At 69.2% G+C, this 45422-nt stretch carries 48 protein-coding genes and 3 pseudogenes; 37 read left to right on the top strand and 14 right to left on the bottom strand.

Annotated elements, in window-relative coordinates; translation table 11 throughout:
* From BST14_RS31700 to BST14_RS14790, 4 genes are all read right to left on the bottom strand, one after another.
* Positions 1–178, bottom strand: a 178-nt coding sequence (locus BST14_RS31700; RefSeq protein WP_142279208.1) for a transposase, incomplete at its 3' end; no start/stop codon positions are given.
* A gap of 46 nt (positions 179–224) precedes the next feature.
* Positions 225–854: a cysteine hydrolase family protein gene (locus BST14_RS14780; protein WP_083065102.1), complete on the bottom strand. Its 630-nt coding sequence runs from the start codon at positions 852–854 to the stop codon at positions 225–227.
* Between the two features lie 24 nt (positions 855–878).
* Positions 879–2642, bottom strand: coding sequence for a DEAD/DEAH box helicase (locus BST14_RS14785; protein WP_083065103.1), 1764 nt, complete (start codon positions 2640–2642; stop codon positions 879–881).
* Positions 2643–2744: 102 nt separating this feature from the next.
* Positions 2745–3536 carry an alpha/beta hydrolase gene (locus tag BST14_RS14790; RefSeq protein ID WP_083065104.1) on the bottom strand — a complete coding sequence of 264 codons (792 nt, stop codon included), beginning with the start codon at positions 3534–3536 and terminating at the stop codon, positions 2745–2747.
* Between the two features lie 167 nt (positions 3537–3703).
* Between BST14_RS14790 and ffh the strand changes: the two genes are divergently transcribed.
* The 4 genes and pseudogenes from ffh (at position 3704) to BST14_RS14810 (ending at position 8986) form a co-directional block, all read left to right on the top strand.
* A complete protein-coding gene (ffh, locus tag BST14_RS14795) occupies positions 3704–5314 on the top strand; it encodes a signal recognition particle protein (protein WP_083065105.1) in 1611 nt (536 codons plus the stop codon).
* 75 nt (positions 5315–5389) lie between these two features.
* The gene (locus BST14_RS14800; protein WP_142279413.1) at positions 5390–6466 is read left to right on the top strand and encodes a metal-dependent hydrolase family protein; all 1077 of its coding nucleotides are present in this window, start codon (positions 5390–5392) and stop codon (positions 6464–6466) included.
* A 67-nt stretch (positions 6467–6533) separates the two neighbouring features.
* A pseudogene (locus BST14_RS14805) lies at positions 6534–8376 on the top strand (N-acyl-D-amino-acid deacylase family protein).
* 1 nt (position 8377) lies between these two features.
* Positions 8378–8986 carry a TetR/AcrR family transcriptional regulator gene (locus tag BST14_RS14810; RefSeq protein WP_083065108.1) on the top strand — a complete coding sequence of 203 codons (609 nt, stop codon included), beginning with the start codon at positions 8378–8380 and terminating at the stop codon, positions 8984–8986.
* Between the two features lies 1 nt (position 8987).
* Here BST14_RS14810 and BST14_RS14815 read toward each other — a convergent pair whose 3' ends face one another.
* Positions 8988–9881 carry a D-alanyl-D-alanine carboxypeptidase family protein gene (locus BST14_RS14815; protein WP_083065109.1) on the bottom strand — a complete coding sequence of 298 codons (894 nt, stop codon included), beginning with the start codon at positions 9879–9881 and terminating at the stop codon, positions 8988–8990.
* Positions 9882–9939: 58 nt separating this feature from the next.
* On the opposite strand from BST14_RS14815, the gene BST14_RS14820 reads away from it, so the two are divergent.
* From BST14_RS14820 to trmD, 5 genes are all read left to right on the top strand, one after another.
* The gene (locus BST14_RS14820; protein WP_083065110.1) at positions 9940–10371 is read left to right on the top strand and encodes a nuclear transport factor 2 family protein; all 432 of its coding nucleotides are present in this window, start codon (positions 9940–9942) and stop codon (positions 10369–10371) included.
* A 161-nt stretch (positions 10372–10532) separates the two neighbouring features.
* Positions 10533–11045 (top strand): 30S ribosomal protein S16, encoded by a 513-nt coding sequence (gene rpsP, locus BST14_RS14825; RefSeq protein ID WP_083065111.1) that lies wholly within the window; start codon positions 10533–10535, stop codon positions 11043–11045.
* A gap of 8 nt (positions 11046–11053) precedes the next feature.
* The gene (locus tag BST14_RS14830) at positions 11054–11296 is read left to right on the top strand and encodes an RNA-binding protein (RefSeq protein WP_003878715.1); all 243 of its coding nucleotides are present in this window, start codon (positions 11054–11056) and stop codon (positions 11294–11296) included.
* Between the two features lie 16 nt (positions 11297–11312).
* On the top strand, positions 11313–11840 hold the full coding sequence (gene rimM, locus BST14_RS14835) for a ribosome maturation factor RimM (RefSeq protein ID WP_083065112.1): 528 nt from the start codon (positions 11313–11315) through the stop codon (positions 11838–11840).
* A 2-nt stretch (positions 11841–11842) separates the two neighbouring features.
* Positions 11843–12580, top strand: coding sequence for a tRNA (guanosine(37)-N1)-methyltransferase TrmD (trmD, locus tag BST14_RS14840; protein ID WP_083065113.1), 738 nt, complete (start codon positions 11843–11845; stop codon positions 12578–12580).
* Here the strand turns inward: trmD and BST14_RS14845 are convergent.
* Positions 12577–13554 (bottom strand): serine hydrolase, encoded by a 978-nt coding sequence (locus BST14_RS14845; protein ID WP_083065114.1) that lies wholly within the window; start codon positions 13552–13554, stop codon positions 12577–12579. The genes trmD and BST14_RS14845 overlap by 4 nt on opposite strands.
* 346 nt (positions 13555–13900) lie before the next feature.
* On the opposite strand from BST14_RS14845, the gene rplS reads away from it, so the two are divergent.
* The 4 genes and pseudogenes from rplS to BST14_RS14865 all read left to right on the top strand — a co-directional run bounded on the left by rplS (position 13901) and on the right by BST14_RS14865 (position 16343).
* On the top strand, positions 13901–14242 hold the full coding sequence (gene rplS, locus BST14_RS14850) for a 50S ribosomal protein L19 (RefSeq protein ID WP_064877853.1): 342 nt from the start codon (positions 13901–13903) through the stop codon (positions 14240–14242).
* A gap of 102 nt (positions 14243–14344) precedes the next feature.
* Complete coding sequence (gene lepB, locus BST14_RS14855) at positions 14345–15223, top strand: signal peptidase I (protein ID WP_083065146.1); 879 nt, start codon at positions 14345–14347, stop codon at positions 15221–15223.
* A gap of 2 nt (positions 15224–15225) precedes the next feature.
* Positions 15226–16033, top strand: a pseudogene (locus tag BST14_RS14860) (ribonuclease HII).
* A 4-nt stretch (positions 16034–16037) separates the two neighbouring features.
* Complete coding sequence (locus BST14_RS14865) at positions 16038–16343, top strand: DUF2469 domain-containing protein (protein ID WP_003875077.1); 306 nt, start codon at positions 16038–16040, stop codon at positions 16341–16343.
* A 6-nt stretch (positions 16344–16349) separates the two neighbouring features.
* On the opposite strand, the gene BST14_RS14870 is transcribed toward BST14_RS14865, so the two are convergent.
* On the bottom strand, positions 16350–17120 hold the full coding sequence (locus BST14_RS14870; RefSeq protein ID WP_083065147.1) for a GAF and ANTAR domain-containing protein: 771 nt from the start codon (positions 17118–17120) through the stop codon (positions 16350–16352).
* Positions 17121–17352: 232 nt separating this feature from the next.
* Between BST14_RS14870 and BST14_RS14875 the strand changes: the two genes are divergently transcribed.
* The 8 genes from BST14_RS14875 to BST14_RS14915 all read left to right on the top strand — a co-directional run bounded on the left by BST14_RS14875 (position 17353) and on the right by BST14_RS14915 (position 25807).
* The gene (locus tag BST14_RS14875; RefSeq protein WP_083065116.1) at positions 17353–18330 is read left to right on the top strand and encodes an NAD-dependent epimerase/dehydratase family protein; all 978 of its coding nucleotides are present in this window, start codon (positions 17353–17355) and stop codon (positions 18328–18330) included.
* A 111-nt stretch (positions 18331–18441) separates the two neighbouring features.
* Positions 18442–19263 carry a formate dehydrogenase accessory sulfurtransferase FdhD gene (fdhD, locus tag BST14_RS14880; RefSeq protein WP_083065117.1) on the top strand — a complete coding sequence of 274 codons (822 nt, stop codon included), beginning with the start codon at positions 18442–18444 and terminating at the stop codon, positions 19261–19263.
* Between the two features lie 443 nt (positions 19264–19706).
* Entirely contained in the window at positions 19707–20084 is a 378-nt protein-coding gene (locus tag BST14_RS14890) for a YraN family protein (RefSeq protein ID WP_083065119.1), read from the top strand.
* The gene (locus tag BST14_RS14895; protein ID WP_083065120.1) at positions 20084–21595 is read left to right on the top strand and encodes a YifB family Mg chelatase-like AAA ATPase; all 1512 of its coding nucleotides are present in this window, start codon (positions 20084–20086) and stop codon (positions 21593–21595) included. Before BST14_RS14890 ends, BST14_RS14895 begins: the two co-directional genes overlap by 1 nt.
* A gap of 34 nt (positions 21596–21629) precedes the next feature.
* Positions 21630–22802, top strand: coding sequence for a DNA-processing protein DprA (gene dprA, locus BST14_RS14900; protein ID WP_438502166.1), 1173 nt, complete (start codon positions 21630–21632; stop codon positions 22800–22802).
* Positions 22803–22835: 33 nt separating this feature from the next.
* Positions 22836–23693: a siderophore-interacting protein gene (locus tag BST14_RS14905; protein ID WP_083065122.1), complete on the top strand. Its 858-nt coding sequence runs from the start codon at positions 22836–22838 to the stop codon at positions 23691–23693.
* A 24-nt stretch (positions 23694–23717) separates the two neighbouring features.
* The gene (locus BST14_RS14910) at positions 23718–24878 is read left to right on the top strand and encodes a lactate 2-monooxygenase (protein WP_083065123.1); all 1161 of its coding nucleotides are present in this window, start codon (positions 23718–23720) and stop codon (positions 24876–24878) included.
* Positions 24879–24910: 32 nt separating this feature from the next.
* Positions 24911–25807: a tyrosine recombinase XerC gene (locus BST14_RS14915; RefSeq protein WP_083065124.1), complete on the top strand. Its 897-nt coding sequence runs from the start codon at positions 24911–24913 to the stop codon at positions 25805–25807.
* Between the two features lie 12 nt (positions 25808–25819).
* On the opposite strand, the pseudogene BST14_RS14920 reads toward BST14_RS14915, so the two are convergent.
* Positions 25820–26305: pseudogene (locus BST14_RS14920) on the bottom strand (M23 family metallopeptidase); the annotation flags it as partial.
* Between the two features lie 291 nt (positions 26306–26596).
* Between BST14_RS14920 and rpsB the strand changes: the two are divergent.
* From rpsB to BST14_RS14940, 3 genes are all read left to right on the top strand, one after another.
* Positions 26597–27442 (top strand): 30S ribosomal protein S2, encoded by an 846-nt coding sequence (gene rpsB, locus BST14_RS14930; RefSeq protein WP_083065126.1) that lies wholly within the window; start codon positions 26597–26599, stop codon positions 27440–27442.
* A 1-nt stretch (position 27443) separates the two neighbouring features.
* Positions 27444–28271 (top strand): translation elongation factor Ts, encoded by an 828-nt coding sequence (gene tsf, locus BST14_RS14935; protein ID WP_083065127.1) that lies wholly within the window; start codon positions 27444–27446, stop codon positions 28269–28271.
* Positions 28272–28338: 67 nt separating this feature from the next.
* Positions 28339–29739, top strand: a complete 1401-nt coding sequence (locus BST14_RS14940; protein WP_083065128.1) for an amidase — start codon at positions 28339–28341, stop codon at positions 29737–29739.
* A gap of 86 nt (positions 29740–29825) precedes the next feature.
* On the opposite strand, the gene BST14_RS14945 is transcribed toward BST14_RS14940, so the two are convergent.
* Positions 29826–30245, bottom strand: coding sequence for a MarR family winged helix-turn-helix transcriptional regulator (locus BST14_RS14945; RefSeq protein WP_083065148.1), 420 nt, complete (start codon positions 30243–30245; stop codon positions 29826–29828).
* Between the two features lie 120 nt (positions 30246–30365).
* Here BST14_RS14945 and BST14_RS14950 point away from each other — a divergent pair, with 120 nt between their 5' ends.
* Positions 30366–30779 (top strand): ChaB family protein, encoded by a 414-nt coding sequence (locus BST14_RS14950; RefSeq protein ID WP_083065129.1) that lies wholly within the window; start codon positions 30366–30368, stop codon positions 30777–30779.
* 53 nt (positions 30780–30832) lie between these two features.
* Here BST14_RS14950 and BST14_RS14955 read toward each other — a convergent pair whose 3' ends face one another.
* The gene (locus tag BST14_RS14955; RefSeq protein WP_083065130.1) at positions 30833–31672 is read right to left on the bottom strand and encodes an SDR family oxidoreductase; all 840 of its coding nucleotides are present in this window, start codon (positions 31670–31672) and stop codon (positions 30833–30835) included.
* An 87-nt stretch (positions 31673–31759) separates the two neighbouring features.
* Complete coding sequence (locus BST14_RS30365; protein WP_169926092.1) at positions 31760–31936, bottom strand: hypothetical protein; 177 nt, start codon at positions 31934–31936, stop codon at positions 31760–31762.
* A gap of 307 nt (positions 31937–32243) precedes the next feature.
* Between BST14_RS30365 and BST14_RS14960 the strand changes: the two genes are divergently transcribed.
* On the top strand, positions 32244–32813 hold the full coding sequence (locus BST14_RS14960; protein ID WP_083065131.1) for an MPT63 family protein: 570 nt from the start codon (positions 32244–32246) through the stop codon (positions 32811–32813).
* Positions 32814–32909: 96 nt separating this feature from the next.
* Positions 32910–33848, top strand: coding sequence for a lysophospholipid acyltransferase family protein (locus BST14_RS14965; RefSeq protein ID WP_083065132.1), 939 nt, complete (start codon positions 32910–32912; stop codon positions 33846–33848).
* An 82-nt stretch (positions 33849–33930) separates the two neighbouring features.
* Here the strand turns inward: BST14_RS14965 and BST14_RS14970 are convergent, their stop codons facing one another.
* Complete coding sequence (locus BST14_RS14970) at positions 33931–34623, bottom strand: winged helix-turn-helix domain-containing protein (protein WP_083065133.1); 693 nt, start codon at positions 34621–34623, stop codon at positions 33931–33933.
* Positions 34624–34813: 190 nt separating this feature from the next.
* Positions 34814–35053 carry a microaggregate-binding protein 1 gene (gene mbp1, locus BST14_RS14975; protein WP_083065134.1) on the bottom strand — a complete coding sequence of 80 codons (240 nt, stop codon included), beginning with the start codon at positions 35051–35053 and terminating at the stop codon, positions 34814–34816.
* A gap of 340 nt (positions 35054–35393) precedes the next feature.
* On the opposite strand from mbp1, the gene pyrH reads away from it, so the two are divergent.
* The 6 genes from pyrH (at position 35394) to BST14_RS15005 (ending at position 40378) form a co-directional block, all read left to right on the top strand.
* The gene (pyrH, locus tag BST14_RS14980) at positions 35394–36224 is read left to right on the top strand and encodes a UMP kinase (RefSeq protein ID WP_083065135.1); all 831 of its coding nucleotides are present in this window, start codon (positions 35394–35396) and stop codon (positions 36222–36224) included.
* A gap of 65 nt (positions 36225–36289) precedes the next feature.
* Positions 36290–36847 (top strand): ribosome recycling factor, encoded by a 558-nt coding sequence (gene frr / locus BST14_RS14985; protein WP_083065136.1) that lies wholly within the window; start codon positions 36290–36292, stop codon positions 36845–36847.
* Positions 36848–36874: 27 nt separating this feature from the next.
* Positions 36875–37804, top strand: a complete 930-nt coding sequence (locus BST14_RS14990) for a phosphatidate cytidylyltransferase (RefSeq protein ID WP_083065137.1) — start codon at positions 36875–36877, stop codon at positions 37802–37804.
* Positions 37805–37838: 34 nt separating this feature from the next.
* Positions 37839–38951: a dual-specificity RNA methyltransferase RlmN gene (gene rlmN / locus BST14_RS14995; RefSeq protein WP_083065138.1), complete on the top strand. Its 1113-nt coding sequence runs from the start codon at positions 37839–37841 to the stop codon at positions 38949–38951.
* Between the two features lie 58 nt (positions 38952–39009).
* Positions 39010–39516: a disulfide bond-forming protein DsbE gene (gene dsbE, locus BST14_RS15000; RefSeq protein ID WP_083065139.1), complete on the top strand. Its 507-nt coding sequence runs from the start codon at positions 39010–39012 to the stop codon at positions 39514–39516.
* Positions 39517–39520: 4 nt separating this feature from the next.
* Complete coding sequence (locus tag BST14_RS15005; RefSeq protein WP_083065140.1) at positions 39521–40378, top strand: cytochrome c biogenesis CcdA family protein; 858 nt, start codon at positions 39521–39523, stop codon at positions 40376–40378.
* A 15-nt stretch (positions 40379–40393) separates the two neighbouring features.
* Here the strand turns inward: BST14_RS15005 and BST14_RS15010 are convergent, their stop codons facing one another.
* Positions 40394–40648, bottom strand: a complete 255-nt coding sequence (locus tag BST14_RS15010; protein WP_083065141.1) for a DUF2631 domain-containing protein — start codon at positions 40646–40648, stop codon at positions 40394–40396.
* A gap of 132 nt (positions 40649–40780) precedes the next feature.
* On the opposite strand from BST14_RS15010, the gene dxr reads away from it, so the two are divergent.
* The 4 genes from dxr to BST14_RS15030 are packed head-to-tail and all read left to right on the top strand — an operon-like array spanning position 40781 to position 45349.
* Positions 40781–42007: a 1-deoxy-D-xylulose-5-phosphate reductoisomerase gene (dxr, locus tag BST14_RS15015; RefSeq protein ID WP_083065142.1), complete on the top strand. Its 1227-nt coding sequence runs from the start codon at positions 40781–40783 to the stop codon at positions 42005–42007.
* 5 nt (positions 42008–42012) lie between these two features.
* Entirely contained in the window at positions 42013–43227 is a 1215-nt protein-coding gene (locus BST14_RS15020) for a M50 family metallopeptidase (RefSeq protein ID WP_083065143.1), read from the top strand.
* A 37-nt stretch (positions 43228–43264) separates the two neighbouring features.
* The gene (gene ispG, locus BST14_RS15025; protein WP_083065144.1) at positions 43265–44443 is read left to right on the top strand and encodes a flavodoxin-dependent (E)-4-hydroxy-3-methylbut-2-enyl-diphosphate synthase; all 1179 of its coding nucleotides are present in this window, start codon (positions 43265–43267) and stop codon (positions 44441–44443) included.
* 51 nt (positions 44444–44494) lie between these two features.
* Entirely contained in the window at positions 44495–45349 is an 855-nt protein-coding gene (locus tag BST14_RS15030; protein WP_083065145.1) for a GNAT family N-acetyltransferase, read from the top strand.
* Positions 45350–45422: the final 73 nt, after the last annotated feature.

Here is a 45422-nt window from a genome sequence, read left to right on the forward strand (position 1 = left end):
ACGGCCCGAACGCCCCGGGCACGTCTCGCCAGGCGATCCCACACCGGTACCGATAAATAATGCCCTCGACCATCGAGCGGGCATCCTGAAAGGGCCTGCCCCGCTTGCCTGTCCGAGTCGGAAGCAAATCTTCAATCAACGACCACTGAGCATCGGTGAGCAACTGAAACCGCGACATGACTCAAGCCTCGGGCACAACATCCAAAATCTTTGCCAGACACGCCCTAGCTGTGTGAGGCCGTGGCTGTCGACGCAAGCGCGGCGATCACCGCAGCGGTGGAACGGCAGACGATGCCCATGCCGGGCATCTCCCGGTCCGCGTCGGTGGTCCAGCCCGAGATCGCGTCGAATACGGCGACGGTCCGAAGGTCGCGTTCGGTGGCGTCGACGAGGGTGGAGCGCGGGCAGTTCGGGTAGTTGCAGCCCGCGACGACCACCGTGGTCACGCCCCTGTCGCCGAGGTGTTCAAGCAGCCGGGTCCCGTAGAAGGCGCTCCACCGCGGCTTGTAGAGGATGTGCTCGTCAGGCCCGATCTGTTGCGCGTCTCCGGCAAGCAGGATGCCTGGGTTCAGTTCACAACCGGGCGCGAGTCCGTCGGCGAGTTGGGAACCCGGCGAGTGCGGAACGGCCTTGCCTCGCACGTTTCGTCGACACAGGTCGGCGTTGCTGCCATCTGGAAGGTACAAGCGCACGACGTGCACGATCGGCCGCCCGCTGTCACGAAACGCCGTTGTCAGCCGCCGCACCGCGGGTAGCACTTCGGCGGTGCCGGCGATCTCGGTGACCCAGTCGCGCTGTAGGTCGATGGTGAGCAGGGCACTGCGGGAGAACTCCGGGCTGGTGTAAGCGTCCACGCCGAGAACACTAGGCACCGGCGGTCACGAGTGCTCGGCGTTTAGCTGGCGCACGGCAGCGATGCGGGCCCGCAGCTGTTCGCGGCTCGCCGCGGCGATCGGGGGGCCACCGCAGCGGCGCCGCAGTTCGTTGTGAATCCAGCCGTGCGGCTTGCCCGTTCGGTGGTGGGCGATCGAGACCAGGGTGTTGAGCTCGCGGCGCAGCTCCCGGAGCTGGCCGTGCACCGTGGCCGGCGGCGCTTCGACGGCCGCCGGCGATCCGGCCTCCTTTTGCAAGCGGGCCCGCTTCTGCAGCTGTTCGTCCTGGCGCTGGTGCAGCAGCGCCCGCATCTGCTCGGCGTCGAGCAGCCCGGGGATGCCGAGGTAGTCGGCCTCCTCGTCGCTGCCGGCCGGGGCGGCGGTGCCGAACGATGATCCGTCGAAGATCAGCTGATCGAGCTCCGCGTCGGCGCCCAGCGAGGTGAATCCCTTGTCCGGGTCGGTCTTCTCGTCCTGCGTCTTGGTGGCGGGGTGGCCGTCGAGCGGGTCGCCCTCGGACGGCCGGTGCGGCTCACCGAGCACGTGGTTGCGCTGGGCCTCCAGCTCGCTGGCCAGCTGCAGCAGGTTGGGCACCGACGGCACGAAGATGCTGGCGATCTCGCCCGGGCGGCGCGACCGGACGAACCGACCGATCGCCTGGGCGAAGAACAGTGGCGTCGAGGCGCTGGTGGCGTAGATCCCGACCGACAGCCGCGGCACGTCGACGCCCTCGGAGACCATGCGCACCGCGACGAGCCAGCGGCTGGTGCTCGCGGCGAATTCGCTGATGCGCGCCGACGAGCCGGGGTCGTCGGAGAGCACCAGCGTCGGCGCCTCGCCGGTGAGCTTGGTCAGCAGGGCGGCGTAGGCGCGGGCCGCGGTCTGATCCGAGGCGATGATCATGCCGCCGGCGTCGGGCACGTGCGTACGCAGTTGGCGCAACCGCAGATCCGCGGCGGTGATCACCGCGGGCATCCATTCGCCGGCGGGGTCGAGCGCCGTGCGCCACGCGCGCGCGGTCTGTTCGGCGGACAGCGGCTCGCCCAGGCGGGCCGCGTGCTCCTCACCGGCGCTGTCGCGCCACCGCGCCTCCCCGGAGTAGGCGAGGAACACCACCGGCCGCACCACGCCATCGGCCAAAGCGTCCGTGTAGCCGTAGGTGTGATCGGCCCGCGACCGCCGTATCCCGTCGGGCCCGGCCTCGTAGGTCACGAACGGGATGGGGCTGTCGTCGCTACGAAACGGCGTCCCGGTCAGGGCGAGCCGGCGGGTGGCGTCGCCGAAGGCCTCGCGGATGGCTTCGCCCCACGCCTTGGCGTCGCCCCCATGGTGGATCTCGTCGAAGATGACCAGGGTCCTGCGCTGCTCGGTGCGCACCCGGTGCAACGTCGGGTGCGCGGCGACCTGGGCGTAGGTGACCATCACGCCGTGAAATTCCGGCGCGATCCGCGCGTCGCTGTTGGAGAACTTCGGATCCAGGGCGATGCCGTAACGCTGCGCGGCCTGCGCCCACTGGACCTTCAGGTGCTCGGTGGGCACCACGACGGTGACGTGCTCGACGGCGCGCTGGCCGAGCAGTTCGGCCGCCACCCGCAGGGCGAACGTCGTTTTGCCCGACCCCGGGGTGGCGACCGCCAGAAAGTCGCGCGGTTGGCCGGCGAGGTAGCGCACCAGCGCCCTGCGCTGCCAGCCGCGCAGCACGCCGGTGCCGCTGGCGTCGCCGGGATCGCTGTCGGCCCGCGCCGGGATGCTGCTGAGCGGCACCGACACAGGCCCCCCGTTCCGTTACTCGTCGACGCGGCTGACTCGGTTGAGTCGCGGCTGTGAAATCTAGCACGCCAACGCTTTTCGGCGCAGTAATGACTCGACCGGCTATCGTGTCCGGCTCACCGTTTGGGTCTGCAGCCACTCATGGATGCGTGCGGCAACGTCGGCCCAGCCCGGCTCGAGCATCATGTTGTGGCCCATGGAAAAGAATTCCGGCTCGGTTCGGTAGGCGCGCGCCGTGTTGCGTACCTCGCGAACGCTGACGAAGCCGTCGTGCTCGGCGCCCAGAACCAAAATCGGCGTGGTCACCCGCTTGGTTCTGACGCGGCGGAGGATCGGGTCGGTCATGGCGGCGCGGACGCTCTCGGCGCCCGCGCGTTGCCGGCAGGCTTCGACGACCTCCTCGGGGGTGTCCGGGCAGAACAGGTACTCGCGGGCCAGCGCCGGGGTGGCGAGGAATTTCAGCAGCGTGGGATCGCTCCACGATTCCATCGTCATCGACGGCCGGCGGCGCCACACCCGCAACGCCAACGTCAGCACGCCCTGTGGCGGCACCGAGCCCACCAGCACCGCGGCCGGGGCGCGTCGATCCTCGAGGTAGCGCTGGACCACGAACCCACCCAGCGAATGACCGATCAGGATGGGCGCGCCGCTTAGGTCGTCGGCCACCGAGCGGACGTCGTCGATGTAGTCGGCGATGGACACCTTCGGCAACGGCTTGGGGGTGGGGCTGGCGCCGTGCCCGCGCAGGCTCATCGCGACCGCGCGGTAGCCGGCGTCGGCGAAGTAGTCCAGGAAATGCTCCCAGCACCAGGCGCCATGCCAGCCGCCGTGCACGAAGAGCAGCGGCACCGGATGCGCGTCGCTGCAGGACCCTTTGCCGATCACCTCGAGCACTCGACCATTCAAACCCGCTCGCTGTCCTCGCGAGACTGAAATTACGCACATCATTCTCGGCGTGTCGTGTGCGTAGTTTCAGTGTCGCGGTCGGCGGCGGCGCCGGGTCGCCGTGCCCGGCTGGGACACCGGCCAGCCCCGCTGGCCAAGACCACTAGGCTGGCGGGGTGTTTGAATCGCTGTCCGACCGGTTGACCGGTGCCCTCGCGGGGCTACGCGGCAAGGGTCGATTGACCGACGCCGATATCGAGGCGACTACCCGCGAGATTCGGCTGGCGCTGCTGGAAGCCGACGTGTCGCTGCCCGTGGTACGCGCGTTCGTCACCCGGATCAAGGACCGCGCGAAGGGCGCCGAGGTCTCCGGTGCGCTCAACCCGGCACAGCAGGTCGTCAAGATCGTCAACGAAGAACTCATCGGCATCCTGGGCGGACAGACCCGGCAACTCGCGTTCGCCAAGACCCCACCGACCGTGGTGATGCTCGCCGGCCTGCAGGGTTCCGGTAAGACCTCGCTGGCCGGCAAGCTGGCCGCCTGGCTGCGCGGGCAGGGACACACCCCGCTGCTGGTCGCGTGCGACCTGCAGCGCCCGGCCGCGGTTAATCAGCTGCAGGTCGTCGGTGAGCGGGCCGGGGTACCGGTCTTCGCGCCGCACCCGGGGGCGTCGCCCGAGTCCGGGCCGGGCGACCCGGTCGCGGTCGCGGGCGCCGGTCTGGCCGAGGCGCGGGCCAAGCACCACGACGTCGTCATCGTCGACACCGCCGGCCGGCTGGGCATCGACGACGAGCTGATGGCGCAGGCGGCGGCCATCCGCGACGCCATCAACCCCGACGAGGTGCTGTTCGTCCTGGACGCGATGATTGGTCAGGACGCCGTCACCACCGCCGAGGCGTTCCGTGAGGGCGTCGGCTTCACCGGCGTGGTGCTGACCAAGCTCGACGGTGACGCCCGCGGTGGCGCCGCGCTCTCGGTGCGTGAGGTCACCGGCGTCCCAATCCTTTTCGCCTCAACCGGCGAGAAGCTGGAGGACTTCGACGTCTTCCACCCCGACCGGATGTCGAGCCGCATCCTGGGCATGGGCGACGTGCTGAGCCTGATTGAGCAGGCCGAGCAGGTCTTCGACGCCGAACAGGCCGAGGCCGCCGCCGTCAAGATCGGCAGCGGCGAGCTCACGCTCGAGGACTTCCTGGAACAGATGCTGGCCATCCGCAAGATGGGCCCGATCGGTAACCTGCTGGGCATGCTGCCCGGCGCCGGGCAGATGAAGGACGCGCTGGCCCAGGTCGACGATCGCCAGCTCGACCGCCTGCAGGCCATCATCCGCGGCATGACCCCGGCCGAGCGCGCCGACCCGAAGATCATCAACGCGTCGCGCCGGCTGCGCATCGCCAACGGGTCGGGCGTCACGGTGTCCGAGGTCAACCAGCTGGTCGACCGCTTCTTCGAGGCCCGCAAGATGATGTCCTCGATGCTCGGCGGCATGGGCATCCCCGGCATCGGCCGCAAGTCGGCGACCCGAAAGTCTAAGGGAGCCAAGGGCAAGGCGGGCAAGAAGGGCAAGAAGGGCGGACGCGGGCCGACGCCGCCGAAGGGCCGCAACCCACTGATGCAAGGCATGCCGGCCGGGTTCCCAGACCTGTCGCAGATGCCCGAGGGCCTCAACGAGCTGCCGCCCGGTCTGGCCGACTTCGATCTGTCCAAGCTGAAGTTCCCGGGCAAGCCGCGACGATCGCGAGCGCGGCGGCGCCGGGCGAGGCGGGTCGTCACCATTGGGCGGTGACGATCGCGAGCGCGGCGGCGCCGGGCGAGGCGGGTCGTCACCATTGGGCCAGAAGCAGGTAGCCGCCCGGTGCGCATGCGCGTGCGGGGTGTGGGGCTGCCCGACGAGACCGAGATCGACCTGTGGATCGTCGACGGCCGCATCAGCGCCGAACCGGTCGCCGGTGCCGACACCGTCTTCGACGGCGGCTGGATCGTGCCCGGGCTGGTCGACGCCCACTGCCACGTCGGCCTCGGGGACCACGGCGAGATCCCGCTCGACGACGCGATCGCCCAGGCCGAGATCGAACGCGATGTCGGCGCGTTGCTGTTGCGGGACTGCGGTTCGCCCACCGACACCCGCAGCCTCGACGACCGCGACGATCTGCCCCGCATCATCCGCGCCGGTAAGCATCTGGCCAGGCCGAAGCGGTATGCGGCGGGCTTCTCGCGCGAGCTAAAAGACGAATGGCAGCTGCCGGCGGCGGTCGCCGAGGAGGCCAAGCGCGGCGACGGCTGGATCAAGCTGGTAGGCGACTGGATCGATCGCAGCGTCGGCGATTTGGCGCCGCTGTGGTCCGACGACGTCCTCAAGGCCGCCATCGACACCGCGCACGCCCATGGCGCCCGGGTCACCGCGCACGTCTTCAGTGAGGAGGCGCTGCCCGGGCTGATCAACGCCGGCATCGACTGCATCGAGCATGGCACCGGCCTGACCGACGACACGATCGAGCTGATGGTCGCCCGCGGCACCGTGCTGGTCCCGACGCTGGTCAACATCGTGGAGAATTTTCCCGGGATCGCCGAGGCCGCGGCGAAGTATCCGGCCTATGCCGCGCACATGCGCGACCTGCATGCCCGTGGCCTGTCCCGGATCGCCGCGGCCCGTGACGCGGGCGTGCCGATCTACGCCGGCAGCGATGCGGGCACGATGGTGGCGCCCGGGCGCATCGCCGACGAGGTCGAGGCGCTGAAGAGCATCGGGATGACCCCCACCGAGGCGCTGGGCGCGGCGTGCTGGGACGCGCGGCGCTGGCTCGGCCGGCCCGGGCTCGACCACGGCGCCTCGGCCGACCTGCTGTGTTACACCCAAGACCCGCGCTCGGGCCCCGGCGTGCTGAACAGACCCGATCTGATCATGTTGCGCGGCAAGGTGTTTCGTCCCCCCGACTAGCAGCCCGATCCACGACGCCGGACGTTCCTCGCTTCGCCCAAAAAAAGATTGCGAGTGATCGCTATCTATGTTAGCATTCCGGCATCGACGACACGGAGGACGCCATGGTCTACGACGTGATCATTCGCGGCGGACTGTGGTTCGACGGCACCGGTAGCGAGCCGCTGACCCGCACGCTCGGTATCCGCGACGGCGTCCTGGCCTCGGTCTCCACCGAGCCGCTGGAAGAGGCCGGTTGCCCCGAGGTGATCGACGCGGCCGGCAAATGGGTGGTGCCCGGCTTCCTCGACGTCCACACCCATTACGACGCCGAGGTGCTGCTGGATCCCGGGCTGCGCGAGTCGGTGCGCCACGGCGTCACCACCGTGCTGCTGGGCAACTGTTCATTGTCGACGGTCTACGCCGATTCCCAGGACGCCGCCGACCTGTTCAGCAGGGTGGAGGCGGTGCCGCGCGAGTACGTCCTGGGCGCGCTGGATTCCCACCGCACCTGGTCGACGGCCGCGGAGTACATCCAGGCGATCGACGCCCTGCCGCTGGGACCCAATGTCGGTTCGCTGCTTGGGCATTCGGACCTGCGGACCGCGGTGCTCGGACTGGACCGAGCCACCGACGCCACGGTGCGGCCCACCGAGGCCGAGCTGGACAAGATGGCCGACCTGCTGGACGAGGCCCTCGACGCCGGTGTGCTCGGCATGTCCGGGATGGACGCGCCCATCGACAAACTCGACGGCGAACGGTTCCGCTCGCGCGCCTTGCCGTCCACCTTCGCGATGTGGCGGGAGCGCCGCAGGCTGATCAACGTGCTACGCAAGCGCGGCCGGATTCTGCAGAGCGCCCCCAACGTGGCGAAGCCGTCAACCGGGATGCTCTTCTTTTTGGCCAGCAGCCGGATACTGAACTGGGGCAAGGGCGTCCGGATGAGCATGCTGGTATCCGCCGACGCCAAGTCGATGCCGCTGTCGGTCTACGTCTTCGGCCCGGGGACTCGGCTGCTGAACAAGCTGCTGGGCGCCAGCGTGAAATTCCAGCACCTGCCGGTGCCGTTCGAGCTGTACTCTGACGGCATCGACCTGCCGGTCTTCGAGGAGTTCGGCGCCGGGACGGCCGCCCTGCACCTGCGGGACCAGTTGCAGCGCAACAAGTTACTGGCGGACAAGGAGTACCGCCGGAAATTCCGTCGCGAGTTCGACCGCATCAAGCTCGGACCGTCGCTGTGGCACCGCGACTTCCACGACGCCGTCATCGTCGAATGTCCGGATAAGTCGTTGATCGGCAAAAGCTTTGGCGCGATAGCCGACGAGCGCAACCTGCACCCCCTCGACGCGTTTTTGGACGTTCTGGTCGAAAACGGTGAACGCAACGTTCGATGGACGACCGTCGTCGCCAACCATCGCCCCAGGCTGCTGGACGCGCTGGCCACCGAAGGCAGTGTGCACATGGGCTTTTCGGATGCCGGGGCGCACCTGCGCAACATGGCTTTCTACAACTTCGGGCTGCGGATGCTCAAGCGCACCCGGGACGCCTACCGGGCCGGCGCGCCGTTCATGTCGATCGAGCACGCGGTGCACCGGCTCACCGGCGAACTGGGCGAGTGGTTCGGCATCGACGCCGGCACGCTGCGCCAGGGCGACCGAGCGGACTTCGTGGTGATCGACCCGGCCGGGCTCGACGAATCCGTCGACGGCTATCACGAGGAAGCGGTGCCGTTCTACGGTGGCCTGCGGCGCATGGTCAACCGCAACGACGACGCCGTGGTCGCCACCGGGGTGGGCGGCGTGGTCGTCTTCGGCGGCAGCCACACCAAGGAATTCCGGGACGGCTACGGGCAATCCGTGCGGTCGGGTCGCTACCTGCGGGCGGGCGAGCGAGCTCGTCGGGAACGCAGCGCGCCGAGCGTCACCGCCTGACATGGCCAGAACTCAGCAGCAGCGCCGCGAGGAGACCGTCGGACGGCTCATCGACGCGTGCATCGCCACCATCATCGAAGTCGGCTACGCCCGGGCGTCCGCCGCGGTGATCACCAAGCGGGCCGGGGTGTCGGTGGGCGCCCTGTTCCGGCACTTCGACACCATGGGCGATTTCATGGCCGCGACGGCGTCCGAGGTGTTGCGCCGCCAGCTGGAGTCGTTCACCAAGAAAGTCGCGGAGATACCGGCCGACCGGCAGGCGCTGGAAGCGGCGCTGGGGATCTTGCGCGACATCACCGCCGGCCCGGCCAACGCCGTCATCTATGAGCTGCTGGTCGCCGCGCGCACGGACGAAAAACTCAAGGAGACTTTGCAACAAGAGCTGGGGCAGTACGCCGCGAAGATCCACGACGCCGCCCGCGCGCTGCCCGGCGCCGAACGCTTCCCCGCGGACACCTTCCCGGTGCTCGTGGCGTTGATGACCAATGTGTTCGACGGGGCCGCCGTGGTGGAAGGCGTTGTGCCGCAACCGGAAATCTCCGCCCAGCGGATCCCGGTGCTGATGGCGCTGCTGACCGCGGGGCTGCCCGACGCGGGCTCGGTGCAGTGAGCTACAGCGAGCCGATGCTGGACTGCGGGCTTTGCGCGAATCCCCAGTCGAACAACGTCGCCGCCTGATCCCAGTACGTCGGTCCGCCCTCTTTGATCAGCCCGTACATCATCGCGATCACCAGCCGGCGGCCGCCGCGGGCGGCGGCCCCGACGAAGGTCTTGCGGGCGGCGTTGGTGAACCCCGTCTTGCCGCCGATCGCGCCGGGGTAGCGCTGCAACAGCTCGTCCTGGTTGGTGATCAGGTGATCGCCGTTGTCGCCGGGGAACATCGCCGACGGCTCGGCGGTGATCTGCGCGAACACCGGGTTGGCCATCGCGGCGCGGAAGATGGCCGCCAGGTCATGCGCGGTCGAGGCGCCCGAACCTCCGGGCCCGTCCAGCCCGGACGGTGTCGACGCGTGCGTGTTGGTAGCGCCCAGGGAGGCCGCCTTGGCGTTCATCTTCGCCACCGTGACGTCCGGACCGCCCAGCATGTGGGCCAGCGTGTTGGCGGCGTCGTTACCCGAGACCAGCAACAGGCCGTCGAGGAGTTGGCGCGCGGTATAGGTGCGGCCCGGTTTGATGCCGACGCAGTTGCATTCCACCTGGGTGTCGGCGACGTCGGCGACGACCGTCGAGTCCAGGCTCACCGAGTCCAGCACCACCTGGGCCAACAGCGTCTTGATGGTGCTCGCCGGCGGGTGGGGGACGTTCTGGTCGCGGCCGGCCAGCACCTGCCCGCTGTCCAGGTCGGCGATGATCCAGGTTTGCGCCGGCCCGTCCGGAATGGGCAGCGAACCGACAGGTTGGCTGTTGTCGGCCCACGCGGTCGACACGGCGACGGTGGCGGTGCAGGTACCGAGCGCGAGGACGGTAGCGGCCATCCTGAACTTCAGGGCCGTGAGCTTGCGCATGGCCGCAAAGTCTAACGTCCGCCCCTGTCCCGGGCGGATTTTCAGTACTGTCCGATGCATGTTGAGCCTGGAAGAGATCTCGGACCGCCTGGAGATCCAGCAGCTGTTGGTGGACTATTCCACCGCCATCGACAACCGCCGCTTCGACGACCTGGACAAGGTGTTCACCCCTGACGCCTACATCGACTACACGGCACTCGGCGGCATCGAGGGCCACTATCCGGAGGTGAAGAAGTGGCTGGCCGAGGTGCTGCCCAACTTCCCGGTGTACGCGCATATGCTCGGCAACTTCTCGGTCCGGGTCGACGGGGACAAGGCCTCGTCGCGGGTGATCTGCTTCAACCCCATGGTGCTGGGCGGTGACCCCCAACCAAAGGGAGACCAGGTGCTGTTCTGCGGGCTCTGGTACGACGACGAGTTCGTGCGCACGCCCGACGGCTGGCGGATGACGCGGCGGGTGGAGACCAAGGTGTTCCAGAAAGTGATGTAGCCAATTTCCGGCTGACCATTCCGTTCTGGCACAATGGGCGGCTGTCCGCCGAGCGATTACGCATCGCCGGCCGGTCATACACGCGAGGCAAAACCGGATCCGGGCACCCCGCCCCGATCGCTGAATTGCAGCGTGACACACACAGGAGAGATCGCTTAACCATGGCTGTGAAGATCAAGCTCACCCGGCTTGGCAAGATCCGCAATCCCCAGTACCGCATCGCCGTCGCCGACGCCCGCACCCGCCGCGACGGCCGCTCCATCGAGGTCATCGGCCGTTACCACCCCAAGGAAGACCCGAGCCTCATCGAGATCGATTCCGAGCGGGCCCAGTACTGGCTGTCCGTGGGCGCCCAGCCCACCGAGCCCGTCCGCAAGCTGCTGCAGATCACCGGCGACTGGCAGAAGTTCAAGGGCCTGCCGGGCGCCGAGGGCCGCCTGAAGGCCGCCCCGGCCAAGCCCAGCAAGCTCGAGCTGTTCAACGCCGCCCTGGCCGAGGCCGAAGGCGGACCGACCACCGAGGCCGCGAAGCCGAAGAAGAAGGCCCCGGCCAAGAAGGCGGCGAAGGCCGCCGGCGAGCCGCAGGCCGCGGCCGATGCGCCGACAGAAACCCCCGCTGAGGCCGAGGCGCCCGCCGGGGGTGGCGAGCAGGCCGAGCCGACCACCGAAAGCTGACCACGGCGATGAGTACGGTTGTCGTTGACGCTGTTGAGCACCTGGTTCGCGGGATTGTCGACAACCCCGACGACGTCCGGGTGGACATGGTCACCAGCCGCCGGGGGCGGACGGTCGAGGTGCACGTCCATCCCGACGACTTGGGCAAGGTGATCGGCCGCGGCGGTCGCACGGCGACCGCATTGCGCACGCTGGTCGCCGGCATCGGCGGCCGCGGCATCCGCGTCGACGTGGTGGACACCGACCAGTAGAACTCATGGAACTCCGTTGGAGTTGACCGTCGGGCGCGTGGTGAAAGCCCACGGCGTCAGTGGCGAGCTGGTGGTGGAAATCCGCACCGATGATCCGGCCGCCCGGTTTTCGCCGGGTAACACGTTGCGCGCCAAGCCTCCTCGCGGTGGCGCGGAGCGCAGCTGCGTCATCGAGAGTGCGCGCGAGCATGGCGGGCGCCTGCTGGTGCGGCTGGCCGGGGTCACCGACCGCGACGCCGCCGACGCGCTGCGCGGCACCCTGTTCGTGGTCGACTCCGAGGACCTGCCCGACATCGACGAGGCGGACACCTACTACGACCATCAGCTCGAGGGCCTGCGCGTCCACACCACCGCCGGCGAGCGGGTCGGCGTCGTCGCCGAGGTGTTGCACACCGCGGCCGGCGAACTGCTGGCCGTGCGGCGCGAATCCGGCGACGAGCAGCGGGAAGTGTTGGTGCCGTTCGTGACCGCGATCGTCACCTCGGTATCGCTGGATGACGGCACCGTGGAGATCGATCCGCCCGAAGGCCTGCTGGACCTGTAGATATGAGAATCGACGTCGTCACGATCTTTCCGGCCTTCCTGGACCCGCTGCGACAATCGTTGCCGGGCAAGGCGATTCGTTCCGGCCTGGTCGATCTGCGGGTGCATGACCTGCGGCGCTGGACGCATGACGTGCACCGCTCGGTCGACGACGCCCCCTACGGCGGCGGCCCGGGGATGGTGATGAAAGCCCCGGTGTGGGGCGCGGCACTCGATGAAATCGCCTCCGAGGAAACACTTTTGGTTGTCCCGACGCCGGCCGGTCGCCTGTTCACGCAGGCGACGGCCACACGCTGGCGCGCCGAGCCCCACCTGGTGTTCGCGTGCGGCCGCTACGAGGGCATCGACCAGCGGGTCATCGACGACGCGGCGCGGCGCATGCGGGTCGAAGAGGTCTCGATCGGCGATTACGTGCTGCCCGGCGGCGAGTCGGCGGCGGTCGTGATGATCGAGGCCGTGCTGCGCCTGCTCGACGGGGTCCTGGGCAATCCCGCATCGCACCGCGAGGATTCGCACTCACCGGCATTGGACCGGCGCCTGGAGGGACCCAGCTACACGCGGCCGCCGAGCTGGCGCGGCCTGGACGTCCCCGAGGTGCTGCTGTCGGGGGACCACGCGCGAGTCGCCGCCTGGCGCCGCGAGATCTCGCTGCAGCGCACCCGCGAACGCCGCCCCGAACTGCTCGACCTTGAATCGCCTGAGCCCGAACTGCCTGAGCCCGACGACCACTCGGCTCGTTAAAGCCCCTGCCGCGGCGCCTCGATGCGGCCCTCGGGGAATATCGTCCTGACCGCCCGGGTGATGGTGTCGCGGGCGGTGGCGTCGTCGGCGGGCTGCAGGGACTGGACCACCATGATGTAGCGGCGGTCGGCCCCGATCACGCCGGTCGACAAATGCATCCAGTCGCTGCCGATGCAGCACATCCAGCCCTGCTTGACCGCGACGGGCTCGGCGTACAGGCCGTCCGGGATGCCGAATCGCTGCGGGTAGCCGTCCAGCCCGGTGGGGGTGGATTGGGCGAGGTCGTTGACGATGATCTTGGCGTCGTCGGCCGGTAGACCACCCGAGCCGTCCAACAGCATGTCGTAGTAGCGGATCAGGTCGGTCACCGAGCTCATAGTGTTCCACCAGCGCCCGTCGCTGGGCGGGGTGGTGGAGGCCAGGCCGTAGCGGGCGGCCACCTCGGTGATGATGGCGGCCCCGCCGCCCTGACCCCAGAACCGCTCGGCCGCGCCGTCGTCGGAGGACTGCAGCATGATGTCCAGCGCCTGGCGGTCGTCGGCGCTCAGCGGCGCCTTGCCCTCGGATTCGTGCAGCAGCAGATCGTCGGCGATGAACAGCTTCGCCACCGACGCGGTGCCGATGATCTGGCTGTTGCCGTTGGCGATCATCTGGTGGGTGGTGCGGTCGAGGATGGCCACCGACAGGGCGGCGCCGGTGCCGGCGGCCTCGTCGGCGGCCTGCTGAACGCGGGCCTGCAGCTGAGAAAATCCGGGGTTCGGCAACGCCTGCGGTGGCTGCGACGGGGCGGCCGCGTCCAGCCGCACGCCGGCGGACTGCGGGGGAGCCGGCGTGGGGGGTGCGGAGACGACCCGAACGGGGGCGGAGACCGGGAGGCTGTACACCTTCGCCTGGACCAGCGCCTCGGAGCCGGCGGCAACCACCAACGTCACCGCCGCGGTGGCGGTGAACAGTGTCAGCGGACGTACCCGCATTCGTTTTCCTCCGGCGTGACTGCAAACTCAGTGCAAGGGCGGGACCCGTCGCGCCGCCCGCACCGGCCATCACGCTTCAGTGCGGGTGGCGCGTCCTGACCCCAGTCATATGTACCATTTACCAGCGCGTTTGGCGCGTTACGAACCGGCGGCTCGCTGTGATTTTCGCGGCACGCGCCCCGTCTGGCACAATTGACCAGTTGTCTCCAGTGGTTGCCGGCCGGTCGAGCCGTTTCCCGCCCGCTGCGAGATACGCCAGAAAAGCCCGAAACCATCGGCGTGGCGACCGCCTCACACCTGCGTGTGGGTAGCTGCCGCCGGCCGCGACTTCAAGGAAGTGTCTCGCATGAACCGGCTGGACTTCGTCGATCAGGCGTCGCTGCGCGACGATATCCCGGTTTTCGGCCCGGGCGACACCATCAACGTGCACGTGAAGGTCATCGAGGGCGCCAAGGAGCGTATCCAGGTGTTCAAGGGCGTGGTGATCCGTCGCCAGGGCGGTGGCATCCGTGAAACCTTCACCGTCCGCAAGGAGAGCTACGGCGTCGGCGTCGAGCGGACCTTCCCGGTGCACTCGCCCAACATCGACCACATCCAGGTGGTGACCCGCGGTGACGTCCGCCGCGCGAAGCTGTACTACCTGCGGGAACTGCGCGGCAAGAAGGCCAAGATCAAGGAGAAGCGCTGAGCCGGGACGCCTTGGCGGCGCTGATGATTCGTCCTCCCACGCCCCGGTGCGGATCGCTTGCCGGTGTACCGGGCCACAACACGCGCTGGCTACGCTGATCCCGTGACCGATACCGCGGATTCATCGAAGCCCGAGCCCCACGCCGGCGAGTCAGATCCGAAGGTCTCTACCCGCAACCTTCAGATGCGTCCCGATGACGCCGCGACGACGGCCGGAGCGCCGGCGACGGACACGCCCGAGGCGGACTCCAAGCGTTCGACGTTGCGCGAATTCGCGATCCTGGCGGTGATCGCCGTCGTCCTCTACTACGTCATGTTGACCTTCGTGGCGCGGCCCTACCTGATCCCGTCGGAATCCATGGAGCCCACGCTGCACGGGTGCACGGGCTGCGTCGGCGACCGAATCATGGTCGACAAGGTCAGCTACCGGTTCGGCGCCCCGCGCCCCGGTGACGTCATCGTCTTCAAGGGCCCGCCGCCGTGGAACCTCGGCTACAAGTCGATCCGGTCCAACAACACCGTGCTGCGCTGGGTGCAGAACGCCCTGTCCTTCATCGGTTTCGTGCCGCCGGACGAGAACGACTTGGTCAAGCGCGTCATCGCGGTCGGCGGCCAGACGGTGCAATGCCGGGCCGAGACCGGGTTGACGGTCGACGGCAAGCCGCTCAAGGAGCCGTACCTGGATCGCAACACCATGGCCGCAGACCCGTCGGTGTACCCATGCCTGGGCAGCGAGTTCGGGCCGGTTCACGTCCCGGCGGGACGGCTGTGGGTGATGGGCGACAACCGGACGCACTCGGCTGACTCGCGCGCCCACTGCACCAGCGTGCCGGCCGAGGCCCTCAAGGGGGTGTTATGCACCGGCGACCCCAACTCGGGAACCGTGCCGGTGTCCAACGTGATCGGGAAAGCCAGGTTCATCGTGTGGCCGCCGTCCCGGTGGGGTGGCGTGGGATCGGTGAACCCGCAGCAGAATAGGTAGCCATGGCCACGACGTGGCCGCCGCGGACGGTGATCCGTAAGTCGTCGGGGTTACGCACCCTGGAATCGGCGCTGTACCGCAGCGGGCTGGGCCCGGTCGCCGGCGTCGACGAGGTCGGCCGCGGCGCCTGCGCCGGACCGCTGGTGGTGGCGGCCTGCGTGCTCGGCCCCGGTCGACTGGAAAGCCTTGCCGCCCTTGATGATTCCAAGAGACTCACCGAGGCCGCCCGGGAGAAGCTGTTCCCGCTGATTCGCCGCTATGCGCTCGCCTACCACGTGGTGTTCATCCCGCCGGCAGAGGTGGACCGGCGCGGCGTGCACGTCGCCAACATCGAAGGCATGCGCCGTGCCGTCGCCGGGCTGTCGGTGCGGCCCGGCTACGTGCTCAGCGACGGCTTCCGGGTGCCCGGCCTGGCCGTGCCGTCGCTGCCGGTCATCGGCGGTGACGCCGTCGCGGCGTGTATCGCGGCGGCCAGCGTGCTGGCCAAGGTCAGCCGGGACCGGCTGATGGTGGCCATGGAGGCCGACCACCCCGGTTATGGTTTCGCGCTGCACAAGGGCTACGGCACGCCGGCGCACAGCGCGGCGCTGGCGCGGCTGGGCCCGTGCCCCGAGCATCGCTATTCGTTCATCAACGTGCGGCGCGTGGCCAACGGCTCGGGCGGTCGGGTGGTGGCCGAGTGCAAACCGGACCCACCGCTGCAGCGCGACGGATCTCGGTGAGGAAAGATGGGACCGAGATTCCCACCCCGGCGAACGGCCGCTAGCGCGGGGATGTCCGGGAAAACTGTCTTCGGAGAAGGACGTCTGAGCAGATGAGTGCAGAAGATCTCGAAAAGTATGAAACCGAGATGGAGCTCTCGCTGTACCGCGAATACAAGGACATCGTCGGCCAGTTCAGCTACGTCGTGGAGACCGAACGGCGCTTCTACCTGGCCAACAGCGTGGAGATGACGCCACGCAACGCCGACGGCGAGGTCTACTTCGAGCTGCGACTGTCCGACGCCTGGGTGTGGGACATGTACCGGCCGGCGCGGTTCGTCAAGCAGGTGCGGGTGGTCACTTTCAAAGACGTCAACATCGAAGAGGTCGAAAAGCCCGAGCTGCGGCTGCCCGAATAGCCGCCGTCAGGTATTCGGGGGAGGCTCGCCCGCGCCGGGGGCGGGCAGTTGGCCTCGCCGCTCGATGACCTCACGCGCGACGTCGGTCAGCTTGATGTTGAGCGCCTGGGAGTGGCGACGCAGCAGATCGAACGCCTGGGCCTCGCTCAGGTCGTGCAGCATCATCAACATCCCGACGGCCTTGCCGATCTCGCGGTTGCTGAGCAGTCCGCGGCGCAGGCTGGCGGCGTCCTCGCCCTTGGCGACCGCGTTGATCGCGACACTGGCGAATGCGGCCAGCACCGCGGCCCGCCCGGCGGATTCGGCGTCGAACATGTTCGGGGTGTCGCTGAACAGATTGAGCGCCGCCCCCTTGCGTTTGTCGATCAGGAGGCGGAACCCCATCGCGCCACGCACCGGGGTCTCCGCGACCAGGATTTTCGCCAGTCGCGGCCACAGCGACGGGGTCGTCAGATCGGGGTCGATCTGCGGCGTCTCCTCCTCGATGGCATCGATGCAGGGGCCGTCGCCGGCCCGCCTTTCGATGTCGTCGATGTGCTTGGCGAGCGGGTCGCTGGCGCCGACGGTGATGTATTTGTCGTTCTCGCGCACCAACAGGCTGGCGTGGTCGCACCCGCGGACCGTCAGCGTGGCGGCGATGCAGATGGCCGCATACATCTGATTGGCGTCAGAGCCGGAATAGATGATCTCTGCGAGGGCGGCGAACACCGTCGCCGGGTCGGCCTTCTCTCCGCCCGTCGCGGTTGGGTCCGCGTCAGTCTTCGATTGGTCCGCCATGTCATGCCTCATTCCTGCGGTGTCGGCGGTGCTGTCCGTTTGATCGCCGTAGATTACCGCCGCCGGTATCAGGCTTACACGCCGTTTCGTCCGGTTGCGCCGATCGGGGATCCTGCCGGTGACCGCTGACCGCCGAACCCGCCGGCAGCTCACGGGCCGCGACACGTTGAAAAGATGGTTCTACCACGCGCGCGGGGTTTCGGCCCGCCGGCGGGAGGGAAGGACGTTGGGAATGGGAGTGACCGTCGCGGTGACCGGACCCACCGGGGAGATCGGTATCTCCGCGGTGACGGCGCTGGAACGCGAGCCCGCCGTCGACGCGATCATCGGGATGGCTCGCCGGCCGTTCAACCCGTCGTCGCGCGGCTGGCTGAAGACCACCTATCAGCAGGGCGACATCCTGGACCGTGAGGCCGTCGACGCCCTGGTCGCGCAGGCCGACGTGGTGATCCACCTGGCCTTCATCATCATGGGATCGCGCGACGAGAGCGCCAGGGTGAACCTGCAGGGCACCCGCAATCTGTTCGAGGCGACGGTGGCCGCCGAGCGGCCGCGGCGCCTGGTGTACACCTCGTCGGTGGCGGCGTACGGCTACCATTCCGACAACCCCGCCCCGCTGACCGAGGACGTGGCCGCCCGCGGGTTCTCCGAGCATTACTACTCCGAGCAGAAGGCGGCCTGCGAGGCGCTGCTGGCCGACATCACCAAGGATTCGTCGCTCGAGGTGTTCGTCCTGCGGCCGTGCATCGTCGCGGGCCCCAAGGCCACCGCGCTGGCCGACGCCATGCCGTGGAACCAGCTGCCCGGCCCGGTGCGCGCGGTGGTCAAGGCCGTGCCGGCCCTCAAGCCCGTGGTGCCCGATCCGGGCTACCCCCTGCAACTGGTCCACCACGATGACGTTGCGACGGCGATCGCGCTGGCGGCCACCGCCCCGGCGCCGCCGGGGGTGTACAACATCGCCGGTGACGGGGTCGTGACGGTGGCCGACGTGGCCAGGGCGCTGGGCGGCCGGCCGGTGCGGGTGCCCGCCGTCGCCGCGACGGCGGCCTCGGCGGCGATCTCGCGGGTGCCGGTGCCCTCCATGCTGGAATGGCTGCACACCGCGCGGACGTCGATGGTCATGGACACCACCAAGGCCAAGACCCAACTGGGTTGGCGCCCGCTGCACTCCTCGGCCCAGACGCTGGACGCGCTGGCCTCGGGGGCGTGAGAGCCGCTGTTCTCCTGCGGCGGCCGCCCGCCGGCCAAGGTAGTTTGATCCGATGGGGCTCGAGCGTTTCGCCGCGTCTCGCGATGTCGCCGGCGACGGTGAAATCGCCTAGTGGGACACGTCACGTCGCGCCGGCGGGTGAGGCATCTGACCGCCGGCGAAGCGATCACCCGACCGGAAACCCTGGTCGTCGAGGAGCCGTTGGAGATCCGCGTCGACGGCGCGGCGGTCACCGTGACGATGCGCACCCCGGGATCGGACTTTGAGCTCGCCCAGGGTTTTCTGCTCACCGAAGGCGTCATCGCGGGCCGCGACGACGTGCACAGCATCCGCTACTGCGCCGGGCGCGACGACGACGGCGCGAACACCTACAACGTGCTGGACATGACGCTGGCCCCCGGGGTGCAAAAGCCCGTCCTCGACGTCACCCGCAACTTTTACACCACCTCGTCGTGCGGGGTGTGCGGCAAGGCGTCACTGGATGCGGTGCGGTTGCACAGCCGGTTCTCGCCCGGCACCGATCATGTGACCGTGGCCGCGGCCACCCTCAAGGCAATGCCAGGTCAATTGCGTTCCGCGCAAAAGGTTTTCGACAGCACCGGGGGCCTGCACGCCGCGGCTTTGTTCGGCGCCGACGGCTCGATGCTGGTGGTCCGGGAGGACGTCGGACGGCACAACGCGGTCGACAAGGTGATCGGTTGGGCGACCGAACACCGGCGGATACCGCTGCAGGCCTCGGTGTTGCTGGTCAGCGGGCGGGCGTCGTTCGAGCTGACGCAGAAGGCCGTCATGGCCGGGATTCCGGTGTTGGCGGCCGTGTCCGCGCCGTCGTCGCTGGCGGTCTCGCTGGCCGAGGAGTCCGGCGTCACGCTGGTCGCGTTCCTGCGGGAGGACTCGATGAACATCTACACCAGGGCGGACCGGATCACCTAGGCCGATGGCGGCGACCCGCTGCGCTCGGCTACGCCGCGCTTGCGATCGCCGCGAAGCCGATGGCGGCGACCCGCTGCGCTCGGCTACGCCGCGCTTGCGATCGCCGCGAAGCCGATGGCGGCGACCCGCTGCGCTCGGCTACGCCGCGCTTGCGATCGCCGCGAAGCCGATGGCGGCGACCCGCTGCGCTCGGCTACGCCGCGCTTGCGATCGCCGCGAAGCCGATGGCGGCGACCCGCTGCGCTCGGCTACGCCGCGCTTGCGATCGCCGCGAAGCCGATGGCGGCGACCCGCTGCGCTCGGCTACGCCGCGCTTGCGATCGCCGCGAGCGGTCACCTGCGGCTGTGGATGGGCGCCGCACTGGGGATAACCGGGCGTCGCGGGTGGCCTCGGGTGGCGTCGACGGCCCTTCCCGTCGGGGTCACCGGGCACCGTCGCCGGCATGACAACCGAAACGACCATGACCCGGATCCAGCTGGGGGCGCTGGGTGAGGCGCTCGCCGTGGACCATCTGACCCGGATGGGATTGCGGATAGTGCAGCGCAATTGGCGCTGCCGCTACGGCGAGCTCGACATCATCGCCCGCGACGACGCCGCTTCGACGGTGGTCTTCGTCGAGGTGAAGACCCGCACCGGCGACGGCTATGGCGGGCTGGCGCACGCCGTCACCCCGCGCAAGGTGCGGCGGTTGCGCAGGCTGGCCGGGCTGTGGCTGGCCGGCCAGCACCAGCGCTGGGCCGCGATCCGCATCGACGTGATCGGGGTGCGGATCGGGCGCCGCCGCACCCCCGAGATCACCCACCTGCGGGGGATCGGCTGATGGCGCTGGGACGCGCGTTCTCCGTCGCGGTGCGCGGCGTGGACGGACAGATCGTCGAGATCGAAGCCGACATCAGCTCCGGGCTGCCGGGCGTGCACCTGGTGGGATTGCCCGACGCCGCCCTGCAGGAGTCCCGCGACCGGGTCCGGGCAGCCGTCACCAACTGCGGCAACGACTGGCCGGCGGCGCGGCTCACCCTGGCGCTGTCGCCGGCGACGCTGCCCAAGATGGGGTCGGTCTACGACATCGCCCTGGCCGCCGCGGTGCTATCGGCGCAGCGCAGAAACCCCTGGGACCGGCTGGAGAAGACGGTGCTGCTCGGTGAGCTGTCCCTGGACGGCCGGGTCCGGCCGGTGCGCGGGGTGCTGCCCGCGGTTTTGGCCGCCAAGCGCGACGGCTGGCCGGCCGTGGTGGTTCCGGTCGACAACCTCGCCGAGGCCAGCCTCGTCGACGGCATCGGCGTGTGGGGCGTACGCACCCTTAGACAGCTACGCAAGTGGCTCGGCGGCACCGGCGCCCTGGACGGCAGGATCGACGCGAAACCCACCGACGGCCGGCCCGAGGCGGATCTGGTCGACGTGGTCGGGCAGACGCAGGCGCGGTTCGCGGTGGAGGTGGCCGCCGCCGGGGCGCACCACCTGATGCTCACCGGCCCGCCGGGGGTCGGCAAAACGATGCTGGCGCAACGCCTGCCGGGGCTGCTGCCGCCGTTGACGGAGGCTGAGTCGCTGGAAGTGACCGCGATTCACTCGGTGGCCGGGCTGTTGTCGGGCGACACACCCTTGATCACCAGGCCGCCGTTCGTGGCGCCCCATCACAGTTCCAGCGTCGCCGCTCTGGTCGGCGGTGGATCCGGGATGGCGCGCCCGGGCGCGGTCAGTCGGGCCCATCGTGGGGTGCTGTTTCTCGACGAGTGCGCCGAGATCCGGGTCAGCGCGCTGGAGGCCCTGCGAACGCCGTTGGAGGACGGCGAGATTCGCCTGGCCCGCCGCGACGGCGTGGCGTGTTACCCGGCCCGGTTCCAGCTGGTGCTGGCCGCCAACCTGTGTCCGTGCGCGCCGGCCGACCCGCAGGACTGCATGTGCGCGGCGGCGGCCAAGCGCCGCTACCTGGGCAAGCTCTCGGGACCGCTGCTGGACCGGGTGGACCTGCGCGTCGAGATGCACCAGGTGAAGGCCGGGGCGTTCGCGGGTAAAGACGCCGAGTCGACGGCGCAGGTGCGCCACCGGGTCGCGCAGGCCCGCGCGGCCGCCGCCCAGCGCTGGCAACCGCACGGGTTTCGCACCAACGGCGAGGTCAGCGGGACGCTGCTGCGCCGGAAGTTCCGCCCCAGCAACGCCACCATGGAGCCGCTGCAACGGGCGCTGGACCGGGGGCTGCTCAGCATCCGCGGCCTCGACCGCACGTTGCGGGTCGCATGGAGCCTGGCCGACCTGGCGGGCCGCACCTCGCCCGGGACCGACGAAGTCGCCGCCGCACTGAGCTTCCGTCAACCAGGGGCGCAGCGATGAGCGCCGTAGCGCAGCGACTGGCAGGGCGATGACGATGGCGCTCGACGACCCCGCGCTGCGCGCCTGGGCCTACCTATCCCGGGTGGCGGAGCCGCCTTGCGCCGAGCTCGCGGCGCTGGTGCGCGGCGTCGGTCCGGTCGAGGCGGCCGACCGGGTCCGCCGTGGACTCGTGGACGACGATCTGGCCCGCCGCACCGAGGTCAGGCGCGAAATTGACTGCAGCGCAGCGGATCTTGAGATGCTCGCCCGGCGCGGCGGCCGGTTGATCACCCCCGACGACGACGAATGGCCGTTGCTGGCGTTCGCCGCGTTCCGCGGTGCCGCGCCGCGACCGGGCGGCGGCGCGCCGATGGTGGCGCCGATGGTGTTGTGGGCACTGGGACCCGTTCGGCTCGATGAGGTCGCGCACCGGGCGGCCGCCGTGGTCGGGACGCGCGCGTGCACCACGTACGGCGAACACATCGCGGGCGAGCTGGCGGCCGGGCTGGCGCAGCGCGACGTCGCGATCGTCTCGGGGGGCGCCTACGGCATCGACGGCGCGGCACACCGCGCCGCGCTGGACTGCGACGGCATCACCGTCGCCGTCCTGGCCGGCGGGCTCGATGTCCCCTACCCGAGCGGTCACACCTCGCTGCTGCACCGCATCGGCCAGCACGGGCTGCTGTTCAGCGAATACGCGCCCGGTACCCGCCCGGCCCGCCACCGGTTCCTGACCCGCAATCGGCTGGTCGCCGCCGTGGCCGGGGCCGCGGTGGTGGTGGAGGCCGGACTGCGCAGCGGCGCCGCCAACACCGCGGCTTGGGCGCGGGCGCTGGGGCGGGTGGTCGCAGCGGTGCCCGGGCCCGTGACGTCCTCGGCGTCGGCGGGCTGCCATGCGCTGCTGCGCAACGGCGCCGAGCTGGTGACCCGGGCCGACCACGTCGTCGAGCTCATCGGCCACATCGGCGAACTGGCAACCGAGGATCCCCACCCGGCGACGCCGCTCGACGGCCTCAGCGAGGCCGAACGCCGGGTCTATGAGGCGCTGCCGGGCCGCGGCGCCGCCACCGTAGACGAGATCGCGGTCGCCTCCGGAATGGTTCCCGAGCTGGCGCTGGGACCGCTGGCGATGCTCGAGCTGGCCGGGTTGGTGCAGCGGCACGAGGGGAGGTGGCGAATCGTCCGGGTCCGCGCGGGCCGGGCCGCAGCTACGACTCGACTCGTATAGTCGAGCGGGGGCCGGGGTTGAAGAGGAGGACAAGTGGCAGGTCGACCACTGCAATGCTTCGAAGTTGTTGGTACCGAACAACTCACACCGCACATGGTGCGGATAGTGCTCCGAGGCAAGGACTTTGACGCCTTCGTGCCCAGCAAGTTCACCGATTCCTACGTCAAGCTGGTGTTCGTCGCCGACGACGTGGACGTGGCCGGCTTGCCCGAGCCGCTGACTCTGGACAGCTTCGCCGACCTGCCGCCGGAGAAGAGGCCGTCGGTGCGGACCCTCACCGCGCGCCACGTCGACGTCGAGAAGCGCCAGATCGCGCTGGACATCGTCGTGCACGGCGAGCACGGCATTGCGGGCCAGTGGGCGTCCACGGCCCAGCCCGGCCAGCCGATCTATCTGATGGGGCCTGGCGGGGCGTACACACCGGACCCGGCCGCCGACTGGCACCTGTTGGCCGGCGACGAATCGGCGCTGCCGGCCATCGCCGCGGCGCTGGAAGCGTTGCCCCCCGGCGCCATCGGCAAGGCGTTCATCGAGGTGGCTGGCCAAGAGGACGAGATGCCGTTGAACGCGCCCGAAGGCGTCGAGGTGCATTGGGTGTACCGCGGTGGGCGTGCCGATTTGGTCCCCGAGGACCGTGCCGGCGACCACGCGCCGCTGATCGAGGCGGTAAAGAGCGCCCCGTGGCTGCCGGGCCAGGTGCACGTCTTCATCCACGGGGAGGCCCAGGCCGTCATGCACAATCTGCGCCCCTACATCCGCAAAGAGCGTGGCGTGGACGGCAAGTGGGCCTCGTCGATCTCGGGCTACTGGCGTCGCGGCCGCACCGAAGAGACGTTCCGGCAATGGAAGAAAGAACTGGCGCAGGCCGAGTCGGCGAACTCGTCAGCCTGACGGCCGCCTGGCATTGTCTTTTCCATGGCATTCGGCGACTACCAGAACGAGATCTACTTCAAGGGCCTGGGCGGGGTTGCGCCCGCGCTGCCGATGGCCTTCGCGGAGCTGGAGGCCCGCGCCGAGCGGGCGATGTCGCCGTCGGTGTGGAGTTACGTCACCGGCGGCGCCGGCGACGAACGCACGCAGCGGGCCAACCGCGAAGCCTTCGATCGCTGGGGTCTGATACCGCGGATGTTCGTCGGTGCCGCCGCTCGTGACCTGTCGGTGCAGCTGTTCGGCCTGACCTTGCCGTCGCCGGTGTTCATGGCACCGATCGGCGTCATCGGCATCTGCGCTCAGGACGGCCACGGCGACCTGGCCACCGCACGCGCGGCCGCGGCCACCGGCGTCCCGATGGTCGTTTCCACCCTGACCGCCGACCCCATGGAAGACGTCGCCGCGCAGTTCGGTGACACCCCCGGCTTCTTCCAGCTGTACACCCCGAAGGACCGCGACCTGGCCGCCAGCCTCGTGCACCGTGCCGAAGCCGCCGGCTACAAGGGCATCATCGTCACCCTGGACACCTGGATTCCGGGATGGCGCCCCCGCGACCTCACCACGGCCAATTTTCCGCAGTTGCGGGGGCTGTGCCTGAGCAATTACACCAGCGACCCGGTCTTTCGCGCCGGCCTGCAGCGCCCGCCGGAAGAGGACCCGCAAGGCACCGTCCTGCAGTGGGTGACGACCTTCGGCAACCCGCTGACCTGGGACGACCTCGGGTGGTTGCGGTCGCTGACCGACCTGCCGCTGATCATCAAGGGCATCTGTCACCCCGACGACGCCCGGCGCGCCAGGGACGGCGGCGTCGACGGCATCTACTGCTCCACCCACGGCGGGCGCCAGGCCAACGGGGGCCTGCCCGCCCTCGCGTGCCTGCCGGGCGTCGTCGAGGCGGCCGACGGGCTACCGGTGCTGTTCGATTCGGGCATCCGCAGCGGCGCCGACGTCGTCAAGGCGCTGGCGCTGGGCGCCACGGCCGTGGGCATCGGCCGCCCGTACGCCTACGGCCTGGCGCTCGGCGGAGTCGACGGCATCGTGCACGTGCTGCGCTCGATCCTGGCCGAAGCCGACCTCATCATGGCCGTCGACGGCTATCCCACGCTCAAAGATCTCACCCCGGACACGCTTCGGCGCGTCGACTAGAGCGCCCGACAGCGCCCTGCGACCGTGGGGTAGTGCAGGCGATTCTCGACGAGTTCGACGAGTACCTGGAATTGCAGTGCGGTCGCTCGACGCACACCCGCCGCGCCTACCTCGGCGACCTGCGCTCGCTGCTCGCCTTCGTCGGCGACCGCGGCGCGGGCCTGGACGGGCTCAGCCTGCCGCTGCTGCGCTCGTGGTTGTCCGCCGCCGCCGCGGCCGGCGTCGCCCGCACGACGCTGGCCAGGCGCACCTCGGCCGTCAAGGCCTTCACCGCGTGGGCCGTACGCCGCGGGGTGCTGAGCGCCGATCCGGCGGCGCGGCTGCAGGTCCCCAAGGCGCACCGCACCCTGCCCGCGGTGCTGCGCCAGGACCAGGCCGCCGACGCCATGGCCGCCGCCGAATCCGGTGCGCAGCAAGGTGATCCGTTGTCGCTTCGCGACCGGCTGATCGTCGAGATGTTGTACGCCACCGGGATCCGGGTCAGCGAGCTGTGCGGCCTGGACATCGACGACGTCGACACCGGTCATCGCCTGGTGCGCGTGCTGGGCAAGGGCAACAAGCAGCGCAGCGTGCCGTTCGGCCGGCCGGCCGGCGAGGCGCTCGACGCGTGGCTGGCCGACGGGCGCCCCGCCCTGGTCAACGCGCAGTCGGGTCCGGCGCTGCTGCTGGGCGCGCGGGGCCGCCGGCTCGACGTTCGCCAGGCGCGCACGGTGGTGCACCAGACCGTCGCCGCGGTGGACGGCGCGCCGGACCTGGGGCCGCACGGCCTGCGGCACAGCGCGGCGACGCACCTGCTCGAAGGCGGGGCCGACCTGCGGGTGGTCCAGGAGCTGCTCGGGCACTCCAGCCTCGCGACCACCCAGCTCTACACCCACGTCGCGGTCTCCCGGTTGCGCGCGGTGCACGATCAGGCCCACCCCCGGGCCTGAGCCGCCTCACGGGTTCAGCGGTTTGAGCCGGATCGGCGTGGACTTCAGCAGGCCCAGCGGATCGACGTAGTGCGCACCCGAGGCCGGCCCCCACATGGCGCCCCAGTGCAAGCACGCCGGGGCCGGGCACCCGGCGTGCCCGGCGACCAGCTCGCCAATCACCGTCGCGGCCGTCACCGGCTGGCCGACCCGCACATCGGCCCGGACCGGCTCATAGCTGGTGTGCAACCCACCGGGGTGGGCCAGCGACACCACGGGCCGTCCCGCCAGCAACCCGGCGAACACCACCGTCGCCGCGCCCGCGGCATACACCGGCTGACCCGGCACACCGGCCAAATCAACGCCCCGGTGTCCCGGATGCCAGTCTTGGGCCGGGGCGTCGAATCCCCGGACGACGGCCGGCGGCGGGCGCAACGGCCACTGCAGGCGATCCTCGGCGGCAACCGCCGGCACCGCGCTGACCAGGCCCGCACACAACAGGAGCGCACTCCACCGCATCCACGCAGTTCAACGCGCCCCGAACGGCGGGTCCACCCGGGTCCGGCCGGGTCTGTGGACCAGCGCCCGGGCTGGGGAAGCGTGGCAAAAGAACCTGCTGAGTCGGTGTAAACTCCTTCCTCGCAGCTCGTTCGCGGGCTGACTTCGCGCGTCTGCATCGCGTCTTCGGTGTCACTAGGAGAACGCAATCGCATGCCGGGCGGTCCCTTAACAGGGTCCGGCATCGCGGCAGGCGCCAGGGCCCGGCCTCACCCGATGCCGGGCGACAACCGACACAAGTAAGGCACAACCATGGCCGTCGTAACCATGAAGCAGCTGCTCGACAGCGGCACCCACTTCGGGCACCAGACCCGACGCTGGAATCCCAAGATGAAGCGGTTCATCTTCACCGACCGCAACGGCATCTACATCATCGACCTGCAGCAGACGCTGACCTTCATCGACCAGGCGTACGAGTTCGTCAAAGAGACCGTCGCACACGGCGGCACCGTCCTGTTCGTCGGCACCAAGAAGCAGGCGCAGGAGTCCGTTGCCGCCGAGGCGACCCGGGTCGGCATGCCCTATGTGAACCAGCGCTGGCTGGGCGGCATGCTGACCAACTTCTCCACCGTGCACAAGCGGCTGCAGCGCCTCAAAGAGCTTGAGGCCATGGAGCAGACCGGTGGCTTCGAGGGCCGCACCAAGAAGGAAATCTTGATGCTGACCCGCGAGAAGAACAAGCTGGACCGCAGCCTCGGCGGTATCCGCGACATGGCCAAGGTGCCGTCGGCCATCTGGGTCGTCGACACCAACAAGGAGCACATCGCCGTCGGCGAGGCCCGCAAGCTCGGCATCCCGGTCATCGCGATCCTGGACACCAACTGCGACCCCGACGAGGTCGACTACCCGATCCCGGGCAACGACGACGCGATCCGTTCGGCCGCGTTGCTGACCAAGGTGATCGCCTCCGCCGTCGCCGAGGGCCTGCAGGCCCGGGCCGGGGTCGGTCGCGGCGACGGCAAGCCCGAGGCGGAAGCCGCCGAGCCGCTCGCCGAATGGGAGCAGGAGCTGCTGGCCTCCGCCACCACCACCGCCACCCCCTTGGCCGGCAATGACGCCGCTGCGGGCACCTCCGAACCAACCCCCACGGAAGGCTGACATGGCCAACTTCACCGCCGCCGACGTCAAGAGGCTTCGTGAGCTCACCGGCGCCGGCATGCTCGACTGCAAGAACGCGCTGGCCGAAAACGACGGCGACTTCGACAAGGCCGTCGAGGCGCTGCGGATCAAGGGCGCCAAGGACGTCGGCAAGCGTGCCGAGCGTGCGACGGCCGAAGGTCTGGTCGCGGCCCAGGGCGGCGCGCTGATCGAGCTGAACAGCGAGACCGACTTCGTCGCCAAGAACGCGGAGTTCCAGGCGCTGGCCGACCAGATCGTGGCGGCGGCCGTGTCGTCGAAGGCCAAGGACGTCGATCAGCTCAAGGCTTCGTCTATTGGCGAAGCCTCGGGTACGAAAACCGTCGAGCAGGCGATCGCGGAGCTGTCGGCCAAGATCGGCGAGAAGCTAGAGCTGCGCCGCGTCGCGAACTTCGACGGCACCGTCGAGATCTACCTGCACCGGCGGGCCGCAGACCTGCCCCCCGCGGTCGGCGTGCTGGTCGAATACCAGGGCTCGGACACCGAGGCCGCGCACGCCGTCGCCCTGCAGATCGCCGCGCTCAAGGCCCGCTACCTGTCCCGCGACGACGTGCCCGATGACATGGTGGCCAGCGAGCGCCGCATCGCCGAGGAAACCGCCAAGGCAGAGGGCAAGCCGGAGCAGGCCCTGCCCAAGATCGTCGAGGGCCGGCTGAACGGCTTCTTCAAGGACGCGGTGCTGCTCGAGCAGCCGTCGGTGTCCGACAGCAAGAAGACCGTCAAGGCGCTGCTCGACGACGCCGGCGTCACGGTGACGCGGTTCGTCCGCTTCGAGGTGGGTCAGGCCTGACCGCGGCGGCCGCGGACAAACCGGGAAATCTCCCGGTGGCACGGGCGCGCGGGTTAGCGTCAGTGCTATGCGACACGTGCACGCGTTCTGCGACGATGCCCTTGGCGATCTGGACGCCGTCGGCCTGGCCGACGATCTTCGGTCCGGGCGGGTAGGCCGGGCCGAGGTGATCGAGGCCGCGATCGCCCGCACCGAGGCCGTCGACCCGCTGCTGAATGGCTTGGCGTACGCGGCTTTTGACCAAGCGCGGGCCGGTGCGGCCGCCCCGGTAACGGGCTACTTCGGCGGCGTCCCGACGTTCATCAAGGACAACATTGACGTCGCCGGGCAGCCTTCGATGCACGGCACCGATGCGTGGACGCCCCATAAAGCCGTCGCCGACAGCGTGTTCACCCAGCTCTATGTGGCCACCGGGCTGACCTCGGTGGGCAAGACGCAGTTGTCGGAATTCGGCTTCAGCGCGTCGGCCGAGCACCCTCGGCTGGGCCCGGTCCGCAACCCGTGGGACACCGACTACACCGCCGGCGCGTCGTCGTCGGGATCGGGCGCCTTCGTGGCCGCCGGTGTGGTGCCGATCGCGCACGCCAACGACGGCGGCGGCTCGATCCGGATTCCGGCCGCCTGCAACGGCTTGGTCGGGCTCAAACCGTCGCGCGGACGGCTGCCGCTGGACGCGACGCTGCGCCGGATGCCGGTGGGCGTCGTCGTCAACGGCGTGGTGACCCGTTCGGTGCGCGACACCGCGGCCTTCTACCGCGAGGCAGAGCGCACCTGGCGCAACCCCAAGCTGGCGCCGATCGGCGACGTCACCGCGCCCGGCCGGCAGCGGCTGCGGATCGCGGCGCTCACCCGGTCGATACAGCGCGAGTGCAGCCCCCAGGTGCGCGAGCTGACGCTGAAGTCCGCGGGCCTGCTCGAGGAGCTGGGCCACCGCGTCGAACACGTCGATGAGCCCCCGGTAGCGGCCAGTTTCGTCGACGACTTCGTCCTGTATTGGGGATTTTTGGCGCTGGCCCAGGTGCGCGGCGGGCGACACATGTTCGGCGAGACCTTCGATCGCAACAAGCTCGACAGCCTGACGCTGGGTTTGCTCCGGCACACCAGCCGCAACCTGCACCGCCTACCGACGGCGATCGTGCGGCTGCGCCGGGCGCGCAGGCGCACCGCGCAGTTCTTCCGCACCTACGATGCGGTGCTCACTCCGACCCTCGCCGACCAGACACCGCGCATCGGGTTCTTGGCACCGACCGATTACCGGCAAGTGATCAGCCGGCTGATCGACTGGGTCTCGTTCACCCCGCTGCACAACGTCACCGGTGAACCAGCCATCTCGCTGCCGCTGGCTCAGTCGGCTGACGGCATGCCGGTGGGCATGATGCTGTCGGCCGACGTCGGGCAGGAAGCGCTGCTGCTCGAATTGGCCTACGAGCTCGAAGAGGCGCAACCGTGGGCGCGCATCCAGGCCTGATGGCCGCTAGTCCTGATGGCGACGACCCGTCCCCCGCAAGCGGGAGGTGCCCCCGGCGCCCGGCTTCGCCGCGCTTGCGATCGCCGCTATTCGGAGCCGAGTTTCTCGAGCATCCTCTTGAACTCGCGCTGCTGAGTTTCGGTGAGCCTGCTCAAGATGCGGGCGTCGGCGCCGCGGACCGCTCCTTCGGCGCGCTTGAGTAGGGCGCGGCCTTGGCCGGTCAGGTTGGCCGGCAGCGCCCGCCCCGAGGACACCGAGGCCGGGCGCGCCACCGCCCCGACTTCTTCGAGCTTGCGCAGCACCGTGTTCATCGCCTGCGGCGTCACGTTGGTGTGGCGAGACAATTCGGCGCTCGACATTCCCGGGAACATCGAAAGAATGCGCAGGCAGACGAATTCGGGCAGGGTCAGGCCCAGCGGGCCCAACGCGGCGGAGACCTCGGGTCGCAGCACCGCCGCCACCCGGTAGAGCAGATAACCCAGCGGAGCGTCTTCGGCCTGAATCATGTCAACGATATTGACATATTCGCGCCGGACCGACGCGCACATTGCGCAGACGTGATTGTCCGCGCCGCAACGGGGTAACCGGTGGCTACCCGAAGCGCTTGTGGTACCCGAGGAGGTTCGATGCCAAAGACGACCAAGGGCGGCGCGGCCAAGAAGAGCGAATTGCCCAGCACGTTGCAACGTTCGGGCGCCAAGGCCCAACGCACGTTCGCGAAATCCCATGACGCGGCCGCCGATGAGTACGGCAGCGAGGAGCGCGCCCACCGGGTGGCCTACTCGGCCGTCAAGCACAGTTTCGAGAAGGTCGGCGACCACTGGGAGCCCAAAGACGAGAAGGGCCCGTCCGACCAGCGGGCCGAGAGCGGTGGCCGGCGGCCGTCCGGGCAATCGGCCGAGGGGGTCGACGCCAACGCCAGCAAGAAGCACCTGCTTGAGCTGGCCCGTCGGCTCGACATCGCCGGCCGGTCCGGCATGAACAAGTCGGAATTGGTGGACGCGATCAAGAAGCACAACCGCCGGGTCCGGGGCCGCTGAGTGGGCGACCGGGTCGCCTCCCGGCGCAACACGCTGGGGCGTAACGGTTTTCGCTACAAAATCGGTCGGCCGCCGGTGACGGCCACCCGGGCCCCGGAGATGTAGCTCGCGTCGTCGGAGGCCAACAACACGTAGATCGCGGCGAGTTCGGCGGGCTGGCCGGCGCGCCCCAGGGGCACATTGTCGCCGAAGGATTCCACGCTGTCCGGCGGCATCGTGGACGGGATCAGGGGAGTCCAGATCGGCCCCGGCGCCACGCTGTTGACGCGAATCCCTCTGTCGCCCAGGAGCTGAGCCAGGCTGGCCGAGAAATTCGCGATGGCCGCCTTCGTCGCCGCGTAGGGCGCCAGGGTGGGATTGGGGGTATCGGAGTTCACCGACGAGCTACCGATGATCGACGAGCCGGGGCGCATGTGCGGCACGGCGGCCTTCGCGAGATAGAAATACGCACCGATGTTGAGCCGGAACGTGTACTCCCACTCCTCGTCGCTGATCTCGTCAAGACTCTTGTGCATCATCTGGAAGGCGGCGTTGTTGACCAGGATGTCAATCCCGCCCAACTCCTGTACCGCCCGGTCGACAACGGCGCGGCAGTGGGCCGCGTCGGACAGGTCGCCGGGCACCAACACGCATTTGCGACCGGCATTGGTGACGTAACGGCCGACGTCGTGCGCGTCATCGTCCTCGTTGAGGTAGGCGATCAACACGTCAGCGCCTTCGCGCGCGAAGGCGATCGCGACGGCGCGCCCGATGCCGCTATCGCCGCCGGTGACGATGGCCTTTTTGCCCAGCAATTTTCCCGAGCCCTGGTAACTGTTTTCGCCACAGTCGGGAATCGGGTCCATCTGCGCCTGTACGCCGGGAACGGGTTGCTGTTGCGCCACGAAGCCCATGCCATTTCCTTTGCCGATTCATAGTTGGTTGTGTGATTCACGTTCCGGACTGACCAAGCAACTCGTTGGCCTAATCGGTGCACCGCTTTATGTTTCGCGCTGCGCCGCGCCCGCGGCGGGAACGTCCGGATCATCGTCGGCGGGCGGCTCCGGATCGTGCCATTCCTCACTGCGGCTCGATCGATTGCCGCCAATCGTGCCCTCCAGGGCGTCCTTGAGCGCGTCGTCCTCGCGCGAGCTGTGCTTGGAATTTCCGCGCTGCACGTCCGGTGCCCCCTTTGCGGCTGTCTCGGCTCGTCCGTCCTCCGCTATCGCCAGGTGCGGGCCTCAGCGCACCGGTTACCCGTCGGCATCCGGTCTAATCGCAGTGTCCAATGTGAGTGATGATGCGGCTGTTATGAACTGAGGCCCAAGATGTTGTCTGGCAAAAGAATCCTTTTTCCGTCGTTAACCGGGCGATTTGGCTGAAAGATCAGGCGCAGGTGTTTAGAGCAAAGGCCCCTTGGCTATTTGCTGCTCATATCTCGATGCCCTTCCGGGGGGCAATTGTTCTACACGAAAGGATTGGACAATGAAGGTCACCAAAACTGCTGTTGCGACAGCTGCCGCTGCCGGGGGGATAGCGGTCGCGACTGTCTTCGCAGCGACGCCCGCGGTCGCCGCGCCCAACATTGCGGGGTTCGGCACCAGCGAACAACTCGTGGATGGGCCGCTGATCACCAATTACACCGTGAGCAACCTGCAGCCCAGCAACGTCACCATTCCGGGTTACACGCCGAAAGGAACGCTGTACCAGGCCGACGTCAGCGCCAGGTCGGACGGCGGGCTGGTCACCCCGATGGTCAATGACTTCATCGCCCGCGGGCCCAACGGCCAGAACTACCGTGTGATCGACAAGGTGGGGACACCAAACGGGCTCAACCCGGCGCCGATCGCACCGGGCACCGAATCGACCGGCACGCTGTACTTCGACGTGACCGGCGCGCCCCCGAACGGCGTCGTCTACAACGACGGAAACCAGGACATCCTGATCTGGACGTCGAACGTCGAGGGTGGCGCGGCACCCGCTGCGCCGAACAGCCCGGCACCCGGTGCGCCGCCGGCGCCTGCGCCTGCGCCTGCACCCGCGGCACACACCTGATTTGATCTACGAAGTCTCCCCGCGCCACACCGTTGTGGCGTGGGGAGATTTGTGTTTGGGGAATCGTGCGCGGCGGAAATGGGTATTGGACTACTCATGAGTAACCCGGATCACAGGTCGGCGCCGGTGCGCACTCAGGCGAGGCGGAACGCCGAGCAAGCCCGCGAGGCCATGGAAGAACGACGCAGCAAGCAAAGCGGTGGGGTGACCGGCTGGGTAGCCGAGCGCGCGGCGAGATGGGATCTCTCCGGTCAGGACGAGACCGCTCTGCAGCGCCAGAAATACTTGTGGAACGTGCTGGTGGACTACTGGTTTCGCATGGAGATCGACGGCTGGGAGAACATTCCCGAATCGCCACCGGCGCTGCTGGTGGGGATTCACTCCGGGGCGCCGTTCGTGTGGGACGCGTGGACCGTCGGTCTGCAATGGTGGCGGCGGTTCGGACAGGAACGCCCCCTGCACGGGACCGCTCACGACGCGTTGATGGCAATTCCATTGTTCGGGCGCTACTTCCGGTCGATGGGCGTGCTGCCGGCCGCGCCCGACGCGATCGCCACCGCGCTGGCGGAGGGCCGTGACGTGGCGTTGTGGCCCGGCGGGGAAGTGGACTCGCTGCGCCCATGGACCGAGCGCGACCAGGCCAACCTGGCAGGGCGGACCGGCTTCGTCAAGATGGCGATCCGGGCCGGCGTGCCGATCGTTCCCATCGCCACCGTCGGCGGGGCCGACGCGATGCCGGTGCTGATCCGTGGCGACCGGTTGTCGAAAACCTTGCGCCTGGACCGGATCTTGCGGCTCAAGGTGTTTCCGTTGGCCGTCTCGTTGCCGTGGGGTATCGCGCCGGCGGCGCTGCCGCAGCTGCCCCTGCCGGCCAAGATCCGCACCCGGTTCATGCCCCCGGTGAAACTCGACAACGATCCCGCGCGGGCCGACGACGACCGGTACGTCGACCGCAAATACCATGAGGTGCAAGACGCCATCCAGGAAGGGATGAATGCGCTGGCGCGCAAGCGCGCATTCCCCCTGTTCGGCTGACAAGCCAAAAGGCTTGTCGCGCACGCTGTTTGGGCCATCGTGGTCGGCACTCCCGGTCGGGGTGGTCAGGTGAAGACCGGCGTCAGCGGGCGTCCGCGACGATCCATTCGGGTTGCGGCGGCGTCGCCGCCCGGTAGCCGACTCCCCGGACGGTGTCGACCAGGAATTGGTGCCGGGCGCCGAGCTTGGCCCGCAGCCGCCGGATGTGCACGTCGACGGTGCGCACCTTGCCGGTGCTGTCATAGCCCCACACCTCATGCATCAGACGGGTCCGGGTGAACGCCCGACCGGCATGCTGCACAAGGAAATTCAACAATTTGAATTCGGTGAGGGTCAGGCACAGGTCGCGGCCGTCCAGGGCCGCGCTGAAACTGGCCGGATGCAGAACAAGGTCGCCGAATTTCAGCGTGCCCTCGACCAGGCTGCGCCGGCGCCCGATCGCCAGCCGCAGCCGCGCCTGCAGCTCTTCGGCACCGGTGCCGGGCAGTAGCACGTCGTCGAAATGGCAGTCAACGTCCACCGCCGCGCAGTCCGCCGGTGCCACCAGGGCCACCACCGCGGTGGCGGGGTTGTCGGTCGTCAGGCGCCGGGTGACCGCCTGAGCCAACGCCACGTTGCTGCGCGCATCGATGATCGCGACGTCGGCCGTGGAGTAATGCCCGTCGGTGTCGGAAGTCAGGGTGATGCGGCGAATCGGTTCGGCGAACGTGGCCAAATCCGGCAGGGCCGAATCGAAATCGTCTTCGTCGGTGAGCACCACCACGTCCAACGACATCTCCAAACCTCGCAACGTCCCGGCTTCCCCGGTCCGTAAGCACCTCTGCGGAGATGCCTTAGCGCTACGCCTGGATACCCGTCCCGGGCGGAACTATGCAAAGCTATGCAACTCGGTCGTCGGCCGATCCGGAAAGAAAGACGATGGGCCCGACCCGTTTTCACGGATCACGCCCATCGTTGACAGCCTGTTACTGGTTGTCTTTCTGGCGCTCCTCGGCCGCTTTGGCGCCACCGCGCGCGGCGTCCGCCTCGGCTTCCTTCTTGGCCGCATCGCGCTGCGCGTCGGCCTTGTCCTGCTGGGCCTGACCCTCGCGGGTGAGGTCGTCACGGCCGGCGACCGCGCCCACGGCCTCCTTGGCCTTTCCTTTGACGTCCTCGACGACGCCCTTGACAGCTTCGGCAGGTCCCGACTTGTTTTCTTCAGCCATGGAAAGTTTCCTCCTCGTTGGCGTACCCTGAGCGATTGACGCTCAACGGCGATCGCGAGCGATCGACCCGGTCATACGGCGAGGCTGGCCCTCGTTGCTTAAGACCGCATCATTCTGCCGCGTTGTTGCGGATTCCCATGCCGTGCATCGCTCAAACGCGACGCAACGAGCCCATGGGCGCCGGTGGATTCCGGTACCGAGAGACTCGAAACCGGTCCGGCACGCCAACTATGCGCATAATGCACCCCGCCGACGTCGCATTGTGCTGCGATGAGGCAGGATGTGAAATGCCGTTCCGGATGGAGATCGCCCGGGATGGCACTCTCATGCGAGGAGTCTGATGACGGAGTCCAGGGAGCCCCAAGTCGCCGGCTCGGTGCCTCCACGGCGGGAGCCGACAACCGCCAGCAACGGCAGGAAGTCTGCGCCGGACAACGGGTTGGCCGCTGGCCAGTCGCCGAGCCGGGCAAGGTATTCGCGGGTGCTGCTCAAGCTCGGCGGCGAAATGTTCGGCGGCGGCCAAGTCGGCCTGGATCCCGACGTCGTCGCGCTGGTGGCGCAGCAGATCGCCGAGGTGGTCCGCGGCGGTGTCCAGGTGGCCGTCGTGATCGGCGGCGGCAACTTCTTCCGGGGCGCGCAGCTCCAGCAGCGCGGCATGGAGCGCACCCGTTCGGACTACATGGGCATGCTGGGCACCGTCATGAACAGCCTCGCGCTGCAGGACTTTTTGGAAAAGGAAGGCATCGTCACCCGCGTCCAGACCGCGATCACCATGGGCCAAGTCGCCGAGCCCTACCTGCCGTTGCGTGCCGTGCGTCACCTGGAGAAGGGGCGAGTGGTGATCTTCGGTGCCGGCATGGGACTGCCGTACTTCTCCACCGACACCACCGCCGCGCAGCGAGCACTTGAGATCGGCGCCGAGGTGGTCCTGATGGCCAAGGCCGTCGACGGGGTGTTCTCCGCGGACCCGCGGCGGCACCCCGACGCCGAATTGATCACCGCGATCAGCCACCGTGAGGTCATCGACCGCGGGCTGCGAGTGGCCGATGCCACCGCCTTCAGCCTGTGCATGGACAATGGCATGCCGATCCTGGTGTTCAACCTGCTGACCAATGGCAATATCGCCCGGGCGGTCGCCGGTGAGAAGATCGGGACGCTGGTCACCACCTAGAACCGAAGACGCGATGACTTGCGCTTGCGAGGATCCGCAAGCGCAGCTGAGGAGGAGCGGCGCACATGATTGACGAGGCTCTCTTCGACGCGGAAGAGAAAATGGAAAAGGCCGTAGCGGTCGCCCGCGACGACTTGTCGACCATCCGAACCGGGCGCGCCAACCCGGGCATGTTCTCGCGGATCGTGATCGACTACTACGGCGCGGCGACGCCCATCACCCAGCTGGCCAGCATCAACGTCCCCGAGGCGCGCCTGGTCGTCATCAAGCCCTACGAGGCCAGCCAGGTGGGCGCGATCGAGACGGCGATCCGCAACTCCGACCTGGGCGTCAACCCCACCAACGATGGCACCCTGATCCGGGTGGCGGTGCCCCAGCTCACCGAGGAACGCCGCCGCGAGCTGGTCAAACAGGCCAAGGGCAAGGGCGAGGACGCCAAGGTCTCGGTGCGCAACATCCGTCGCAAGGCGATGGAGGAGCTGCACCGCATCCGCAAGGACGGCGAGGCCGGCGAGGACGAGGTCGGCCGGGCCGAAAAGGACCTGGACAAGACCACCCACCAGTACATCACCCAGATCGAAGAGCTGGTCAAGCACAAAGAAGGCGAACTGCTGGAGGTCTAGCGACCGCTAGCAGCTGAATCCAGGCCAGTGGCTAACCCAGAACCCGGCGCAGGCAACCCGCCCGACCATCCGGCGCGCGCCGCCAAGAAGACGAGCGCGCCGTCGGCCAAGAAGGCGTCGCGGGCCGGACGCGACCTGCGCGCCGCCATCGCGGTGGGGGCCGGCATCGGCGGCGTGCTGATCGTCACGCTGGTGTTCGCGCCGCGCTTCTGGGTTCCGATCGTCGCGCTCGCCATCATGGTCGCCACCCACGAAGTGGTGCGGCGACTGCGCGAGGCCGGCTATGTCATCCCCGTCATCCCGCTGCTGGCCGGGGGCCAGCTCACCGTCTGGCTGACCTGGCCGTTCCACGCCGCGGGCGCCCTGGCCGGTTTCGGCGTCACCGTGGTGGTCTGCAACGTGTGGCGGCTGTTCATGCAGGACAACAGCAAAAGACCCGAACCGTTCGCCGGGTCGCCGTCGGCCAACTATCTCAGGGACGCCTCGGCGACCGTGTTCCTGGCCGCGTGGGTGCCGCTGTTCGCCTCCTTCGGCGTGCTGCTGGTCTACCCGCACGACGGCGCCGGGCGGGTGTTCTGCCTGATGATCACCGTCGTCGCCTCCGACACCGGCGGGTATGCCGTGGGGGCGCTGATCGGCAAGCACCCGATGGTGCCGGCGATCAGTCCCAAGAAGTCCTGGGAGGGATTCGTTGGCTCGTTGGTGTTCGGGATCACCGCGGCGACCCTGACCGCGACCTTCTTGGCCCACAAACCGTGGTGGATCGGCGCGGTGCTGGGCGTCGTCCTGGTGCTGACCTGCACCCTTGGCGATTTGGTGGAATCCCAGGTCAAACGCGACCTGGGCATCAAAGACATGGGCCGGCTGCTGCCCGGCCACGGCGGACTGATGGATCGGCTCGACGGCGTCCTGCCCTCGGCTGTCGCCGCCTGGACGGTGCTGACGCTCGTGCCCTAGGCCGGTCCGGAGTTCAGGCAATACTGGACAGGTCATGGTTGCACAACTGATTTTCTCCGAGCCGCGTCCCGGCAGGCCGCCGCGGCACCTGGCCGACCTCGACGAGGACGGTCGCGCGGCCGCCGTCACCGAGCTGGGCCTGCCGACGTTTAGGGCCAAGCAGCTGGCGCATCAGTACTACGCGCGGCTGATCGCCGACCCGCGGCAGATGACCGACCTTCCGGCGGGATTGCGCGACGCCATCGGCGAGACGATGTTCCCGATCCTGCTCACCGCGGCCTCCGAGGTGACCTGTGATGCGGGCCAGACGCGAAAGACGTTGTGGCGGGCCCTCGATGGGGTCACGGTCGAGTCGGTGCTGATGCGTTATCCGCAACGCAACACGGTGTGCATTTCGTCGCAGGCCGGCTGCGGCATGGCGTGTCCGTTCTGCGCGACCGGTCAGGGCGGGCTGAGCCGCAACCTGTCGACGGCGGAGATCCTCGAGCAGGTGCGCGCCGGCGCCGCGGCCCTGCGCGACGACTTCGGGGACCGACTGTCCAACGTGGTGTTCATGGGCATGGGGGAGCCGCTGGCCAATTACGCCCGCGTGGTGGCCGCGGTGCGGCGCATCACCGCGGCGCCGCCCCGCGGGTTCGGCATCTCGGCCCGTTCGGTGACGGTGTCGACGGTGGGGCTGGCCCCCGCCATCCGCAAGCTCGCCGACGAACGGCTCGGGGTGACGCTGGCGTTGTCGCTGCACGCGCCCGACGACGAACTGCGCGACACCCTGGTGCCGGTGAACAACCGGTGGAAGATCACCGAGGCCCTCGACGCCGCGCGGTATTACGCCGATGTCACCGGCAGGCGGGTGTCGGTGGAGTACGCGCTGATCCGCGACGTCAACGACGAGCCGTGGCGCGCGGACCTTTTGGGGCAGCGGCTGCATCGCGTGCTCGGGCCGCTGGTGCACGTGAACCTGATTCCGCTCAACCCGACCCCGGGAAGTGAGTGGGACGCCAGCCCCAAGGCGGTCGAGCGGGAGTTCGTCCGGCACGTCCGCGCCAAAGGGGTGTCGTGCACGGTCCGCGACACCCGCGGCCGCGAGATCAGTGCCGCGTGTGGACAGCTGGCCGCCGAAGGCGGGCAGCACGCGGCCGGTGGGTGAACCTGCGGGGCAACGCGCACGTCTTAACGGCATAACTTCAGCAACCCGGGGGTGCGCCGTGATCCGCTTGTTCTCTCCGCTCAGGTCGTGTGTCGCGGCCGGCATCGCCGCCGCACTGATACTGGTACTCGGTGGCGCGCCACGCGCCGCCGCCGCCGATGACCGGCTCCAGTTCAGCGGCACGACCCTAAGCGGCGCGCCGTTCAATGGCGCCAGCTTGCAGGGCAAGCCTGCGGTGCTGTGGTTCTGGGCGCCGTTCTGCCCGTTCTGCAACGCCGAGGCGCCCGGGGTCAGCCAGGTGGCGGCCGCCAATCCCGGCGTCACCTTCGTCGGCGTCGCGGGCCACTCCGATGTCGGCGCGGAACAGAACTTCGTCTCCAAGTACGGGCTGGGATTCACCAACCTCAACGACGCCGACGGCTCCATCTGGGCCCGTTACAACGTCCCCTGGCAGCCGGCCTACGTGTTCTATCGCGCGGACGGCAGCTCGACGTTCGTCAACAACCCGACCTCGGCGATGTCCCAACAGGAGCTCGCCGACCGGGTCGCAGCCCTGAGGTCCTGACTCGGTGAACCAGGGTCTGGTCGGCCTGGCCTTTGCCGCCGGACTGGTGGCCGCGCTGAACCCCTGTGGGTTTGCCATGCTGCCCGCCTACCTGCTGCTGGTGGTGCGCGGCCAGGGTCCGGGGGAGTCGTCGGGTGTGGTCGCCGCCGGCCGTGCGCTGGCGGCCACCGCGGGGATGGCGCTGGGCTTTTTGACGGTGTTCGGCGTATTCGGCGCCCTGACCGTCTCGGCGGCGACGACCGTGCAGCGGTTCCTGCCGTACGCCACGGTGGGCGTGGGGGTGGTACTGATCGGGCTCGGGGCGTGGCTGCTGTCAGGCCGGGAGCTGACGGCGCTGACCCCGCGACCGCTGGGCCCGCGGTGGGCCCCCACCGCCCGCCTGGGCTCCATGTACGGCTACGGCGTCAGCTACGCGATCGCCTCGCTGTCGTGCACGATCGGGCCGTTTCTGGCCGTCACCGCCGCCGGCCTGCGCGGGGGATCGGTCGTCACCGCCGTGGCGATCTACCTCGCCTACAGCGCGGGCCTGACCCTGGTCGTCGGGGTGCTGGCCGTCGCCGCGGCCACGGCGACCACGGCTCTGGTGGAACGGCTGCGCCGGATCCTGCCGTTCGTCAACCGGATCGGTGGCGCGCTGCTGGTCCTGGTCGGGCTGTACGTGGCCTATTACGGCGGCTACGAGGTGCGGCTGTTCGGTGCCGACGGCAGCCCGCGCGACGCGGTGATCACCGCGGCCGGGCGGCTGCAGGGCGCGCTGGCCGGCTGGGTGCACCAGCACGGGATGTGGCCGTGGGCGCTCGCCGGGCTCGCGCTGACGGTCGTGGTGATCGGCGGCGCCCGGCATCGCCGGGCGCGGCGCTAGGGCAAACGCGCGCGGCTACCTGATCCAGCCGCGGCGGCGGCCCCACAGGTCGCGGATCAGCACCACCAGGATCAGCGCGGCAAACCCGATCAGGAACCAGTTCTCGATGTGGCCGACGTGGTTGCCGCGCAGCATCGCCAGCAGGAATCCGAAGCCGATCAGGCCGGTGATGTGCCAGGTCCGGTGATTGATCCTGCTCCAACCCCATGCTGCCGACGGCACCTCGACGTCGTCCACGCCGGTGAAGCGCTCCACCTCGGTACTGGCCACGGCGAATCCCCTTCGGATCGGATTGGCTTGTCGACCCAAATTCTGGCATACCCCCGCCGGGCTCGACGGCCGCGGCCCGGCAGATGGCCGCGGGTCGGCGCCGGCGGCGCGATGAAGCGGCACAATGAATGAGTGACCACCCCGACCACCGACGGGCAAACGCGCGACCGGCTGCGCGTCCTGGTGCTCGGCAGCACCGGCTCCATCGGCACCCAGGCGCTGGACGTCATCGCCGCGAACCCGGACCGCTTCGAGGTGGTCGGCCTGGCCGCGGGCGGCGCGAACCTGGACACCCTGCTGCGCCAGCGCGCCGAGACTGGCGTGACCAACATCGCGGTCGCCGACGAGCGCGCGGCGCGACGGGCCGGCGACATTCCATTTTGCGGCCCCGACGCGGCCACCCGGCTGGTCCAGGAGACCGAGGCCGACGTCGTGCTCAACGCGCTGGTCGGCGCGCGGGGCCTGCGGCCCACGCTGGCCGCGCTGGAATCGGGCGCCCGGCTGGCGCTGGCCAACAAAGAATCGCTGATCGCCGGCGGTCCGCTGGTGCTGCGGGCCGCCAGGCCGGGGCAGATCGTGCCCGTCGATTCCGAACACTCCGCGCTGGCCCAGTGCCTGCGCGGCGGCGCCCCCGACGAGGTCGCCAAGCTGGTGCTGACCGCCTCCGGCGGCCCGTTCCGCGGCTGGACCGCCGCCCAGCTCGAGGACGTCACACCGGAGCAGGCGGGCGCCCACCCGACGTGGTCGATGGGCCCGATGAACACGCTGAACTCGGCCTCGCTGGTCAACAAGGGGCTCGAACTCATCGAGACCCATCTGCTGTTCGGCATTCCCTACGACCGCATCGAGGTCGTGGTGCATCCCCAATCGATTGTTCATTCGATGGTCACCTTCGTCGACGGCTCGACCCTGGCCCAGGCCAGCCCGCCGGACATGAAGCTGCCGATCTCGCTGGCCCTGGGGTGGCCGCAGCGGGTGGCGGGCGCGGCCGCCAGCTGCGACTTCAGCACGGCCTCTAGCTGGGAATTCGAGCCGCTGGACGGCGAGGTATTTCCCGCCGTCGAGTTGGCCCGGCACGCCGGGCAGGCCGGCGGCTGCATGACCGCCGTCTACAACGCGGCCAACGAGGAGGCGGCGGAGGCCTTCCTCGCGGGACGGGTCGGGTTCCCCGCGATCGTCAAAACCATCGCCGACGTGCTGCACGCCGCGGACCAATGGGCCGCCTCACCCGCTACCGTGGATGAGGTACTCGACGCGCAGCGCTGGGCGCGCGAGCGGGCTCGGCGTTCCGTCGCGCACGCCCGGCCCGCCAAGGTGTCAGCAACAGCCTCCGCAATGGTGTCCAGAAAGGTCCCGTAGCCCAGATGATGTTCGTAATCGGCATTGTGCTGTTCGCACTGGCCATCCTGATCTCGGTGGCCCTGCACGAGTGCGGGCACATGTGGGTTGCGCGCGCGACCGGCATGAAGGTGCGCCGCTACTTCGTCGGTTTCGGGCCCACGCTGTGGTCGACCCGACGCGGTGAAACCGAGTACGGCCTCAAAGCCGTGCCGCTGGGCGGCTTCTGCGACATCGCCGGCATGACCTCGGTGGAGGAACTGGCGCCCGACGAGACCGACCGCGCCATGTTCAAGCAGCAGGTCTGGAAGCGGGTGGCGGTCCTGTTCGCCGGTCCCGCCGCGAACTTCCTCATCTGCCTGGTGCTGCTCTACGGCATCGCACTGATCTGGGGGCTGCCGAACCTGCACCCGCCCACCCAGGCCGTCGTCGGCGAAACCGCTTGTGTGGCACCGGAAGTGGCCCCGGGCAAGATCGCGGACTGCACCGGCCCCGGGCCGGCGGCCCTGGCCGGAATCCGGCCGGGCGACGTCATCGTCAAGGTGGGTGACACGCCGGTGTCGACCTTCGAGGACATGGCCGCCGCCATCCGCAAGGTGCATGGCAGCGTCCCGATCGTCGCCGAGCGCAACGGCACCGCGATCACCACCTACGTCGACGTCACCACCACCCAGCGCTATCTGGGCAACGAGCAGGGCGCTGCGCAGCAACCCTCGACCGTCGGCGCCATCGGCGTCGGCGCCGTCAAGGTCGCGCCCACGCACTACGGGGTCTTCACCGCGATCCCGGCCACCGTCGCCTTCGCCGGTGACCTCACCGGCGAGGTCGGCAAGGCGCTCGTGGCGATCCCGACGAAGGTCGGCGCGCTGGTGCACGCCATCGGCGGCGGGCAGCGCGACCCGCAGACGCCGATGAGCGTCGTCGGGGCCAGCATCATCGGCGGCGACACCGTCGACCACGGGTTGTGGGTGGCGTTCTGGTTCTTCCTGGCCCAGCTGAACCTGATCCTGGGCGCGATCAACCTGGTGCCGCTGCTGCCCTTCGACGGTGGCCACATCGCCATCGCGGTGTTCGAGAAGATGCGTAACCTGGTGCGGTCGGCGCGGGGCATGGTCGCGGCCGCGCCGGTGAACTACCTCAAGCTCATGCCCGCGACGTACGTCGTGCTGGTGTTCGTGGTCGGCTACATGCTGCTGACCGTCACCGCCGATCTGGTCAACCCGATCAGGCTCTTCCAATAACGAAACCGCCAACCACGAAACCGAAGGAATCAACACAGTGACCATTGGCCTGGGCATGCCGCCGACCCCGGCGCCCACGCTCGCGCCCCGGCGTACCACGCGCCAACTGATGGTCCGCGACGTCGGGGTGGGTAGCGACCATCCGATTTCGGTGCAGTCGATGTGCACCACCAAGACGCATGACGTCAACACGACGCTGCAGCAGATCGCCGAGTTGACCGCGGCGGGCTGCGACATCGTCCGGGTGGCCTGCCCGCGCCAGGAGGACGCCGACGCGCTGGCCGAAATCGCCCGGCACAGCCAGATCCCGGTGATCGCCGACATCCACTTCCAGCCCAAGTACATCTTCGCCGCCATCGACGCCGGGTGTGCCGCCGTGCGGGTGAACCCCGGCAACATCAAGGAATTCGACGGCCGCGTGGGCGAGGTCGCCAAGGCCGCGGGTGCGGCCGGCATCCCGATCCGCATCGGCGTCAACGCGGGCTCGCTGGACAAGCGTTTCATGGAGAAGTACGGCAAGGCCACCCCCGAGGCGCTGGTCGAGTCCGCGCTGTGGGAGGCGTCGCTGTTCGAGGAGCACGGCTTCGGCGACATCAAGATCAGCGTCAAGCACAACGATCCCGTCGTGATGGTCGCGGCCTACGAGCAGCTGGCCGAACGGTGCGACTATCCCCTGCACCTCGGCGTCACCGAGGCCGGCCCGGCCTTCCAGGGCACCATCAAGTCCGCGGTGGCCTTCGGCGCGCTGCTGTCGCGGGGGATCGGCGACACCATCCGGGTGTCGCTGTCCGCGCCGCCGGTCGAGGAGGTCAAGGTCGGCATCCAGATCCTCGAGTCGCTGAACCTGCGCCCGCGCGGGCTTGAGATCGTGTCGTGCCCCTCGTGCGGCCGCGCCCAGGTCGACGTCTACACCCTCGCCAACGAGGTCACCGCCGGGCTGGATGGGCTGGACGTGCCGCTGCGGGTGGCCGTGATGGGCTGCGTCGTCAACGGTCCGGGGGAGGCACGCGAGGCCGACCTCGGCGTCGCATCGGGAAATGGCAAGGGCCAGATCTTCGTTCGCGGCGAGGTGATCAAGACCGTGCCCGAAGCTCAGATTGTCGAAACGCTGATCGAAGAGGCACAGCGGCTCGCCGCCGAAATGGGCCACGAGATGAACACCGACGACGGCCCCGGAGCCATATCCAACGGTTCACCTGTCGTCACCGTAAGCTGATTAAGGCCAGCGCCGTTTTGGTCTGAGATTCGCACCACAGAGAGTTCGCCTATGTCGGCTCCGCCCCTGTTCCGCCTTGTCGGTGAGCGACGGGTGTCGGTGGTGCGCGACGCGGCAGCCGTCTGGCGGGTGCTCGACGCCGATCCCGTCGCCTCATGCATGGTGGCGGCCCGGGTGGCCGACCACGGCATCGATCCCAACTCGATCGGCGGCGAGTTGTGGACGCTGCGCGGCGCCGACCAATCGCTGTGCTTTGCCGGCGCCAACCTGATTCCGCTGCGCGGCGCGCCGGCCGATCTGAGCGCGTTCGCCGACGAGGCCATGCGCGGGACGCGGCGCTGCTCGTCGCTGGTCGGCAGGGCCGAGCTGGTGTTGCCGATGTGGGAGCGGCTCGAGGCGGCCTGGGGCCCGGCCCGCGACGTGCGCGCCCACCAGCCGCTGCTGGCGTTGGCCAACCACCCCAGCTGCGACCTCGACCCCGGGGTGCGGCAGGTCCGGCCGGAAGAGCTGGACGCCTACCTGGTGGCCGCGGTCGACATGTTCATCGGCGAGGTGGGCGTCGACCCGCGGCTCGGCGACGGCGGTCGCGGCTACCGGCGCCGAGTGGCCAGCCTGATCACGGCCGGGCGGGCCTGGGCGCGGTTCGAGCACGGCCAGGTCGTCTTCAAGGCCGAGGTGGGCTCGCAGTCCCCGGGCGTGGGCCAGATCCAGGGGGTGTGGGTGCACCCGGAGTGGCGGGGGCTGGGCCTGGGTACCGCAGGAACCGCGACGGTCGCCGCGGTGATCGTCGGCACCGGGCGCACCGCCAGCCTCTACGTCAACGACTTCAACACGGTCGCGCGCGCCGCCTACGCCCGCGTGGGCTTCACCGAGATCGGCACCTTCGCGACTGTGCTGCTCGACTAGGAGCTTGCTGAATTAGTTCCGCGTGGCGGGCGTGGTCGTCGGGGGGCTTTGGGGATGATTGTTGGGTGCAGGG

The organism is Mycobacterium arosiense ATCC BAA-1401 = DSM 45069, assembly GCF_002086125.1.
GTDB classification, from domain to species: domain Bacteria; phylum Actinomycetota; class Actinomycetes; order Mycobacteriales; family Mycobacteriaceae; genus Mycobacterium; species Mycobacterium arosiense.

Bases quoted from the DNA above. Each gene is read 5' to 3' on its own strand.
- BST14_RS14800 (WP_142279413.1), top strand. From the start codon at position 5,390: ATGCGCGTGCGGGGTGTGGGGCTGCCCGACGAGACCGAGATCGACCTG.
- BST14_RS14810 (WP_083065108.1), top strand. From the start codon at position 8,378: ATGGCCAGAACTCAGCAGCAGCGCCGCGAGGAGACCGTCGGACGGCTC.
- BST14_RS14815 (WP_083065109.1), bottom strand. From the start codon at position 9,881: ATGCGCAAGCTCACGGCCCTGAAGTTCAGGATGGCCGCTACCGTCCTC.
- BST14_RS14820 (WP_083065110.1), top strand. From the start codon at position 9,940: ATGTTGAGCCTGGAAGAGATCTCGGACCGCCTGGAGATCCAGCAGCTG.
- rpsP (WP_083065111.1), top strand. From the start codon at position 10,533: ATGGCTGTGAAGATCAAGCTCACCCGGCTTGGCAAGATCCGCAATCCC.
- BST14_RS14830 (WP_003878715.1), top strand. From the start codon at position 11,054: ATGAGTACGGTTGTCGTTGACGCTGTTGAGCACCTGGTTCGCGGGATT.
- trmD (WP_083065113.1), top strand. From the start codon at position 11,843: ATGAGAATCGACGTCGTCACGATCTTTCCGGCCTTCCTGGACCCGCTG.
- BST14_RS14845 (WP_083065114.1), bottom strand. From the start codon at position 13,554: ATGCGGGTACGTCCGCTGACACTGTTCACCGCCACCGCGGCGGTGACG.
- rplS (WP_064877853.1), top strand. From the start codon at position 13,901: ATGAACCGGCTGGACTTCGTCGATCAGGCGTCGCTGCGCGACGATATC.
- BST14_RS14865 (WP_003875077.1), top strand. From the start codon at position 16,038: ATGAGTGCAGAAGATCTCGAAAAGTATGAAACCGAGATGGAGCTCTCG.
- BST14_RS14870 (WP_083065147.1), bottom strand. From the start codon at position 17,120: ATGGCGGACCAATCGAAGACTGACGCGGACCCAACCGCGACGGGCGGA.
- BST14_RS14875 (WP_083065116.1), top strand. From the start codon at position 17,353: ATGGGAGTGACCGTCGCGGTGACCGGACCCACCGGGGAGATCGGTATC.
- BST14_RS14890 (WP_083065119.1), top strand. From the start codon at position 19,707: ATGACAACCGAAACGACCATGACCCGGATCCAGCTGGGGGCGCTGGGT.
- BST14_RS14895 (WP_083065120.1), top strand. From the start codon at position 20,084: ATGGCGCTGGGACGCGCGTTCTCCGTCGCGGTGCGCGGCGTGGACGGA.
- dprA (WP_438502166.1), top strand. From the start codon at position 21,630: ATGGCGCTCGACGACCCCGCGCTGCGCGCCTGGGCCTACCTATCCCGG.
- BST14_RS14910 (WP_083065123.1), top strand. From the start codon at position 23,718: ATGGCATTCGGCGACTACCAGAACGAGATCTACTTCAAGGGCCTGGGC.
- rpsB (WP_083065126.1), top strand. From the start codon at position 26,597: ATGGCCGTCGTAACCATGAAGCAGCTGCTCGACAGCGGCACCCACTTC.
- tsf (WP_083065127.1), top strand. From the start codon at position 27,444: ATGGCCAACTTCACCGCCGCCGACGTCAAGAGGCTTCGTGAGCTCACC.
- BST14_RS14940 (WP_083065128.1), top strand. From the start codon at position 28,339: ATGCGACACGTGCACGCGTTCTGCGACGATGCCCTTGGCGATCTGGAC.
- BST14_RS14945 (WP_083065148.1), bottom strand. From the start codon at position 30,245: ATGATTCAGGCCGAAGACGCTCCGCTGGGTTATCTGCTCTACCGGGTG.
- BST14_RS14950 (WP_083065129.1), top strand. From the start codon at position 30,366: ATGCCAAAGACGACCAAGGGCGGCGCGGCCAAGAAGAGCGAATTGCCC.
- BST14_RS14955 (WP_083065130.1), bottom strand. From the start codon at position 31,672: ATGGGCTTCGTGGCGCAACAGCAACCCGTTCCCGGCGTACAGGCGCAG.
- BST14_RS14960 (WP_083065131.1), top strand. From the start codon at position 32,244: ATGAAGGTCACCAAAACTGCTGTTGCGACAGCTGCCGCTGCCGGGGGG.
- BST14_RS14965 (WP_083065132.1), top strand. From the start codon at position 32,910: ATGAGTAACCCGGATCACAGGTCGGCGCCGGTGCGCACTCAGGCGAGG.
- BST14_RS14970 (WP_083065133.1), bottom strand. From the start codon at position 34,623: ATGTCGTTGGACGTGGTGGTGCTCACCGACGAAGACGATTTCGATTCG.
- mbp1 (WP_083065134.1), bottom strand. From the start codon at position 35,053: ATGGCTGAAGAAAACAAGTCGGGACCTGCCGAAGCTGTCAAGGGCGTC.
- pyrH (WP_083065135.1), top strand. From the start codon at position 35,394: ATGACGGAGTCCAGGGAGCCCCAAGTCGCCGGCTCGGTGCCTCCACGG.
- frr (WP_083065136.1), top strand. From the start codon at position 36,290: ATGATTGACGAGGCTCTCTTCGACGCGGAAGAGAAAATGGAAAAGGCC.
- rlmN (WP_083065138.1), top strand. From the start codon at position 37,839: ATGGTTGCACAACTGATTTTCTCCGAGCCGCGTCCCGGCAGGCCGCCG.
- BST14_RS15020 (WP_083065143.1), top strand. From the start codon at position 42,013: ATGATGTTCGTAATCGGCATTGTGCTGTTCGCACTGGCCATCCTGATC.
- BST14_RS15030 (WP_083065145.1), top strand. From the start codon at position 44,495: ATGTCGGCTCCGCCCCTGTTCCGCCTTGTCGGTGAGCGACGGGTGTCG.